The following is a 57,671-nucleotide window of genomic DNA, read 5'->3' on the forward strand; positions in this document are numbered from 1 at the left end:
AAGCTGTACTTGGACCCATCAATGACTCATCCGCCATAATGGCAATATCAAAACGACGAGTTAAACGCTCCATGGCATCAATATTGTCAATTGCACATGGCTGTTCAATTAGATCCACACCACCATCTTGCAGAAGCTGAATACCTTTGATCGCTTCTAACTCAGACCAGGCACGGTTCACATCGACACGGATAGAAATATCAGCACCTAACGCTTTTTTGATAGTGAGAACATGCTCAACATCTGCTTCTACAGCACGAGAACCAATTTTTAATTTAAAGAAGTTATGACGCTTAGCTTCGATCATCTTTTTCGCTTCAGCGATATCTTTATCCGTATCACCAGAAGCCAACACCCAAAGCACAGGGACGCTGTCACGCAGACGGCCACCTAACACTTCAGACAGCGGCAAGCCTAAACGTTGAGCTTGAATATCGAGTAAAGCAGTTTGAATGGCACATTTTGCAAAACGGTTGCCATTAATATTCTTCTTCAACACTTGCATAATTTGAGCAACGTTGAGATCAGTAAAAGTTTTAAGTAGTGGAGCAAAATAAGTATCGATATTGGTTTTGATACTTTCAGGGCTTTCTTCACCATAGCCTAAGCCACCGATGGTGGTTGCTTCGCCCCAACCAATGAAACCATCCGAAGTTTCGATTTTAATGAGGACTAAGGTTTGAGTTTGCATCGTTGCGACCGCCATCTTGTGTGGGCGGATCGTCGGGATTTCAACGAGCAAGGTTTCAATATTTTTGTACATGCAGCAATATATTCCATTAATATATGCTAAATACCTTATTTGAAATAAAGTATTGAAAATAGAGGTTAAGTAGTATATTAAAATACTAAAAAAGTATGGATTAAGGAAATTTCAATGGAATTAAGAACATTAAAGTATTTTGCTACGGTAGTCGAAGAAAAAAGTATTACAAAAGCTGCTGAAAAGTTATGTATCGCACAACCACCACTTACTCGACAAATCAAAAACTTAGAGTCAGAGTTAGGTGTCGTATTATTTGAAAGAGGCATGAGACCGATTAAAACAACTGAAGTTGGAGAATTTTTTTACCAATATGCTGTACAGATACTGACCTTAACAGCACATGCTAAATCGATGGTAAATCGATATAAAGTGACAGATACAACGGTACGAATTGGATATGTTGGTTCGCTTTTTTATTGGAAATTACCTGAGATCATTGATTATTTAAGAAAGCATATTGCAAATATAAAAGTTGAATTAGTGGAATGCGGAACCAGGGACCAGGTAGAAGCTTTGAAATTGGGAAAAATTGATATTGGGTTTGGTCGATTAGGAATTAGTGATCCTTCAATAAAAAGAATAGTGATCGAAAGAGAGCAACTTTTTTTAGCAGTGCACAAAGATCATACATTAGTGACCCAAAATGTTAAGGAAGTACATTTATCACAATTGGTCAACGAACATATTTATATATATCCAAATACTCCTAAACCAAACTTCTCAACTTTTGTTCAAGGAATATTCTCTGAACTTGACTTAATTCCCCAAAATCTGATCGAGACGAGAGAAATCCATATGGCATTGGGGATGGTGTCATCTGGTGAGGGGGGGTGTATTATTCCAAAGAGTGCATGCTCTATAGGTATGAAAAATTTGAAATTTATACCAATTCTAGATAATGAGGCTGAAAGTCCAATTACAGTTGCCTATAGAAGTATCGATAATAATGAATACATCAAACAAATATTAGATTATCTAGACGAATTGAAGAGCATGAACTAATTTTTTTAGATTAGATTAATATAAAATACCTATTTATATGTAATATTTAATGGAAAAATAAATAGAATAATAGTGTTAAAAGTGATATTTATTTTATAAATCAGCATAAATTGGCATGGATTTGTCATAGGGATAGCGCTGATCTATAAAATATTTAGGATGATTTCGATGGGAAAAATTTCCGAGTTAAAGAGCAATGATGCAAAAAAGAAGGATATTTATGCTTGGTATGTTGTAATACTTTGCATGGTTGCATATATATTTTCTTTTATCGATCGTCAAATTTTGGCTTTGATGATTGAACCGATAAAAGCAGATTTGAATTTAACAGACACGCAATTTAGTCTACTCCATGGACTAGCTTTTTCTTTATTTTATGCATTCATGGGTCTGCCGCTGGCTTATATCGCAGATCGATTCTCAAGACCAAAATTAATTGCTGCCGGGATTGTATTTTGGAGCATTGCAACAGCTTTATGTGGTTTAAGTAAGAACTTTATCCAGTTGTTTTTGAGCAGAATGGGAGTAGGAATTGGTGAAGCTGCTTTGTCACCTGCAGCCTATTCAATGTTTAGTGATATGTTTGCAAAAGATAAATTGGGTCGAGCTGTCGCTATTTATTCGATTGGTTCTTTTGTTGGTGGAGGAATCGCATTCTTAGTAGGTGGTTTTGTCATTGGATTACTCAAGGACATGTCTCTTATCGCTGTACCCTTATTGGGAATGTTAAAGGCATGGCAAGTAGCGTTTATTTTAGTGGGTTTACCAGGAGTCATTATTGGCATATTGGTACTTTTAACTGTTAAAGATCCTAAGCGTAAAGGGCAAATGGTCGATGCGCAGGGGAACGTAGTAAAAGTGAAGCTTAGTGATACTTTTAAATTCCTGAAAAAGCATAAAAAAACATTTACATGTCATTATTTGGGATTTACTTTTTATGCCATGGCATTGTTTTGCTTAATTAGCTGGACACCTGCATTTTACATACGACATTACAATATGACAGCTACTGAAGTGGGCTATATGTTGGGTGCCGTGTTACTGATTTCAAATACTTTAGGTGTATTTGCGGCTGGTTGGATGAATGATTATTTTATTCAAAAAGGCAGAAAAGATTCGCCTATGTTTGTGGGTGTGATTGGAATCGTAGGTCTGATTATTCCAATGATTTTGTTTTCACAAGTTAATGAATTATGGCTATCAGTTACATTGTTGGTTGTTGCAATGTTTTTCGCTTCTTTCCCAATGCCGATCTCAACAACAGCAATGCAAATGCTTTCGCCAAATCAATTACGTGCCCAAATCTCATCTATCTTTTTACTCATCAGTAATTTGATTGCTTTAGGTATTGGTACCACATTAGTGGCTTTAATTACGGATCGTATTTTTGAAAATCCTTTAATGGTCGGTTCATCGATATCTATCGTTGGTGCAATATCATGCGTATTGTGCTTTGTATTATTGAAAGTGGGTTGTAAAGCCTTCGAAAATAGTTTGCAAGTTGAGTCTAAATAAATCATGTCTGAATAAAATAATGAGGGTACACCTATCATGTATTTATCGAATCTGAAACTTTTAAAGAAATTCAACTTATTGTCTTCAAAAGATTATTTTCAGATTAAAGATGTGATAGGACAATACTTGTGCCCTCATCAATTTGAAGTATTGAATGATGAATCTTTAGAAGTAAAATTAAGTGGGTTTTCATTTGGTCAAGTTGCACTATTTGAATTAAGTTACAATGCTCCAGTTCAAATTAGTTTTGGTGCTGAGTGTCAAAGTTATCTGTTTAGATTTAATTTGGAAGGGGAATGTAAAGTCAAATATGATCATTCAACTTATCAACAACGTCCTGGATTACTTACAGTTTCTCATCCTCATTTTGAAAATAGAATTGAACTCCAAGCCAAATGTAGAAATATCATATTAAAAATTGATCATGAGTTGATCAACACTGTTTTATATCGCTTGTTGGGGTATATCCCTCAAAAAAATCTTATTTTCGATAGTGGCATTTCCTATACATCTGAAGAAAGAATTTCAATTTTAGAAACACTGAACTACTTATGCTTTGCATATTCAAATATTGAAAACTGGTGGCAAATTTCTGATAGCTTTAGTTCATATTTGACTGAGTTATTACTGATCAAAATTCCACATAATTTCAGTGAACGAATCGCAGATAAAAAATATCAACTCATCCCAAGTTATATCAAAAATGCAGCTCATTTGATTGAGCAACATTATATGGAAGCAATCTCGATTGAGGAAGTTGCGAGGCTTGTAAAAGTCTCGGTAAGAACGCTTCAAAAGGGATTTAATACCTATTTGAACCAAACGCCTCTCAGTTTCATGACATCAATCAAATTGGACCGAGTTCATCAAGAACTTAAACACACTCAGGTTGATCAGCCTATAATTGATATCTTCAATGCTCATGGTGTAAGAAGCTTTGGACACTTTACTCGGCTTTATAAAAAACGTTATGGATGCACGCCTTCAGAAACCGTGAAACAAAACAAATTAATAGAAATAAATTCGTAATTCGAATAGCAGTACCGCTTTTTGACGCGAGCAAAAAGAAGAATCTTTCCCACTATCACAATACACAATAAATATGTAAGGGAAGAAAATGAAAATCACGGTTCTTGGCGGTGGACATGGATGTTATGCATCAGCAGTGGAGATGGCGGAAAAAAATCACGAAGTTAAATTATGGCGAAGAGATCGAGATTCACTAAAAGAATTAGCGAAATATGGTGAGCTTACTGTAAAAGACTTTCGTGGCACTAGAACAGTATCTGTTGGGGATGAACATCAAAAAATCCAACTTGAAACTGATTTATCCAAAGCTATTGAAAACGCTGAATTGATTATTATTCCTTTACCCGCAACAAGCCATGAAGATTTATCGATTGAAATAGTACCCTACTTAACATCTGGTCAAGTCGTATTTTTACCCCCAGGTACTTTTGGAACATACCTATTTGCTCAAGCAATGCTTAAAGTTGGAAATAAGTCTGACGTGGCTTTTGCTGAAACGGGTACTTTGCCATATTTAGTAAGAAAACATAGTCCGAATTCTATCGTGATTAGTGTATATGCGACGCGATTGCCTACTGGGGTCTATCCAGCAAAATTAAAAGATCATGCTATTAGAGTATTAAAGCAAGCTTATGACAGCATCGAGCCTATAGAGGATGCTTTGAGTGGAGCTTTAATGAATGCAGGACCCATTATTCATCCTCCATTAATTATGCTCAATGCTGCACCTTTAGAACATTTTGATGTATGGGATATTCATAATGAAGGTACTCAACCTTCAGTGAGGAGAATAACGAGCTTATTAGATCAAGAGCGAATGAATATTCGTGAAGCATTGGGATACTCGAAACAGCATTTCCCACTCGCAGATCATTACAATAAAGAGGGTGAAGGAGATGAGTGGATGTATGGTAGGGGGGCACATGGTAAGTTGACTGACAGTGGCGATTGGCGCGAGAAAATAGATTTACATTTACATCGGTATATGCTCGAAGACACACGATTAGGCCTGTCATTTATTGTATCGGTTGGTAAGTATGTTGGAGTCAAAACGCCGATTGCTGAAGGGCTTCTGAATATCGCATCATCAATTACTGGTAGGGATTTGTATAGTGAGGGTCGCACTCTTGAAAATTTAGGGTTATTTGATTTAACACAGCAACAATTAAAACACCTGTTGAACTCCGGAGAGCAATCTGCATGATTAAAAATATTATTATTGTAGGTGCAGGTAGAATGGGTAATGCGATTGCGATCGCATTCGCATATGTAGGAATTGAGATTGCACTTGTAGACGTAAAAGATCGAAACCCAGCAGAAAAAAATGAATTTCTGCAAAAATGGAATGACAGCCTCGACCAAGAGTTGCATCTCTTAGAACATATCGGGATGTTAGTGAATGATCAATGTAAAGTATTAAAAGAAAGAATTCATTTCTATTTCAAAGATAATCAAACTATTGATTGGAAAAATTGTGAATTAATTATTGAAGGTGTACCTGAAATAATGACTCATAAACAACACTGTTTTCGGTGGTTGGAACCCTTAATTTCTAAAAACTGTATTGTGGCATCAACGACTTCGACCTTTTTGGTCAGTGATATAGCAAAATTAATTTCTCATCCAGAACGTATTGTTAATGCGCATTGGCTTAATCCTGGATATTTAATGCCTTTAGTTGAGCTAAGCCGATCTGAGCATACTGCTGATATAGCAGTAGAAAAACTAAAAACATTACTTGAGGCAATTGGTAAAGTCCCTGTGATTTGTAATGCAGTTGCTGGATACATTGTTCCAAGAATTCAAGCATTGGCAATGAATGAAGCAGCAAGAATGGTTGAAGAACACGTAGCAAGTGCTGAGGATATTGATAAAGCGATTCGTACAGGTTTTGGTTTGCGTTTTTCAGTGTTAGGTATGCTAGAGTTTATCGATTGGGGTGGAGGAGATATTTTGTATCATGCTTCTGAGTATTTGAGAGAAGAACTTGGTGAGCGTTACAAAGCCCCTGATATTATCAAAAAAAATATGATGGAAAATAGAAATGGCATTAGAGAACTATCAGGTTTTTACAAATATGAAAGTATGGATATTTATCAATATAAACTAAATGTCATATCAAAATTCGCTGAAAATTTGCGATTTAATCAGCTTATTCCACAATATGAAATTATGAAATAAGCGTTAGTAGGTAAAAAGATTTTAGTCTTTTTACCTATTTGGCATTAAATTGAATATTTTCTTTAATTGTAAATTTAGTGACTCAAGTTCTTGTTCATCAAAAGAATTTAATATACCAGCTAAAGTAACACGATTGATCTGATTAATTTCATCCACAAGACCATATCCTTTTTCAGTGAGCTTCACCATAGAAATCCTTTCATCATGAGGGGATGAGAAAACTTCAACTATCCCTTCTTCGACTAATCTATAGATTGCCTTAGTTGCAGTTGTTAATTTGATTGTTGCTAAATTTGCTATTTCAGTGATATTGGCTTCACCGAGAGCATTTGTACTCAAAATGATTTTTCTTTTTGTATTATCGAGACCTATTTTTTTTAAAGATTTATCAATCAATTGGGAATACTTACCATTAACTTGAGATATCCAAAAAAATGGAAAATTTTCCAAACTTTTGGGATCGTTATTTGGCAAATAATTTTCAAAATTTTTTAACATGAGCAGCAATTAAACTTAAAAAAATATAATTGATTATACAAGAAAAAAGACAAAGATTATTTTATTTCAAAATAACTTGACAAATACATTAATTTTTCAGATATTGATGTTGAGTATAAAAATACATGGAAAAGTGAATTGAATATTATATCTAGAAGTCTCTCTTTAGGAGATGGAAAAATTAGAGTCATGGTTAAAGACTCAATTGATATACAAAATGAAGTGACGACACTTGGAACTCAGGCGCGCGTTGAAGCATGCCCTGCAAACTCACACGCTGAAATTATAAAAAATATACTCAACAGTGATTGCAAAATTATTGGAAAAACTCATCTTCATGAACTTGCATTCGGTATAACTGGAGTAAACAAAAACTTCGGAACACCTTTAAATGTTAAGTATCCGAAGCTTATTCCTGGAGGTTCTTCCAGTGGTTCGGCTGCAGCTGTTGCGGCGGGTCTAGCAGACTTTAGTATTGGTACAGATACAGGTGGCTCAATTCGTATGCCAGCCGCTTGCTGTGGAGTGTATGGTTTAAAACCTTCATTTGGGCGTGTTAGCCGTGTTGGGGTTTGGCCAAAAGATACCACTTTAGACTGTGTTGGGCCATTCGCATCAGATATCAATAATCTGATTCTTGCTATACAAATCATTGATCCTACTTTTAAACAAATCCAAATTGATCAACAGCAGATTCAATTAGGAATATTGCGTGTCGAAGCGGAATCTGAAATTTGGCATGTCTTAGATGCTGAGTTAACAAAAATTGATTTACCTCAAAAAAATCTAGTCATAAACAATATTGATGAAGCATATCAAGCAGGTATGTCGATCATTAATTATGAAACTTGGGGTGCATATCATGATCTTACTCAAACTGGACTTCTAGCCAATGATGTTCAGCAGCGTTTATTAAAAGCATCTGAAACCACTCAAAAAGATGTTGAAAATGCTGAATTAATCAGAACTGAATTCACAAAGCAGATCAATGATTTACTCAACAACGTTGATGTCTTGATACTGCCGACACTACCTCAATTTCCACCTAAATTAGACGAAGCTGAAAATACTGTTGCTTTCCTCAATTTAACTAAGCTCGTGCGACCATTTAATTTATCGGGCCATCCAGCGCTCACGATTCCATATGAAACATCAAATGGCTTACCTGTCGGTATGCAATTAATCGCTAAGCATGGTGAAGATGAAAAATTGTGTGCTATTGCACAACACATTGTCGATATTACGAAGCATTCACAAGGAGGTGGCAAATGAGCAATTTAGCCAAAGATCAAACTGAGAGCTTGATTGATCTTGAAGAATTATGTCAAGAGATTAGACAGCGAGCGTGTTCAGGTGAATTCGACGAACAAGCATACGTGAGTCAAGACATTATTCAAAAACTGAAATCAATTGGGGTATATCGTGCTTTAGTTCCTAAACGTTTCGGTGGTGATGAGGTTTCACCGCGTACGTTTTGTGAACTTATTGAAAGGCTTTCTAAAGCAGATGGATCAGTAGGTTGGGTTGCAAGTTTTGGTATGAGCCCAGCTTATCTTGGGAGTTTACCTGAAGAGACACTTTCCGAACTTTATAAAAATGGTCCAGATATCGTTTTTGCTGGTGGAATTTTTCCACCGCAAGCTGCTCAAGTGACCGATGAGGGTTTAGTTGTAAAAGGCCGTTGGAAATTCTCAAGTGGTTGTAAAGGTGCAGATATCGTTGGTGTAGGCATTGCCCCGATCAAAGATAATGAATCTCATGGCTTACCACGTATGGCTGTTTTACCAGCGCATAAAGCACAAATTGAAATGACGTGGGATACAGTAGGTTTAAAAGGCACAGGTAGTCACGATCTCATTGTCGATAATGTACTTGTACCTGAGCATTGGACTTTTGTTCGGGGTGAGCCATCTAAACTCAGCGAACCATTTTTCAAATATCCATCCCTCTCTTTGGCGACTCAAGTCCTCACCGTAGTCGGAATTGGCGTAGCCTCGGCGTCATTGGAAGAATTTAGAAAATTAGCTCCAGGTAAGTCGTCGATTACTGGAGGTGCAGAAATTGCTAATCGACCTATCACTCAGTACGAATTTGCGAAAGCTGAAGCTGAGTTCCTAGCTGCAAGAACATGGTTCTACAACACCATGGATATTGTATGGGAAGAAGTACTCAACGGACGAAAACCTGCGCCACATTTAATTAGTGATATGCGTCTATCTTGTACACATGCGGCAAGAGTCTGTGCAAAGGTCACCCGCAAAATGCAAATGTTAGCTGGCATGACTGCCATTTATACCAACCATCCATTTAGTCGCTTTGTGAATGACACGAATGTCGTTACACAGCATGCATTTATGGGTGATGCAACTTTACAAAATGCTGGTGCGATGAGCTTTGGGCTTAATCCGACACCTGGATATTTATAAATGACCGAAAAGAAGGAAATCGAAATGGAAGCTAAAAAATCATTACGCGTATTGTTCTGTATGGGGATTAACCAAAACTTCTTTGATGCAGAGCCAGCAGAAGCAAAAGCAGTATGGGCAGCATTTGGTGAAATGTGGAATGGTATCCATGATTTACCTGGCGTGCATGTATACGGCAACTTAGATGATGATCAAAGCATGGTAGGTGCAAGTACGGGTTGGCCTTGGACAACCTATTTATTGGCTGATGTACCTGATATTGAAACAGTTCATGCTGCATGTAACTTATTCCGTACGACTGTGGTCGGAGAAGGTCCATATAAACTTTGGAAGTATTGCAAAGTTGAAGCAAGAGTTGGTCGTGAATTAATTATTCAACGATAAGGATATCGATATGGTCGACTCTAATGAACTCAAAAGCATTCTTCAACGTCTTCAACAGTTGGAAGCGCAGAATCAAATTCGTAATTGCCTAAATCGCTATATGGAAATTTGTGATGAACTTAATCAAAACACAAATTTAGAAGCGCTGATGGATTTATTTGATCCTGAGTGTATTTGGGAGGGGGTAGGGAAAAAATACGCCCAGTCATTTGGTCGGCTTGAGTCTTGGCAGGCAGTATATGACATGTTTAAAACATACACGCTGAAGGACTCGCATTTTGTTATGAATGCACATTTTGTGAATTCTGAACAAATTTATATTGATGGTGATGTGGCTGTTGGGCACTGGTTGATGTTGCAAACATCTACTTTCAAAACAGGTGCAAGCCACTTGAATGCAGCCAAACTGACAATCCGTTTTAAGCAACAAAATAATGGCATTTGGAAAATCAAACACTTCCAAACAGAAAATATTTTCAGTCGACCAGTAACGCATTGGACCAGTGATGATGAGTTACCAGTACCGCAATCAAATTTAGTCGGTTGAGTTGCATAAACAGTTATAAGGGAATACATGATGAATAGTGCAATACCAGTTCAAAATATTGAAATTGATTACAATGAATTAGTTCAAAGTGACCGAGTACATACCTCTTTATATAAAGATGCACAAATCTTTGAAGATGAAATGGAAAAAATTTTCTACAGCACTTGGGTTTGGGTTGCTCATGCAAGTGAAATTCCAGATGCTGGAAGTTATAAAACGATTAATATTGGTAAACAACCTGTAGTTGCTGTACGAGATCGTAAGAAAAAAGTCCACGTTTTACTCAACCGCTGTCGCCATCGTGCTGCTACAGTTTGTGAGCATAAAAAAGGCAAAACAAATAGCTTTGTATGTCCATATCATGGTTGGAGTTACGCTTTGGATGGTACATTGCGTGGCGTTCCTTCACCTGAAAGTTATGGCGAATGTTTAGATAAATCTGAATTTCCACTGATCAGCCTACGTGTAGAAGAATATAACGGCATGATCTTTGCGACCTTCAAAGACGATATTGAGCCATTAGAAGACTTTTTAGGTGCTGCGAAAAAGTGGATTGATCTATTCATGAAGCAAGGCGCAGGTTATCCAGTCAAAGTATTAGGTGAACATCGTTTTACATTCCCAGGTAACTGGAAGATTCAGTTGGAAAATACAACTGACGCGTATCATTTCCCATTGGTTCATAAATCATTCTTAAGTTCTGTAGACGAAAAAACAGAAGAGCTTTTCAACTTTGAAAATCAACCAGGCTATGTTGAAGATCTAGGAAATGGTCACAGCGTGATGGTGATGATTCCAGAACTGGTAGATCTTGATGAAGAGTTGATGGAGCGACCAATCCAAGAGCGTTTTGAAGAACTTGCCCAAGCGCTACGTGAAGAAGGTCATGAGGAACTTGAAGTTCGTCGAATTTGCCGTGCTGTCGGTGGTTCGGGCTTTAACTTAAATATTTTCCCTAACATTGCATGTTCTATGGCGTTCTTCCGTGTAATGCAACCATTAGCGGTAGATAAAACTGAAATTCACCACTCAGTGATTACGATGGATGGTGGACCACAAATTGCCAACCAATATCGCCTACGTCTACATGAACATTTCCAAGGTCCTTTCGGTTTTGGTACGCCAGATGATGCGGAAGCTTGGGAGCGTGTACAGCATGGTGCAAATGCGGGCAATGATCTTTGGATCATGTTGAACCGTGGTTTACCAGGAGAAGTCAAAACTGAAGATGGTCTGAAGAGTGACGTGAGTGCTGAAACAGGCATGCGTGGCGCTTACCAACAATGGAAAAAGTTGATGACGGCTTAAGGGGAAGAGCATGAAAATTAATTTAAATCTTTTGAACGAAGTAACAGCATTCATTTGGGCTGAAGCTGACATGTTAGATCATTCAGAGTATCAAGCATGGTTAAATTTATGGAATGAAAATGGCAAATACATCATTCCAATTGATCCATCATTGACAGATTACGAAAACCATTTGAACTATGCATATGACAATCACCACATGCGTCAATTACGTGTAGAGCGTTTAGAAAATGGTGAAGCAATCTCGACAGCTCCCAAGGCCAATACTGTTCGTAGCCTGTCACGTGTGCGAATTATTGAAGAAACTGATCACAAGATAATTTTACGCTGTGCACAAAATTTAAGAGAGTTCCGCAAAGAAAATTTGCGTCATTACACTGCTGATGTGATTTATGAGCTAATACGTCAAGAGAATGGCGAACTCAAAATAGACCGTAAAATTATCAATCTAGTCAATTCGACAGATACCTTAGCTGGTATCAGTTACATTCTATAGGAGGTGACCATGTCACAAGTTGTTTTGGTTACTGGTGCTGCCTCTGGTTTAGGTAATGTGATTGCTGAATATTTTGCTGAACAAGGGCATCAAGTTATTTTAACTGCAAGTACCTTAGAAAAAGCGGAAAGTGCTAAAGCTGAGAGTCAGTATCCATCGCAAATGTATCCCTTAAAACTGGATATATCAGTAGAGCAGGACTTTAGAGAAGCAGTGAGTTGGATTGAAACTCATTTCAACAAGTTGGATGTTTTAATCAATAACGCCACAGTAACTAAAGCAACTCCTGTCCTTGAAATCACTGCGAGTGATTTTGATTGGGTGACACAAGTCAACCAACGAGGAACCTTTCAGTCATGCCAAATTATTGGTCAATATATGGCATCTAAAGGCTTTGGTCGAATTATCAACATGGCTTCATTGGCTGGTCAGAATGGTGGTACTGCAACGGGAGCGCATTATGCAGCTTCAAAAGGGGCAATCGTAACTTTGACTAAAATTTTTGCAAAAGAATTTGCCGCTAAAGGTGTGACGGTAAATGCCGTAGCACCAGGACCAATGGAGTCTCCAATAGTACACAGCGTTGTTTCAGATGAAAAAATGGAAGCGTTTATCAATAACATTCCTGTCAAGGCTTTAGGCAGTATGAGTTTTATCGCTGAAACTTGTGCTTTGTTAGCATCCCCACAAGCAGCTTTTGTGACAGGAGCAACATGGGATATTAACGGAGGGCTATTTATGCGCTAAGCATTTGCTTAGTCATAAAGGGGGAAAACTATGAACGAAAAATATTCCGTAATTGTCAATAAAAGATCAGTAGAAGCGGAAAATGTAGTTGTCTTAGATTTAATTTCAGCAACTGAGTCTCCATTACCTGAAATCGAGGCTGGATCACATATCGATCTATTCCTGCCTAATGGGCTAATCCGTCAGTATTCTCTATGTCAAGATCCTAGTTTAAAAGGCGTTTTTCGACTAGGGATCTTAAAAGACGAAGCATCAAGAGGGGGGTCACTGTCGGCGTTTAATGACATCTTTGAAGGGATGCAACTACAAGTCAGCCATCCTAAAAATTTGTTCCCATTGTTAGATGCATCTCACAGCATTTTAGTTGGTGGTGGTATTGGTATTACACCGTTAATTACCATGGCTTATGATTTATTGAATAACGATAAGTCATTTGAATTGCATTATTGTGCAGCTTCCAAACAAACCGCTGCATTTGTAGATGAAATCAAGCAAGGTCCCTTAGCTAGTTATACAACTTTCCATTTTAAAGATGATGGTGCAAATCATCGTGAATTTTTTGATCACGCAATGAAAGATATTGCCAAAGATTCACATTTATATACCTGTGGTCCTAATGGATTTATGGATTGGATTATTAATCTTGCTGAGTCTAAGGGTTTTAGTTCCGATCAATTACATAAAGAATATTTTCAGGTAGATATTGATTTGGGTGGCGCTGGTTTTGAAGTTGTTGCACAACAAAGTGGTAAAACGATTCAAGTAGCTCCAGAGGAAACTATTCTGCAAGCTTTAGCGCGAGAAGGGATTAAAGTCGAGTTATCGTGCGAACAGGGCGTTTGTGGAACGTGTATGTGTGATGTGCTTGAAGGCGAACCCGATCATCGAGACGTCTACTTTACTGACGAAGAAAAAGAAAGTAATGAGCAGATTTTAGTGTGTTGTTCTCGATCAAAAACACCGAGATTAGTTTTAGATATTTAATAGTTGAATTGCCATCATGGAAGGTCATTTTGGGATTCAGGAGAAGGGAATGAATAGTTATCAAAAATCGGATGAACAAGCTATTGATCCGATGAAATTCCGCAGAGCACTCGGTAATTTTGCAACTGGGGTTACCATTATTACAGCGCAAAATGCGCAAGGTGAAAAAGTGGGTGTAACTGCCAATAGTTTTAACTCAGTTTCATTAGACCCACCTTTAATCTTGTGGAGTATTGATAAAAAATCGACCAGTTTTGAAGTTTTTAAAAACTCTAGTCATTTTGCAGTCAATATTTTATCTGGATCTCAAATCGAGGTATCGAATAAATTTGCTAAACGCAATATTGATAAATTCGAAGGAGCAAACTACCGTTTGGGTGTAGGTAATGCTCCAGTTCTGGAAAATTGCTCTGCTGTTTTTGAATGTGAATTATTTCAAATTGTAGAAGGCGGGGATCACTGGATTATTATTGGAAAGGTCGTTAATTTTCAAGATGAAGGTCGTAGTCCATTAGTATATCACCAGGGTGCGTACTCAGCAGTAACACCACACCCAATGTTAAGAATTAAAGATTCAAATCCAGTCCAAACTGATGATTTGGGTCAACTATATCAAGGTAACTTATATAATAATGTTGCCTATCTCATGAGTCGAGCATTCAAGTTTTATCAAAATGATTACATCCCAAAGCAATTAGTCACAGGTTTTAGAACGAGTGAAGCTCGAATGCTTTTAGTGCTAGGCAGTGGTGCAAGTTCATGCAAAGATGATTTACCACGTGATATAGCAATGCCTATGCGAGAAATAGAAAGAGCAGCGGAAATCCTTAAGAAAGATGAGCTACTAGTTGAAACAGAAGAATTCTACCAATTAACGGATAAAGGTAAAAAAACCGCACATTATTTATTTGATATAGCTGATGAGCATCAAAATGAAGTATTTGCAAAATACAGTGACCAAGAAAAAAATACCTTTATCACCATTCTAAAAGATATTGCGGGTATTCATTAAATCTAATTGGGCTAAATGTTAGATCATTTGGCCTTTTTTTCAATCTATGAAGATTTAAAAGGGATTTAATTATTAATTAAGGTATATAAATATACTTAAAAGAAAATTGAATTTTCTATGGAATTGGAAAAGAATTGGGTTGAATATATGAAATTTCATATAGCTGAATAGAAAAAATTAAACAGGGTTGAGTGAGAAAATCAGTAAAAACTAAGGGGAAGTTGAGTGAAAAAGTTACCTACATTTGCAATACTAGCAATTTGCTGTAATACAGCAGTTTATGCGGACTTGGTAAAAGATAGTCAAACGACAATAAATTTAAGAAATTTCTTTATTGATCGAAATAACACAACACAGCCTGATGTTGGTAGTTGGTCACAAGCATTAGGTCTAAAGTTTAGTTCAGGTTATACCAATACACCCGTTCAGGTGGGTTTTGACGTGACTTCAAGTTACGCACTAAGATTATCAAATCACAATGCTGAAAGGTCTGATTCGATCTTACCATTTGATCCCATAAAAAATGAGCAAGAACGTAGTTATAATAAATTTGGTGCAACCTTAAAGCTGAAATATAAAGATTCTGAGCTATTAGTTGGGGAACTTTCGCCAAGAACACCTGTTGCATTTATTGATGATTCACGTCAGTTGGTGACAACATATGCTGGTGCGGCATTTGAAACGAAAGCGATTCAAAATTTAAAATTTTCAGCTGGAAGAATCACTCATATAAACGCGCGTAATGATGATGAGTTTGAAAAACTAAGCTTGTTTGCACCAGGTAAAGCGAGAATAGAAAGTAATGGTTTAAGTTATGTTGGTTTAGACTATAATTTTAGCCCTAAAATTTCAGGCTCTTACTGGTTTGGTCAGTTGGAAGATATTTATAACCAACATTATCTAAATGCAGCATATAACACTCAAATTGGCGACTCTAAAATCAAATTAGATGCACGTTATTTCCATAACAGTGAAGCTGGTGACAAATACTATGGAAATATAGATAGCAAAACATTTGGCGTTCAGGCCAACATTCAAAATGGCTCACATAGTTTTGCTGCAGGTGTTCAAAAAAATTCCGGTGATACCAATTTTCCAACATTTGATGGATTCGCTCCTCAACCTTTCCTACATACTTGGTCAACTTTAGGTTTCATCAAACCTGAAGAACTTACTTATCATGCACTTTATTCTTATGACTTTAAAAATGTTGGTTTGCCGGGTTTAAGAACGACTTTGCGTTATTTATATGGCACGAACATAGAGCGTAATGGCCTACCAGATAATAAAGAGACTGAAGCTAATTTCATTGTCGGCTATACCGTTCCAGAAGGGTCTTTTAAAGGGTTGGGTATAGAATGGAGGTATATCGACACGACTACTAAATATGGTGCAGGAACAACCAATGGTAATGATTTTGTTGAAAATCGAATCATTACTACATATAGCTATAAATTCTAATTACATAAACAGTTAATGGACAAACTGGAGATTATATGATGTTTAAAAAATTATTATTATCAACAAGCTTAATCGCAATTGCCACTTATGCTCAAGCTGATATCACGATTGGAGTTGTGACATCATCATCCGGACCTGTAGCAATGGTAGGTATACCACAAAAAAATACAGTTGCTTTATTACCTAAAAAAATTGGTAATGAAAATGTTCGATATATTTCTCTTGATGATGCGAGTGATCCTACAGCATCTGTCAAAGCTGTCGAGAAACTAATTAAAGAAAACAAAGTTGATGCAATTATTGGTCCTTCTGGTTCACCAAATGCTTCTGCAGTGATAGGGACAATTGCTAAAGCGAAAGTACCTCTTCTTGCACCTGTTGGTACTTCTACGATAGTCATGCCAATGACGGATCAAAAAAAATGGGTGTTTAAGACCACTCAGAATGATGAAATCATCGCAGAAGCGCTTGTGCAAGATATGGTGAAGCGAAAAATTACAACTCTAGGATTTATCGGTACTGCTGATCCGTATGGAGAAAACTGGGGAAAAGTCTTAGCGAATTTAGCAAAGAAAAATGGGATTAAAATCGTTGCTCAAGAATCATTTCAACGTCAAGACACCTCTCTAACTGGTCAAGCGTTAAAACTCATAAGTAAAAAACCACAGGCAATTCTAGTTGCAGCACCTGGCAGTTCAGCAGTGCCTCCACAAACTGCTTTATATGATCGAGGCTATCGAGGGCAAATTTATCAAACGCATGGTGCGGCTTTAGATCAATATTTAAAAATGGGTGGCAAGAAAGTAGAAAATACGATTTTAGCTGCCAGTTTAATGCTTGTTTTAAATGAAGTATCTAATACACATCCTTCTAAGAAAATTGCTACTAAATATATCAATGATTATAAAGCAAAATATAAACAAACACCTGCAACCTTCGGGGCAAATGTGTATGACGCAGGTATTTTGCTTGAAAAAGCTGTACCGACTGCTTTGAAAAAAGCAAAGCCTGGCACCGTGCAATTCCGTGAAGCTCTACGTGATGCATTGGAATCTACAAAAGAAGTCGCAGGAACTCAAGGCGTGTATAACATGAGCCCATCTGATCATAGTGGATTTGACAAGCGTGGGCGTGAAATGATCATTGTTAAAAATGGTCAGTGGAAACTACTGAAGTAAATTTAGCTTTTCATAAATGAACTCAGAGCGATATGCATATATCGCTCTAGGTAAATTCATCCTCAAAAAAGGGTAGGAAGATGTTATGGATTTAAATATCGCGTTAATTTTGGGGCAGGATGGTATTACCAGTGGTGCTATTTATGCATTATTAGCGCTATGTATCATTTTAGTTTTTACTGTCACTCGGATATTACTTATTCCATTGGGTGAATTTGCTGTATTTGGTGCATTGACTTTGGCATCCATTCAAGCAGGTATTCCAAGCTTAATAGTTTGGCTGGTCGTTGCGTTTTTTATTGTCAATACAAGTCTGGATTTATACGCTAAATTTTTTAAAAATCAAATATTTAATATCAAAATTTTTATTGCGTCATTGATTTATATTTCTTTGATCGTTATCGCGATGTACACACTACCTTTAGCGACGCTTCCAATGCCAATTCAAGTTTTATTGACTTTGGCTGTGATTACACCGCTTGGTCCTCAAATGTATCGCGCTTTTTTTCAACCTTTAGTGGCAGCCAAACCTTTAGTTTTATTGATCGTGTCGATAGCGGTTCATGTGGCATTAGTCGGTTTAGGACTCGTGATATTCGGTCCAAATGGTGCTCAAACACAACCGTTTAGTGACAAAAGCTTTGAGATTGGGACTCTTGTTTTAAGCAGTCAAACTTTGATCATTATCGTTTCATTCTTTGTGATGATTTTAGTGCTTTGGTATTTCTTTGAAAAAACACTCTATGGTAAGGCTTTGCATGCAACCGCTGTCAATCGAGTCGGTGCACAGCTCATGGGTATTTCTCCAATCTTTGCGGGCAAACTGACTTTTGTTTTAGCTACATTTATCGGAACGTTATCAGGCATTTTAATTGCACCGATCACAACCCTGTATTACGACTCAGGATTTATTTTAAGTCTGAAGGGATTTGTAGGGGCAATCATTGGAGGACTAATCAGCTTCCCAGTCGCAGCAATTGGTGCCGTGATTGTTGGTGTTATTGAGTCTTTCTCCATGTTTTGGGCAAGTGATTACAAAGAAATCATCGTCTTTACATTAATTATTCCTTTCTTACTTTGGAAATCACTCACAACTCGTCATGTTGAGGAGGATGAAGAATGAAATCAAAAACTTATTTCTTTATATTTGCGCTAATTGTATTCATCAGCCCATTTTTTTTACCGACCTATCAAGTCACTTTATTGAACTATATTGGTCTAAATGCATTAGTCGTGTTAGGTCTTGTATTGGTGACAGGCGTTGGAGGCATGACTACATTTGGTCAAGCAGCCTTAGTTGGAATTGGCGCATACGCAACTGCTTACTTAACTGTGACTGAACAATTACCAAGTTTCCTCGCATGGACAGGTGGCAATCCTTGGTTTGGACTTCTGCTCGGAATAGTCATTACAGTCGCATCTGCGATTTTGGTGGGTGGCTTAACACTTAAACTTTCAGGGCATTATCTGCCTTTAGGTACGATCGCTTGGGGCATTTCACTTTATTATTTCTTTTCGACCATTGAAACTTTAGGTGGGCATTCTGGAATTTCGAATATTCCCTCTATTTCTATCGCAGGATTTGCCTTTGATAACGGCAACAAAATGTTCTACCTCATTTGGCTCATTGTATTTATTGCCATTATTTTGACAAAAAATCTTTTAAATTCTCGAGAGGGTCGAGCAATCCGTGCTTTGAAAGGCGGACAAGTAATGGCTGAGTCTATGGGCGTAAATACGTTTAGAGCAAAAATGATCATCTTTGTGATTGCTGCAATTTTTGCATCAATTTCAGGGTGGCTTTATGCACACACGCAAACTTTTATTAACCCGACACCTTTTGGACTCCAAATGGGTATCGACTACTTGTTTATGGCGTTGTTAGGCGGTGTCGGTAGTATTTGGGGGGCAATATTAGGTGCAGGCATATTCACCATGGTACGCCAATGGTTGCAAGACGCTTTGCCTATTATTTTTGGCGGACAAGGTCATTATGAAACAATCGTATTTGGATTAATCATTGTTGTATTGATGCAAAAAGCACCATCAGGGATTTGGTCATTTATTACTAAGTTGATCCCAAATAAATATAAGCCTGTAGATTTATATCCTTCAATCCACCCCATTCCTCAAATGGACAAAGTAGAAAATCAAATCAACAAGGGTGAATTGATATTAGATGCGAAGAACATCACGAAAAAATTTGGTGGCTTAGTTGCGAACAATGAAATGAATCTGAAAATTCACGCTGGAGAGGTTCTCGCTTTAATTGGTCCGAATGGTGCTGGTAAAAGTACCATGTTCAATCAAATATCAGGTGTAGATGTTCCAACAAGTGGTGAAGTTTTATTTAAAGGTAAAAAAATAAATGGCATACCATCCAGAGAAATTGCCAAATTAGGATTAAGTCGCACATTCCAACACGTAAAAATATTGCCTGAAATGACTGTATTAGAAAATACAGCCATAGGTGCACATTTGCGCGGAGAAAAAAGTGTCATCTCATCCATGTTACTTCTTGATCGAGTTGAAGAAAATGAACTTCTCAATGAGGCTAAATATCAACTAGAACGTGTAGGGCTTGGAGAATATTTGTATGTCGAAGCTGGCAGTTTGGCACTCGGGCAGCAACGTATTTTAGAAATTGCACGTGCTTTATGTGCGAACCCAAGCTTATTACTACTTGATGAGCCCGCAGCAGGATTAAGATTTAAAGAGAAACAAGCCTTAGCTGAACTTCTATCTAAATTACGTGCTGAAGGTATGGCAATTCTCTTGGTCGAGCATGATATGGACTTTGTCATGAATCTCGCAGACCGAATTGTGGTCATGGAGTTCGGTCAAAAAATTGCTGAAGGATTACCAGAAGAAATTCAAAAAAATGAAGCTGTATTGGAAGCTTATTTAGGAGGTGCTGCATGATCACAATGCTTGGAAATCAAGAGGGCACGCCTCTGCTAGAATTAAATAATTTGAGTGTTGCTTATGGAAAAGTCGAAGCGCTTTCAAATTTTAATATGCGTGTAAATCAAGGCCAAATTGTTTCTGTTGTTGGTCCAAATGGTGCGGGTAAAACAACTTTATTGTCTGCAATTATGGGGGTGCTGGGTTCTAAAGGAAACGTCGATTTCGATGGGCATGTGGAGCAATGTCCACAGGTTGAGCAAATGGTCATTCGTGGGCTCGGATTAGTGCCTGAAAAACGGGAGTTATTTGGCACAATGTCTATTGAAGACAATCTTATGCTTGGCGCTTTTCAACGCTATCGCCAAAGAGACAAAGAAATTTTCAGCACTTTAGATGAAGTGTATGACATTTTTCCTCGTTTGAAAGAAAGACGATCTCAGCAAGCAGGAACACTTTCTGGTGGTGAACGACAAATGCTTGCAGTAGGTCGTGCACTCATGGCTAAACCTAAATTGTTGATGCTTGACGAGCCGAGTTTGGGATTAGCGCCACTCATCACCCGAGAAATTTTTAAGGTGATTGACCAATTAAGAGGACATGGCGTGTCTATCTTGTTAGTTGAGCAGAATGCTAGAGCTGCTTTAAAACTTGCAGATTATGCTTATGTCTTAGAAATGGGAGAGCTTTCAATGGAAGGAAAGGGCTCTGATTTAGTTGAAGATCCAAGAATCATCGAAAGTTACTTAGGAATTAATAGTAAGCATCAAGACGTATTAGCTATTTAGAACATAACTACTTATACGCTTTTCAGGGTTTTGAATGGATGTCAAAAAAAATTTTGGTATATGGTGCTGGAGCCATAGGCTGTGTAGTTGCTGCTAGATTAACGCTAGCAGGACACCAAGTCACTGTTTTAGCGCGAGGGGAAAAAGTCGAAACGCTAAAGCAAAAAGGGATTCATTTAAAAGATGTACTGGGTGAATTTCAAGTACATCCATCTCGAATTGTGGATACTGAAGAATGCATTGAAAAACAGGATTTTATCTTTATAGCAACGAAGTTTAACGCTTTATACGAAATCTCAACTCAGCTGAAGCGTTATATGCATAACGCGACAGTCATCGTGCCGTTAATGAATGGCATACCCTTTTGGTATTTTTACGGTTTAGAGAATAACTCTGAACATTCAAGCATAAATTGTTTAGATCAACAGGGCGTTTTAAATGACCATTTTCCATTAGAACATTTAATTGGCGCTGTCGTATTTATTACAGCGCAAAGTGTCAATGGAAATGAGGTCAAATCAGACAATCCATATTTGTTGATCTTTGGTGAGCCGAGTCATCAAATGACTGAACGATTAGATGCGCTTGTTGAATTGTTTGAAAATACAAGTATCGAAGCACGACCCGTAGAAAACATCCGAGATCAAATTTGGACCAAGGTTATGGCTAACTTGAGCTCCAATCCATTATCGGTTGTGGCTGATGCTCCGCTAAGTAAAATTTATGCTGATCAAAATTTAATTCGAATTACTCAACAAATTTTATATGAAGTTCGAGCTGTTGCGGCTTGCTATGGCGCTCGTATCAATATCGACCCAAACACATTTTTAAAGTTAGGTTCAGAGATGGGGGAAACATATACATCAATGTGGCATGACTACAAAAATCATCGCCCTTTAGAGTTAGCACCCATTGCAGAAGCTGTATTTGAATTGGCAGATGCTTATGAATGTCCGATGCCGACATCCAAACTTATATATGAATTAACGGTCTATTTAAGCGAACAAGCCAGAACAAGGAATAATGAAGATGAAAAATAATGTATTGAATGTCTCTGAAGCTGAATGGGAGCTCAGAGTTAAATTAGCGAATTGTTATCACCTTATTGATTATTTTGGTTGGACGGAAACAATTTTTAATCATGTCTCAGCGCGCTTACCAGGAGCTGAACACTATTATTTAGTAAATCCTTTCGGCTTGAACTATACGGAAATCACACCCGAAAATTTATTAAAAGTAGATTTAAATGGTAATAAAGTAATTCATTCTGAATATGATGCCAATTCTGCAGGATTTGCTTTACATAGTGCTGTTCATGGTGCTCGTGATGATATTCGATGTTTAATACATACACATACCACACCAATCAGTGCCATTGCACAAAAGAAAGATGGCTTTAAAAATGACAATTTTTATGGTGCGCAGTTATATGGTCGGGTAGGCTATCATGCCTTTGAAGGCATTACCTTATTCGAAGAAGAAAAACAAAGAATGATCAAAAGTTTAGGTGATCATCACATTCTGGTACTTAGAAATCATGGTGTAGCTGTGGGAGAGAGTACGATTGAAAAAGCTTTTTTCCTACTCTGGACAGTTCAACGAGCCGCAGAAATACAATGCCAGGCGGATTCAATGCGTGGTGACGATGTTGAATTAGATCATATCGTAAAACAGAAGTGTGCAGACTTAACTCAAATGTTAATTCAAGAAAGTGCTTTCGCAGATAAATTTTTTAATGCAATGGTTCGAAAAATGCAGGAAAACAAACACTAGTTCAGGGATAGATTGCGATGAATACGATATTAAAAGAGAAAATCAGTCATAAGTCGGCATGGGTGGGCAAAGACCTAAAAAATCAGACAGATTGGATTTATTATTTAAGCGAAGAAATGCTTCATGAATTAAGCCAAAATTTGCAATTGATAGAACAACAAGATCTAGAAATTGATCAATTGAATAACACGCATTTAACGATTAATAATCCACAAGTTTTATCTGAATTTAAAAAATATGCCGATGAGCTTGAGAATGGATATGGTTTCTTTCTATTAAAAGGTTTAGATGTCTCTAAATTTAGTGAACGCCAATTGGAGATTATTTACTATTTAATTGGCATGTATATGGGTCAACCCGTTACCCAAAATCCTAAAGGCGATTTATTGGGTAAAGTAGAAAACGTTGGTGATCTTAACAACAAATCAACGCGAGTTTATGAAACAAACGCATATCTCCCTTACCACACTGACTTATCTGACGTAGTTGGATTGCTATCAATTAGAAAAGCAAAGAATGGAGGATTAAGTAGTCTCGTCAGTGCTGCCACAGTCTACAATAGAATTTTAGAAAATTATCCTGAATATCTAGGTTATTATTATCATCCGACTTATTGTGATCATCTTGGTGACTCTGAACCAACACTCACGCCTATATTTAGCTTTTATGACAATAAATTAAGTTGTCGATACTTAAGAGCATATATTGAACTAGGACATGAGCGAAAAGGAATCCCTTTATCCAGAGTTCAAGTCGATGCGCTTGATATTTTCGATCAATACATACAAGATCCTGATCTCAGGCTAGATATGATGCTTGAACCGGGTGATATGCAGTTCTGTAATAACTATTGTGTAATGCATTCACGATCATCATTTATAGATGATGAAGACATCTCAAAGCGAAGAAAATTATTAAGATTATGGTTAAAAATGCCTAATGCCCGATCTTTAGCCAAGGATTTCCCAGGTAGAAATGGTATTCAAAAAGTAAATCTTTCATAAAAATGCTCAATATTTGACTACAACCTGACTCGGACTTTTAAGGCCGAGTCTTTTTTTTGCGATTACTCAAAAGTTATAAGACTGAATCTGATTTAGAGATGAGTATAAAAAATAATTACAGTCTAATTCGATTGATCACCTAATCAATATTTTTTTTCACTCACGTGCTATATGGTTCGGCTTCATATCGTCTAACAATATTCACACTTTGAATGAGTTAAGTTAAATCAGCTTCTGGAAGTGAGTTTTCCTTATTCAGGAGTCCTGAACGCATTTTAGTAAATTTGAGAGTGATTTCTATTCAAGTTGTTGAGGGAGAATAATCTGCTCTTCAAACGAAAAATGTTGAAAGCCTAGATCTGACAGGGGATACGTCGTTTATCTTTATTTAATCGGGCATCGGACATGGGTCATCATCATAATGCGGCTTTGGCTTGCAAGAAGTAGGTGTTGATTATTTTTTTCTACCTTTGCTTAGTTTAATCATTATTGACTCTCAGTTGAGAAAAAAGAACTCGAACAGATGTTCGAGTTCTTTTTCTAAAATAAACTAAATCTGAGCTTAGATTTTAGAAAATGCTTTATGTAATTTTGCTCAAATCACGTCTTATCTGACCATTTCATCTTTTTCTACATCTAGACTTTTCACAAAATGTTTACATCCTGTTTTGAGTAAAATAATAGTCAATAATGCTGAGAATCCACCTACGATTGAAATTGAATAACCCACCATGTTGGTATCCCCGAATACTTTATCGGTAATTAATGCGACTAAAGTTGTTCCAATACCTAAACCAATTAAGCTACTGATTAACAAGAAAATTGCAGAAATTTGAGCTCGTAATTGATTTGGAGCTAAAATTTGCATAGCTGCTGTTGAGGTTGGCATTGGGAAAGATGCAAAGAACATAGCCACTGTAAAAATAGCAACAGATAACCACAGTGAGTCTACTAATGTATAGCTAATAATAGGTAAGATAATTCCTAAACCACCTAAATAACCAGCATACATTGCAGCATCACGTCGACCTTTACTTGTCAGATAATCAGTTAACCAGCCTGCAAAGAAAACGCCAGATGTGTTTGCGATAAGTAGAATCGTTCCTAACATATAACCTGTTTCAACAGGACTTAGACCAAAGTTACGCATATAAAATGCAGGTGACCAGCTCATGACACAAAACAATGCCATTGCATAGAATGTGAAGCCCATGTAGTGACAAGTAAATGTCTTACTGTGCTTTTTTAAGAATTTAAACGAATCCGTAAATTTAACTTTTACGACATTACCTGACGCATCGAGTTTTTGTCCTGTTCGTTGCGGATCTCTTACTGTTAAAATAAATAAAAGACCAATAAAAACGCCTGGCAATCCAACCAGAATAAAGGCAACTTGCCAAGCCTTCATCATGCCGAGTAAAGGAACATCAATAAACGTTGCATCTTTTAATAAGCTGATCACATAGCCGCCAACGAGAAAAGCCATCCCTCCACCGATAAAAGAACCAATGGAGTAAATACCTACGGCTTTACCTAATTTGTCTTTACTGAACATATCACTAAACATGGAATATGCTGCGGGTGATAATGCTGCTTCACCAATGCCGATCCCCATTCTTGAAAGAAAAAGTTGAATGAAGTTTTTACTTAGACCACAAGCCGCTGTTGCTAAGCTCCAAAAAATAATGCCAATTGCAATAATTTTTGGTCGGGAAAATCGGTCTGCTAAATAAGCGATAGGCAATCCCATAAATGCGTAAAATAGGGAAAAAGCTAAACCGTGCAATAGACTAAACTGAGTATCAGTTAAATTTAAATCTGCTTTGATCGGTTCAATCATCAAGACTAAAATTTGTCGATCAATATAAGAAAATATATAAGCCAACATACATAGTGTGACTACGTACCAAGCGTATCTCGTATTTTTTTTGACCGAAGCGGGTTCTTCAGCATTTAGAGTATTCTGCATTTTCGTATCCTATATCCTTAAGGGTTTGATTTTTATTCCATTATTTTTTTAGCTAAACTGTGACTAGGTATTCAAATTTCAGCAGCATTAGTCATATATAATGCAAAGTTAAACTCAAATACTTTTTTATCAGCATACTGATAATATTTATGATTTTATAAAAGGGCAATAGGTATGTTTAAAAAAAATACGAATTCACCTGAAATATTTGATAATGAATCGGGTTACCTTGGATTTTTATTAAGAAAGACATCCCATGTATATCGTTTAAAAATGGAGCGTGTACTTGCTGAATATTCAATCACTCCACCACAGTTCACAATTTTGAAAATTATTTTGACTTACCCAGGTTTCACAAATGCGGAAATAGCACGTTTTGCTTCATTAACACCGCAAACAGTAAATTTGATGATCTCAAAATTAGAAAAACAAAATATTCTCTACAAAACTTCTCATTCTACGAATAAGAAAATTCAATTAATTGAGATAACAGATTTAGGGAAAAAACTTATGGAAGATTGTGGTGATGCTATTGATCGTTTAGAAGATTCTTTAGTCGATGGTTTTAGTGAAAGTGAAATAAGAATCGTAAGGAAATGGATGAAAAAAATTAATGAAGAATAATTTTCTAAATTATTTGGTTTTTGAACTTGCATAATTATCAGCACACTGATAATTTTTAAGTACATTAAAAAAACTGAATGGATTTAGAGGAAAACAAAATGATCAAACCTTATGGTGTAGTAGGATTAGTTCCAACAATATGGGGCACAAGTTGTAGAGCAGATATTATGAAAAATATCTCTCATTTAGAGGAACTTACATCCGGTGCATTATGGTTGAGTTCTTTAGATATTCCAGTAAGACTGTTGGTTCTCCCAGAGGGAGCATTACAGGGCTTCAACGATGAAGCACTCGATGTTGATATTCAAGAATTCTTGGATGATGGTGCGATCGATATACCAGGCCCTGAAACAGATCGTTTAGGTGAATTAGCTAAAAAGCATAATGTTTTTATCATGGCGCAAGCCAAAGCTAAAAATGAGGATTGGTCAGGCATTATGTTCAATGTCGGATTTATTATAAATCCTCAAGGCGAAATTATTTTAAAACACCACAAAATGTCTGCTTTATTGCCATGCGAGCGTTCAGCATCACCTCATGATTTGTATGATGAGTGGGTAAAAAAATATGGCGAAGAGCTTCAATCATTTTGGCCAGTAGTTGATACGGAAATTGGTCGATTGGGCATCATGATGGCAATGGAAGGTAATTTTCCAGAAAATGGTCGAGGCCTAGCGATGAATGGTGCTGAAGTCGTCTATCGTGCATCTTTACCAGCTTCATTTACGGAAAATGATGTATTTGAAATCTCCAATCGTGCTCGTGCTTTAGAAAATAATATGTACGTAGTAGCACCTAATATTGGTGGAATGTATCTTGATGGAAATACATTAGCACCGATCGATTGTGGTGGTGGTCTTTCTATGATTGTGGACCATAAAGGTAAAATAGTGGGTAAACAGCATGATACCAATGGATCTACCTATGTGACTGGTGTAGTCGATATTGAGGCACTTCGTTATCATCGTACACACGCTCAGGTGACCAATTGGATGAAAGATATACGTTCAGAATGCGCACAATTAATTTATAAAAATAATATATATCCTAAAAATTTGTATTTGCAGCAAAAACAGGGACATCACGACGAATATAAAGCGGAAGTGATTGATAAGCAAATTCAGAAGCTTATTGATATGGGTGTCTGGAAAAAAAGCGCATATGATGAGTCTTAATCAATGCACTAGCTTAAAAACCCAATAATGTATTGGGTTTTTTTGGGTTTATATATTTTTTAAATGATCTTTTTTTACATAAATCAAAGCGCCAGAAGCACCTGCTTTGAATTCAATACGATGTTGAGTCGGAAACCTCATCCACGAACCAGCTGAATAATGTCGTTCATTCATCACCAATTCACCTTCGATCATGAAAATTTCAATACCGTTATGATATGTTGATTCGAAAAATTGTTGGCTTTCGAGTTTTTCGAGAAAGGTGTGTTCATGCTCAGATTGAAACAGTTGGCAAATCTTTCTGTTGTTTAAATAGGTCCAGTTTCGCTCGTCACGAGTATCAATTCGGGTAGCTAATTTTTCTTCTTCAGACATTTGCATGAGTTTCACCAAGATCAGACATCCATCTACGCTCGAGACAATATGTTTAGAAAGGTGAGGATTTCGCATATACCATCCAGATGGATAGTGCTGATGATCATCTTCAGTAAAAGTCCCGTTTAACACTAGAACTTCTTCACCAAAGGGGTGTTGATGCTCTGGGAACTGAGAATTTGAAGGGAACTCAACTAAGCTGGTTGCTCTTGCTTGTTCTAGGCCAACACGATCGAACATCATTCGTTTAACTTCGCCTCTTGGGGATTGAACCCATTGATAATCCTCTGGAGTAATCATCACAGGTTGAGAGAAGTCAGCATTTAATCTCATGCTTTTAGCCTAAAAAAGTACATTAAAGTGATTAATTTTATCAAAAAAAGCGTGAATTTAAGATGAAAACCTTTGCTAGTTCGAGAGTGATTGGGCGTGGAGCAACTTTGACTTTGGTCAGTTAGTTCCTCTTTTCTCTTTCTCATAATTTAATCTAGGTCGACTTTATTTGAGAATCTAAGTCAATAAAAAAGCACTTTATAAGTGCTTAATTGCAACATAAGAATGAACTAGTTCGGGATATTTGATTGTTTTACGATACATGGATATTCAAACGTTCCAGCGGTAGTATCTTTCAATAAATTTGACCAAAGTTTATTTTTGGTATTAATCCAACCATAAATATCTTCATAGAACTCCGAGTTAAAATTAGCTTTTTCAATGTAAGATTTATTGAGTAGAAATTTAGTCATTAAGCACATTGAGTTAAGCTCTACAGGATTACGATCTTTTTCTAGACTGAAGTTATTTTTGGCTTCTTTTTCATACTTACGAAGCATAGTTGCTTTTAAAAGAGTAGATTCGAATAACTCCATTGTTAAATTATTTGGGGAGGTTTGATTAGCTAAAGCAAAAATATTTCCATCAATACGTAACATTGTAGGTAAAAAACTTGCTTGAATATCCACTTCTTGTTGAAGTGAAGGCGATGAATTACATCCAGTAGAAAACAATGCAGCAGTTAAAATAGTAACTATTAATAAATGTGAATTTTTAAGCATCAGGATAAATTCCTTGTTCAGCTAAAACCTTTAGCATTTTTGGATTATAATCTTGGTTGAAGAGTAATTTGTACATTGAGCGGTTGATTTTCTCACCACTATTTTTCATCTGTAAAACTGCCGCACAAGCCATTACAACACTAATATTAAGATCATCTAAAGTACCCTTGAGTCCAATCAGATCTTGAATAGCGAAAGTTGTTCCAAACCTAGTTTTAAACTCATGACTTTTAAATTCTGCAACGATTAATGCTGCTTCTTTCACAACACTTTTTTTAAATATTCCTGAAAGAGAACGTAAATTCTTGTGTGGTAGCTTATTGCAGATAATAGATTCTCATGTGGTGAACATCATGTTCTAATCCAAAACGAATTGCTAATGTGTATTCTAGCTTATTTGTATTTGCTACGTGTTTCCATATATGAGTAAGTATCACGGTTGAACTATTTAGTTGGTGATTAGACTTTAAAAAGAAAATGCTTGCCTGACAGAACATTTCAGTTTCATTAGGGTAGCCCTACCATGCATTAGCATTACTAAGAACTGATTCCGTGTTTGGACCTAATTTTTCAGTGCCTTAAAATTAATATGTGCAAGACTATTACTAACTATAATAGCTGAAACTATTGTTTTGCATTAATACAGTAATCGATTTCTAAATTTTTGGTTTCTAACCTTTCATTTAAATCTCATTTTTTAAAATAATTTGTCTGTTACATGTATTGTTGAAGTGTTCAATTGACTCTTTCCAATAATTTAATCTAGGTCGACTTTATTTGAGAATCTAAGTCAATAAAAAAAAGCCTCAATCTTTCGAATGAAGCTTTTAAAATTTTGGAGCGGGAAACGAGACTCGAACTCGCGACCCCAACCTTGGCAAGGTTGTGCTCTACCAACTGAGCTATTCCCGCAATATGGTGTGAATTATAGTGATTTTGCACACCCTGTCAACACTTCCAAAATTTAATTGATGAATTAATCAGCACGCCGCCATAAAGTTCCTTGACGCGTATCTTCAAGTACAATGCCTTGATCAAGAAGATTTTGGCGAATCTCATCTGCACGTGCAAAGTTTTTCTCTTTCTTGGCATCTTTGCGTTGTTGAATGAGATCTTCAATTTCATCATTACTCAAAGATAAGCTTTCTTGACCAATATCTGATTTTAGGAATTCATCAACATTATGTTGAACAAGACCTAAGATATTGGTCAGATGGCGCAAGGTGGCATAATATATGGCCGCCTGTTCAGCAATTTCGTCTTTTACGGCACGATTTAATTCTTTATTGATTTCAAAAAGTACGGCAATCGCTTCTGATGTGTTGAAATCATCCCGCATTGCTGCATTAAACTTTTCAACGAGTGCTTCATCGTATTGCGAATTAATTTCGGCACCATATATCTGTTGATATGCTTTAAATGAATGATAAAAACGACTTAATGTGTTTTTAGCTTCTTTAAGCGCAGTATCAGAAAAATTCACAGGGCTACGATAGTGTGATGAAACGATAAAGTAACGAATAACTTCAGGATGGAATTTTTCCATGACATCGCGAATCGTGAAAAAATTGCCTAAAGATTTAGACATTTTTTCACCATCGACATTGATAAAGCCTACGTGCATCCAATAGTTTACATATTGTTCGCCAGTTGCAGCTTCACTTTGTGCGATTTCATTTTCGTGATGGGGGAAGGTCAAGTCAGACCCACCACCATGAATATCAAAATGATTACCAAGGCAACATGTAGACATTGCTGAACATTCAATATGCCAACCTGGACGACCATTCCCCCAAGGAGATTTCCAAGAAGGTTCATTTTCTTTTGCATGCTTCCATAGCACAAAATCGAAAGGATGTTTCTTTTCAACTTCAACATCGACTCGTTCGGAAGCACCTGCTTGCATGTCTTCGAGTTTACGACCAGATAGACGCCCGTATTTTTTAAATTTTTCAACTTCGAAGTACACATCACCGTTTGACGCAGGATATGCAGTGCCATTATTGACCAAAGTACCAATCATATTTTGCATTTGATCGATATACTCTGTCGCACGAGGTGCTTCATCAGGTGCCAAGCATCCTAAATTAGCAGCATCTTCATTCATTGCCTGAATAAAGCGATCAGTGAGTGCTGTAATGCTTTCACCATTTTCATTTGCACGTGCAATGATTTTGTCATCAATGTCAGTAATATTGCGAATATATTTAACTTTCCAACCTTGGCTACGAAGAAAACGAATAATATAGTCAAATGCAACCATAACCCGAGCATGACCAATATGACAGTAGTCGTAAACTGTCATCCCACAGACATACATATCAATATGTCCTGCTTTGCGTGGTACAAACTCAACTTTTTTTCGTTGCTCTGAGTTATATAGAACAAATGGTTGCATAGGTCTTCAAAAAGCTAAAAAAATGGTGGTTCATCTTAACCTAAGGCTTATCTTTCACAAAGTTTTATGCGTAAAAAATCTATGCAAATGAAATTTATACATTTAAGAAAAAGATACTTGCATGCTTATGTTAATATATGAAGAATAATTTAATGATTGAAATTGTGGCTGAATCCAGCCTCAAGGTGCCCAGATTTGAATTCTGAAAATACTACATATCCAATTGATTTTCAAAAGGTTGCAAAAGAAACCTTAGAGATTGAGCGTCAAGCTTTATCGGTACTATCCAGTCAGATTGATGATCGTTTTTCCCAAGCATGTCAAATTATCCTACAGTGTCAAGGTCGTTTAGTGGTCACTGGTATGGGGAAATCTGGTCATATCGGTCGAAAAATGGCTGCAACATTTGCATCAACAGGAACTCCGTCTTTCTTTATGCATCCAGGTGAAGCTGGTCATGGTGATCTCGGGATGTTAGTGCGTGGAGATGTGCTGATCGCGATTTCAAACTCTGGTAAAAGTGATGAAATCATGATGTTAATGCCACTCATCAAACATTTGGGTGTGCCATTGATAACAATTTCAGGTGATGACCGTGGACCAATGCCACAGAACGCTGATGTTGCGCTTACACTTGGTCATATTCAAGAGGCATGCCCATTAGGTTTGGCACCAACTTCAAGCACGACAGCGACTTTAGCTTTAGGTGATGCTTTGGCTGTTGCTTTACTTGAAGCGCGTGGATTTACTGCAAATGATTTTGCCATGTCGCATCCAGCTGGTGCACTCGGTAAGCGATTACTGTTGCATGTTAAACATCTGATGCACGTGGGTGACTCTCTACCAAAAGTTTCACCAGATACACCAATGAATAAAGTTTTATACGAAATATCAAACAAACGTCTCGGATTAACCACAATTGTGGATGAAAATGATGTTCTGTTAGGTATATTTACGGATGGTGACTTGCGACGTCTCATTGATAAGCAACAAGGTTTTGATGTTAATCTTGCTGTATCAAAGGTTATGATTGAAAATCCTCTAACCATTTCACAAGAAGCAAGAGCGGTTGAAGCGCTAGAGCAAATGAATGCTAAAAAAATCAATCAATTTGTAGTAGTCAATGATGCCAAACAAGTGATTGGTGTGATTAGCATGCACGATTTAATTCAAGCTGGGGTAAATTAATTCATGGCATCTTATGTATTGTTAGAACAAGCACGACATATCGAAGCGTTGGTTTTGGATGTGGATGGTATTCTAAGTGATGGTTTTGTAACGTTGACGAACTCAGGTGATGAAATTAAGTCATTTGATATTCGTGATGGACTTGGGATGAAACTTGTTCAGCAAGCTGGAATTAAAGTTGTCATTATTACCGGTCGCCAAAGCAATATTGTGGCAAAGCGTATGAATGATCTAGGTGTAGACTTAGTTTATCAGGGGCGTGAAGACAAAGGGACTGCCTTACAGCAAGCTTGTACGCAACTGGGTTTAAAACCAGAAGATTGCTTGTATATGGGGGATGATTGGCCAGATTTATCAGCTTTTGCGATTGCGGGAATGAAAGTAACAGTGCCAAATGGTCATGTTGAAGTTCGTCGTCGTGCAGACCTTGTAACCCAAGCTTATGGTGGTCGTGGCGCTGTGCGTGAAATTTGTGACATGTTATTGTTGTCAAAAGGGGTTTACCATGAACTTCTTGAAAAATATTTGGCTGTAACGCATTAATATGCAGTTGATATGAACGCTGAATATAGTTGATGATTTATGGATACTAAAGTTTTATACATTACTGCTGTTATTGTTGCTGCTATAAGTGGTGGCTATTATTATTACAGCGGTAAAGGGAAAAAATTAGAGGGTTCATCCGCTCAATCGATGACATATTCAGCAAAGAATATTAATCTTTTGCAAACTGATGAAAAAGGCATGCTTTATGTTAAGGCTACAGTGGATGAGCTGAACCAAGATATGAAACAGAAAACATCAAGCTTGCAGAATTTAAATGCCAGCATGTTTACTGATAATGTAGAAGACGCTACGTTTTATGCTAAACAAGCGCATGGTTACAATGACAATGAGAAGATTGTGTTATCTGGAGATGTTGTTGCAACCAAGCAAGGAGAAATGGGCAAAATGGTTTTTCGAACCGATGCGCTTACAGGATATCCAAAAACAAGAAAGCTTGAAACATCTGAGCAAGTTACTGTACAAACACCAAAAGCAGATTTTGTCAGCCAAGGCTTAGAAGCAGATTTGAATGAAGGTCAGTACGATTTTAAAAATATTCGAGGAAAGTATGCACCAAACTAAACCTTCTTATTTATCAGGTTCGAAAATGCTTAAAGCAATAGCAATGGTGGCACTCAGTTCTATTTCTGTTATGGCATTTGCATTGCCCAGTGATCGTAATCAACCTATCATGCTTTTAGCTGATCGTGCGACCTATAATGACAAAACAGGTATAACGACCTATATTGGGAATGTTTCTGTTGAACAAGGTACTTTCAAGTTAAATGCAGCCTCTATAGTTGCTAATCTCAATGCCAATCGCCAAATTAGCTCAGTAAATGCGTCAGGTTCTCCTGCAAAGTTCCAACAGCAATTAGAGTCTAAACGTGGCATTGCACGTGGTGAAGCCTCTAAAATTGTATATAACGCTGATACAGGCATTATTACTTTGTCGGGTAATGCATATTTGTATCAAGATGGCGCAAGTATTCGTGGGAATACTTTGCGTTATAGTATGAATAAGGGTGATATCGAAGTTGTAGGCGGTGGCAGTAGTGAAACGGGTAGTTCAAAAGGTCGCGTACAAATTATAATTCCTCCTTCTGCTTCAAAATCATTCTCTGGAGTACGTGATTAATGAGTGTCGATGAATCACCAATCCAAACATTAAAAATTAAACATCTTGCCAAAGTTTATAGTAAACGCTGGGTGGTGAAAGATGTTTCATTTAGCATGCAGAGTGGTCAAATTGTTGGTTTGCTTGGACCGAACGGGGCCGGAAAAACGACAAGCTTTTACATGGTAGTCGGACTGGTTCGAATGGATAAAGGTGAAATTCACTTAGATAATCTTGATCTTTCGGACCTTGCAATGCATGAGCGTGCTCGTCATGGAATTGGTTATTTGCCACAAGAGGCTTCAATTTTTCGTAAATTGAGTATTTCAGATAATATTATGGCGATTCTTGAAACGCGGAAGGATCTTAATAAGCAACAACGTAAAGAGAGACTTCAAGAGTTATTAGAAGACTTTAAAATTACACATATTAAAGATTCTTTGGGGATGAGTGTGTCAGGGGGGGAACGTCGCCGTGCTGAAATCGCTCGAGCATTAGCCGCCGATCCTAAGTTTATGCTCCTTGATGAGCCTTTTGCTGGGGTAGATCCAATTTCTGTAGGTGATATCAAAGATATCATTCGCAATTTAAAAGAACGAGGAATAGGTGTGCTTATTACAGATCATAACGTTCGCGAAACGCTCGCGATTTGTGAGCATGCTTATATAGTTAGTGAAGGATCCGTCATTGCAGAAGGGACCCCAGATCAAGTACTTATGGATGAAACTGTCCGTAAAGTTTATTTAGGTGATGATTTCACAGTTTAAAAAAATAGTGTGATATCTATAAAATAATGTTGTTTTATAGATATTTAGACTGTAAATTAACTCAAACAAATCGTAAGTTTACAATTGACGCAGAAATAATATAAAAATCATTGTAGAATACGATTGATTTTATGTGACGTAGTTCACACTTTTTAATAGAGATTACAAGTGGCTAAACATCAATTAAGTCAGAAGGATATGGGGTATATCACGCTGTTTGCGATCAGTTTATGTGCGACACAAGTACATGCTGAAGATGCAATCGCTCCTCTAGCAATTGACGATACCCAACGTGCACTATCAGCAGAATTACAAAAACCCAAAATCAATTTTAGTTTGGAAAAAAAGACTGTTGAAGATATACCTGAACAGCTTGAAAAGCCACGTTTTAAATTATTCCAATCGAAATCCAAAATCTCGAAAGAGCAAGTGAAAGAACAGGTTCTTGTTCCTAAAGTTATTGAACAAGTTCCTGATTTAGACGACATAGTCGAAAATGAAATTGCTAAAGTTAACACTATACCTTTATCTAATTCGCAGTCTCAGAATGAGTCGAAGGAAAAGACTCAAAAGAAATCTTTCTTTGCATTTGTTAAGCGTGAAAAAGCGGCATCTGAACCAAAAGTATTGCTGCCAAAGGTAAAGCAGGATATTGAAGAGGCTTCAGCTCCAAATGTTCTAAAACCTACTATTTCATCTACTGTACAACCCGCTACTAAAGACACTCGTCAGGTTTTAAAACCGCTTAAACCAAAGATCCAAAATCAACTAACAGAATCTTTAATTGACGCGCAACACGCAAAATTACTAGAAAATGAAACATCGGTTTCAGAAGACAAAACAGAAAAACCAAAAAGTAAACTCTTTACATTTATTGGGAATATAGGCAAAGATAAAACTAAGTTGGATGAGGGTCATCACCAAGCTACTGGCAATGTTTCAAATACAAAAGTTTTGACACCTACTTTACAAAAATCGGTGAGTGAATCTTCATTGAAAGTGTCTAGTACACCAAAACCGAAGATTGTTAATGATCAACAAATCAACAGCCAAAACAACTTGCTACAAGCTCCACCTTCAACTGTAGCGAAAGTTGAACATCGTCAAAGTCTTGTATCTAAAGCCAAAGCTTTTTGGCCTTTTAAATCAGGTTCTCATAATAAGTTAGAAACACAGAATGTAATTGAGCGTCCAAACTTGATCGTTCAGCAACCGACTAGTGCTTTGGCTGTAAATAAACCTACAATTGTTTATTCAAAACCAATAGAGCAGAAAGCGAAAATATCTGAACAATCGCAGTCGATTAAGCCAGTTGTAAATATTAAGCCTAAAGCTGATCAAGTCGTCTCTGAACAAAAATACAATACGGTGAATGCTGAACCTCAAGCAAAGAAAAAATTCAGTTTAACTGCATTAAAATCAAATATGGATCAGTTTTTTAAACCTAAAGCTGATGATGACTTTAGACAAGTTAAGTTAAATGAACTGAGTGATTTTAGCTTTGATCCTAAACAGGTCGAACAATTGCCTGTGATAACGACACAAGCTTCGCCTAGTGCTCCAGTATCTTTGATGCCACTTGTGAATGGTACGGCTGATAAACAAACGTTAAGCTTATACGATGCGATTAAGATTGCAGTAGCTAGACATCCTGAAGTGACACAAAGTGTTTCTTCACTCGCATCACAAAATGCATTTATTGATGTTGCTAAAGCCGGTTATTACCCACAGTTGAGTGCAGGTGTTTCAACTGGAGATATGACTTCAGGAGAAAGAGGGCGTCAATTATTTAATGTCAATGCGACACAACTACTTTTTGACTTTGGTAAACAAAAATCACTAGTTAGTACAGAAGAAGCCAAGTTGCAGTTTAGCCAAGCTCAAGTTCTTGTCACAATTGACCAAATTGCTCTTGAAGTGGCTTCTGCCATCGTGAATATTAAGCGATATGAAGAAATTACACGTATTGCACGTGAGCAAATTGCTGGTATATCACGAATCCGAGAAATTGCTAATTTACGTGCAGAGGCAGGTATCAGCAGTCAGGCCGATCCAATCCAAGCGCAATCATATTATGAATCTGCACAATCAAATTTAATTCTGCAAGAAACACAGCTCAATGTATTTAAACAACGTCTTAGAACTTTGATGGGAACAGATATATCAAAATATAACTGGGAGATACCTGAGAGTTTAATTAAGGCTTCAGATATTTATTCAGAGCCAAAGTTTAACGAAATTCCGAAAATGATGGCTGCCAAAGCTGAAGTTGATGTTGCAGAATTGGAAAAAAAACAAACTCAATTGAGTCGTTATCCTACGTTAAATGTTAAAGGTACATTGAGTCAAGCAGTCAACGGACGTAATCCGAATAACAATCAAGACGATGGAACAGATAGTTCTATTATGCTTGAAGCAAATAGTACTTTCTTCCAAGGTGGTGCAATTAGTTCACGCAGTCGTGCGGCATCGTTTGCAGAAGAAGCTGCTAAAGCAAAAGTAAATGCAGTTTATTTAGAAACAATTGATGAAATTCGTCGTGCTCAAGAACAAGTTGAAAATAAACAGCGACAAATGAAAGTATTAATTGATCAACAAGCGACATCAGTCAGAACAAAAGAGTTATATCAAGAACAATATAAACTTGGCACTCGTACAGCTGTTGATCTTTTAAATGCTGAACAAGCGATTCACCGTTCAAATTCAGATATTGAAACGGCACGTTATGATATTTATGAAAACTTAGTTCAATATATTGCCGCTTCTGGTAAGAGCCGCGATGTATATCAACTTAATAATTTGACCATTCAAGGGGTAGAATTGAAACCATGAATACAAGAATAAATTATCAACCATGGTTACAAGGTGTCCTGACGGTTGCACGTCATTATCGAATTGAAACCTCTGCTGAACGTATTCGCTTAGAACTAAACTGGAATCAGAACCAGTCAGTCGATGACATCTTGGCAATTATGACACGCCAAGTAGGTTTGCATGTCCGTAAAGTGGATTTTAGCCCCGATATTTTAAATCCGTGGCGTTTACCGGTATTGGTCGGATTTAAAGATGGGCAAGTTGGGGTCATTGATCGTGCAGATGCACAAGGTAACGCAAGTGTTCAACTGAGCGGTGATGAAGGGTTAGCACAGACATTTTCAGTAGATACATTGTTAGATGTCATCGACTCAGTCTATATTTTAAGACCAGAAACCTCAGTACCTGATGCGCGTATTGACGAATACATTAAACCGTACGAAAAAAATTGGTTTTGGGAAATTGTATTACGCGATTGGAAACGCTATATCGATATTATGTTTGCATCATTGCTTGCAAACGTATTAGCACTCGCGACAATCGTATTCTCGATGAATGTGTATGACCGCGTTATTCCAGCACAATCTATTCCAACCTTGTGGGTACTGGCAGGTGGTGTATTACTTGCTGCAATCTTTGAATTCGCATTGAAATACTCACGATTAATTCTTTCAGATATGATTGGTAAGCGTGCGGATTTAAGAGTCTCAGATCGGGTCTTTGGTCATGCTTTACGTATTAAAAATAGTGAACGATCTAAATCCACGGGAACGTTTATTTCACAAATTCGTGAATTAGAAGGTGTGCGTGAGCTTGTAACATCTACAACAATTACCGCCTTTGCTGATTTACCATTCTTCTTCCTGTTTCTTGGTATTTTTTGGCTTATTGGTGGCAATCTTTTCTGGGTAATTTTGGTGGTTGTACCGCTGATGATTATTCCAGGGCTTTTGGCGCAAAAAAAATTAGCGCAATTGGCTAAAGAGGGTATGCGTGAGTCATCAATACGAAATGCGATTCTCGTTGAAGCTGTTCAAGGTATTGAAGATATTAAACTGCTACGTGCAGAGTCTCGCTTTCAAAATCAGTGGAATCACATGAATGATGTTTCAGCTTCTATCAGCATGAAACAACGTAAAATTGTAGGCGTATTGAATCTTTGGACACAAAAATTACAGGGATTGACCTTTGCAATTGTAGTATTGGTGGGTTGTTTTGCGGTAATGGATGGAGAAATGACCACCGGTGCGTTGGTGGCATGTTCGATTCTATCATCACGTATGTTAGCGCCAATTGCACAGGTTACAGGTGTTCTTGGTCGTTATCAGCAAGCTAAAACAGCGAAAGAAAGTCTTGATGAATTAATGAGTAAACAGGTTGACCATCCTGAGCGTTCACAATTGATTCAGCGATCAGTACTTGATGGTCATTATGAATTAAATGGTGTGGTCTTTAAATACGGCGAAGAAGATCCTAAACCAAGTGTCGTTATTCCTAAACTTGAAATTAAACCAGGTGAAAAAATTGCGATTCTTGGGCGTAACGGTGCAGGTAAATCGACCATTCTTCAATTACTTTCAGGTATGCAAACTGCAGTTCAAGGTAAGGTTCAATTAGATAATATTGATATTACCTTGTTAGATCCATCGGACGTTCGTCGTGACGTAGGTTTGTTGAATCAAAATGCGCACCTATTCTTTGGTACAGTCAGAGAAAATTTAACGTTAGGTGCACCCTTAGCTACCGATGATGATTTATTAAAAGCACTTGCTGTAACCGGTGCACTTAACTTCATTCAAGAAAAGAAAGAAGGATTGGATCATATTATTTTAGAAGGTGGTGTCGGCTTCTCAGGTGGACAACGTCAGGCACTTTTATTGTCAAGACTCCTCATTTGTCAGCCAAATATTCTGTTGTTAGATGAACCTACAGCTGCGATTGATGATGTATCTGAAAAACAATTAATTGATCATATGAAGAACTGGCTTGGACATCGCACATTGGTTGTGGCAACCCACCGCCGTGCAGTATTAGAGTTAGTGGATCGTATTATTGTGGTGAATGATGGTCGTATCGTTATGGATGGCCCACGTGATCAAATTTTAAATAATTCTGGCCAGCAACAAGCAAATTCAGGGGCTAAATCATGAGCGAAGAATTAAAACAACAACGTTCATTAAAAGTGTCTCAGTTAGAGCCACCATTACCGAAGGTCAGTATTACGATTTGGATTATTGGTCTGGGTTTGCTTGCACTCATTATTTGGGCAGCTATTTTCAAACTTGAAGAAGTTTCTAATGGTACAGGTAAAGTGGTTCCAACTTCTAAGGAACAAGTGATTCAATCTTTAGAGGGCGGGATTCTAACCAAACTTGAAGTTAAAGAAGGTGATATTGTTGAAAAAGGGCAAACCCTTGCTCAACTTGATCCGACACGATTTGCTTCAAATGTGGGTGAATCAGAATCGTTACTACTGTCATCGCAAGCAACAGCTGCGCGTTTACGTGCGGAAGTGAATGGTGGTCCACTGGTATTTCCAGAATCAGTTCAAAAAATTCCAAAATTGGTTGCTGAGGAAACTCAGCTTTATCGTTCTAGACGTGCCAATATGGAAGAATCCATTGCTGGCTTAACGCAAGCACTTACGTTAGTTCAGCAAGAATTGAGAATGACAGAACCGCTTGTTGCCAAAGGTGCTGCGAGTGAAGTTGAAGTTTTACGTTTAAAACGTCAAGCAAATGAATTGACCAACCAAATTAACGATATTCGTAACCAGTACTATGTTCAGGCACGTGAAGAATTATCTAAGGCGAGCACGGATGTCGAAACTCAACAACAAGTGATCAAAGGTAAATCGGATAGTCTGAATCGTACAATCTTTAAAGCACCAGTCCGCGGTGTAGTGAAAGAAATTGATGTGATGACTTTGGGTGGAGTTATTCCTCAGAATGGTAAGTTGATGACCATTGTTCCATTGGATGAACAACTTTTAATTGAGGCGCGAATTTCACCGCGTGATATTGCATTTATTCATCCTGGACAGGAAGCTTTAGTTAAAATCACTGCGTACGATTATTCAATTTACGGTGGCTTAAAAGGAGAGGTAACAGTCATTTCTCCTGATACGCTACGTGATGAAGTTAAACAAGATCAGTTTTATTATCGTGTGTATATTCGTACTGATTCAGACAAACTTTATAACAAAGCTGGGCAAGCTTTCCCAATCACGCCGGGTATGGTATCAACGGTTGATATTAAGACAGGTCAAAAAACGATTCTTGAATACCTGTTGAAACCATTCAATAAGGCGAAGGAAGCGTTACGCGAACGATAATCTTTATTTTTTCAGTCTGTTTAAAACCCAATCAATGATCTTTTGATTGGGTTTTTTAATATGATTGAATCACGCATAATGTATTTGAGTTCAATTGTTGTAATTTACCATGCCATTTACTCTTGCTCAGACTTATATCTATGAAGAAGATATTAAGAAAAGCCGTTTTCAGGCGATCACCGCACCTGTGGAAAATGAACAGGATGTAAAAGAGTTTTTAAACCAGTATTTTGATGCCTCGACGACCCATCAATGCTGGGCATGGAAAATTGGGCAGCAAGTCCGTTTTAATGATGATGGAGAACCTTCAGGAACAGCTGGAAGACCTATACTTGCAACGATTGAAGGGAATGAGCTCACTAATATTATTGTATTGGTAAACCGCTGGTATGGTGGTATCAAACTCGGAACTGGAGGCTTGGTACGAGCATACGGAGGTGTAGCAGGGCAATGCTTATTACAGGTCGAAAAAATTGAACTCATCGAAAAGAAAACTGTAAATTTTAAATGCCAATTTAATGAGTGGTCGATTTTTCAATATGAGTTAAATCAACAAAAAATTGAATATATTGAGGAATATGTTGACTCTGGGGTGTTGATTACTGCACGTATGCAAATTCATGAAATTGAGCCGTTTAAACTGAAAATCCAAGATGTGACTCGTGGACGTGAGCAATTGAATATAGAGGATGTCGAACGTGACGGAACATGATCCTTTACTCAAGTACCGAGAACAGCATAAACATCGTTTGAATTACATGCCTTGGTTATATTGGTCACTCAAGGCAAAGCATCGTGAATGGGCTGAAGCTTGGCAAAAAGATTATCAAGCCTATTTAATGGACATGGAGACTGTTGAAATTGGAGAAAATTGTTTCATTTCCCCTTTAGCCCATATTTTTGCTGAGCGTGGTCGGAAGATCATTATTGGAGATAATACTTTTATTGCCGCGGATTGTACCTTGCATGGTCCTTTAGAAATTGGGTCTGAAGTCGCCGTTAATCATCATTGTATTTTAGATGGTGGACGCGTTGGGATCAAGATTCATGACCAAGTACGGATCGCAGCTTATTGTCATCTTTATGCATTTGACCATGGCATGAGTTTAGATCAACCTATTTACCAGCAAGCAGTACGCTCAAAAGGCATTGAGATTCATCGTGATGTTTGGTTAGGGGCGCATGTGGGCATTAAAGATGGCGTGACCATACATGAACAGGTGATTGTAGGTATGAATAGTATGGTTACTAAGGATATTCAGGCAAGAGAAGTTGTTGCAGGGAATCCAGCTCAATTTATACGAATGCGTGAATAATTCGTAACGCGAAAGATTGAATTAAATTACATAAACCATGTTCATTTGCCCGAAAGCTATGATAGTTTAAAGAAAAGAACAATCAGACATCATGTCAAAGTGAGGCAATCATGAACCGTGTAATTGCGTGTATTGATTCATCCCCATGTATTCATGCCTTAGCTGAAGCAGCAGCCTGGATTGCGGATCGAACTAAACGTGAGTTAGTCCTTTTACAGGTTTTAGATTACTATCCTGCAAGTTATCATCTGGGTGAAATTAGTGGTGTGATTGGATTTGAAAGTAATGCGATGCTCTTAAAAGAACTCGCGGAATTAGAACAAAAACAAAGTGAATTAGCTTTAGATTATAGTAATAATCTTCTTTCACATATTTCAGAAGTGATTGAAGAAAAATATGGTATTACGCCGATAAAAATTCAAGAAAAAGGCGATTTCCTCGAACAGAGTTTCAATGTTTTAAATGAAAATGATATTGCGATTATTGGTCGAGTAGGTGAGCGCTCCGCGGAAAAACACAAAAGCTTAGGGAGTAATGTAGAGAATTTTATTCGTGGTGCTCGTTGTACGGTTTTAACTGTTGGTGAAACCTTTAAGCCACCAACACGTTTTATTTTCGCCTATGAAGATTCTCAGACTTGTAAAGAAATGATGCATCGTGTTGCTAAAAGTGATTTATTAAGAACACTTCAGTGTCATTTGCTTTATGTGGGTGATCATCCTGAAATTCTTGATATCCCAGCTCAGTATTTACGTGAAGCTGGATTGGATGTGGTTGTTGAATATCGTTTTGGAGATGTCGCTGAGAATATTTTAGATTATCAGCAACAACATCAAATTCAATTAATTGTGCTAGGCGCTTATAGTCGCAGTAAAGTAAAACAATTTTTCTTGGGCAGTATTACGACCAATATATTTAGAAATTCAGTCGTTCCATTGTTGGTTGCTAAATGATCAATCAGTTTTGATTAATTTTACTTGATAAATATTCGGTCAACTTAACTGGTAGAAGGTGGATAAATTTTTAGAATAATAGGGTTTTATGGTTTGATTATTTTATAATCTTTTGATTAAAACGTATGAAAATCAGGTGTTTGCCATAATATTTTATTTTTATCCACAGGAATACAAACAGGAATCGGGGATAACTTTTTCAGGGCTTTAGTGCAAGAAAAAGGAGTATTCAAATTGATGAATACTCCTTTAGGTGATACTAATGACTAGTATTAAGATTTATTTGACAATCGCCAGTGCAAAACCATCATGTCCTTTACTGCCGACGGTTTGTAAGGCTGTACTCGACAGTAGTCGAGGATGATTCTGCATAAGGCGGTACATTTCACGAATACCTTCGATGCTTGGTTTGACATTTTTTTCATCCAGAATATCACCAGCGCGAATCACATTATCTAAAAAAATAATGGTACCTGAGCGTGAAAATTTAAGTGATAGTTCTAAATACTCTGGGTAACTTTGTTTATCAGCATCAATAAATATAAAGTCAAATGGCTCAAAATTTTCAGGTAAAGATTTGAGAATATCCGCAGCGCGACCGACTTTTAATTCAACCGTTTGCTTTAATTTCGCATTGTCGATATTTTCTTGACCGAGTGCTGCATGTGTATCACGACCCTCGATCGTGAGAATATATCCATCCTCAGGAAGAGCTCTTGCTAGCCACATGGTGCTATAAGCCGCAAAGGTTCCAAGCTCTAACACACGCTTACACTGATTCATTTGAATCAACATTTGTAATAACATGCCTTGGTTAGCAGCAACTGCTAGATGGTCAGGAAAACCCTTATCAGCTGTATTTTGTAGAGTCTGAGTTAAAATTGGATCTTCTGGCATCAGATGAGATTCAATATAAGCATCAATATCTGACCATTGTTGTTGCATAACTGAGTACCTTTAGGGAGTTCAGTGCATTGTAATCGTTTCGAGTGAATGTGCAAATTTCTGATGCTTTGATGCTGAAAAATCAGTCAAAAAAAAGAGGTCAAAGACCTCTTAATTAAATGTGATCATCTAAAATTAATAATGGCATAAAGATGTATTTCGAGTCAGATCAGGTCCCCAAGTACGGTAACCTTGAGTATCAATATGTATTTGACCAGTCGCATACAAACCTAAGCCCATATTTAAGCTTTGACCATAATTTTGCCAAAATTGGCATAATTTAAATTTAGAATTTTCGATGAAGGCATAATCTTCAGCCTGAGGAAATTCAGGACCAATTCTGAAATCAATGGCTGAGTTATACAAGTGTCGAGACGAACCTGCACCACCAGCACATTGATTTAATGGAAGGTCACGATATACAGATGTAACCTCAAAATCAGTTAGAATCCTTGCTGCAACGAGATATTTAAATACTTTCAATGTCGGTAACTGATTCGACCATAGCTCACGGTTTGGAACCATATATTCAGATTTACCACATTTATGCCAAGCACGTGCTGATTTAAAGAGTTCAAAACTTGGGATAATATTGCCAACATTATTACGTTCTAAGTATTGTTCATATTCTCGTGCTTCAGCTTGGTTATTTCCTTGCATCAGCCAAACACGATAAGAATTCGGCATGACTTTTGGTCGCGCTGGACGTTCATAGGTTATTTTTTCTTGTGGAATATATATGCGTTGACCATCATTGGTGACGATTGTTCGTCCTTTTTGAGGGGAGGACGTACATCCAATCAATATCAACGATATTGCACTGATTGAGCACAAGCCCTTCAAAATTAATTTCATTATAAATAAATTTTACTAAAGCAAATAAGTTTCTATTTTATGCTAATTGATTATCAAGAATGCATATAAATTGCAAATAAATGTACCAATTGGGTATAAAAAAGATCAGCCGAAGCTGATCTCTCATTGGATTATTTTTCTAAATATTGCAATTTATTTGGTTTGCCATTCCATTCTTCACGGTCAGCTGGCTGATCACCAATCTGAGTAATATTTGGCCATTTTTCTGCAAGTTCAGCATTGAGTTCGATAAAGACTTCTTGACCTTCAGGTAGTTCATCTTCCGAGAAAATGGCATTTGCAGGGCATTCAGGCTCACATAACGCGCAGTCAATACACTCATCTGGATTAATGACTAGAAAGTTTGGACCTTCATAGAAACAGTCAACTGGGCAAACTTCTACACAGTCTTGATACTTACATTTAATACAATTTTCAGTGACAACAAAGGTCATGGCGTCAGCTACCTAAAAAATATGGTTCTAATAACGAATGCTGTATTTTAGGCAAATTGAACGAAACTAACAATTCCTTTTCTTGATATTTAATATAGGGGATGCTACTAAATCAGTAATATTTATGATGAGACCTCTTGGATTTCCAAATTCTTAGGCATTTTGTCTCTGAATTTCAAAAATCATGAATAAAAAAAGCCAGCAGTTGACTGGCTTATTGATTGAGTGTGCTTGAACTAAGATTTTTGGAGTAATTGTTTGAGTTGGTAGAGTTGGTCTAAAGCCTGTCTTGGACTTAAGTCATCTACAATAATTTCTGAAAGGAGTTGTTCAACTTGAGAAGGTTGATGAATTTCAACCACATTTTCAACTTCAATAATTTTTTCTACAGGTTCACTATTTGAAAATAAATCTTGAGAGAACAGATCTTTTTGCACAGGTTGAGTTTGCAGTTGGAGTTTCTCCAGTTTTTTAAGTTTAGCTTGAGCCTCTTTAATCACGTTTTGAGGAATACCTGCTAGTTTAGCGACCTGTAAACCATGACTTTGACTTGCAGGACCTTTTTGAACCTTATGCAATAAGATGAGATGACCATTCACTTCTTGCGCAGTGACATGATAATTATCAATATACGGATCCATGTCTAATTCTGTTAATTCAAAATAGTGCGTTGCAAAAAGACATAAACATTTAATGCGATGCGTCAAATCAAGAACACAAGCCCAAGCTAATGACAAACCATCATAAGTGCTTGTGCCACGACCTACTTCGTCCATCAATACCAAAGATTGTTGAGTGGCATGATGTAAAATTTGAGAAGTTTCCGTCATTTCCACCATAAATGTAGATTTGCCAGAAGAAAGATCGTCTGCTGAACCGATACGCGTAAAGATCCGATCAATAGGTCCCAATTTGGCAGATTTCGCTGGAACGAAACTACCGCAATATGCTAAGAGCGTAATTAACGCCGTCTGACGCATGAATGTGGATTTACCACCCATATTGGGGCCTGTGATAATCGACATACGATGCTGTACATCTAGATAAGTATCATTTGGGGTGTAAGGCGTTTTAATCAGTGATTCAACAACGGGATGGCGTCCTGCTTGAATGTGTATTCCAATTTCAGGGCTAAATTCCGGACGATTCCAATTATATAATCTTGATAGATGTGCGAAGTTTGTAAGAACATCCAGTTGAGCAATAGCGCTCGCCATCATTTGAAGATTGGCGATATCTTGACGTAATTCATCCAATAACATTTCAAACAAAAGTTTTTCACGAGCCAATGCACGTGATTCGCTTGAAAGCACTTTATCTTCGAAAGACTTCAATTCAGGGGTGATATAACGTTCAGCATTTTTTAATGTTTGACGACGAATATAATGGGCAGGAGCTTGTTCTGCTTGCGCTCTAGTTAATTCAATATAGTAGCCACTCACTCGGTTATAACCGATTTTTAGTGTGTTTATACCTGTTGTTTCTCTTTCTTTGATTTCTAAATCAATTAAAAATTGTCCTGCATGATCGCGTATTTGACGAAGTTCATCCAATTCATGATCAAAACCATTTGCAATGACATTACCATCTCTGAGTAGAACAGGTGGGTTTTCCACAATGGCTGACATGAGGCGATGATGTAAACCATTAAAGTCACCCAATTCCTCATTCAATTGATTGATTAAAGCGGATTGCGGTGTTGAGGTCATCGGTGCTAATGCATGGCGTAAATACGGAATCTGAGCACAGGCTTGACGTAGTTGCACTAAATCACGTGGTCGCGCACTTCCTAATGCCACACGGCTGAGTACGCGTTCGATATCACTGATTTCTTTTAATACCAGACGAATCGGAGATTCATGATAGCCAGAGAGTATTGTTTGTATCGCATCTAAACGCTGATCTAACAACGCAGTATCACGAATCGGTTGCATTAAGGTTCGACTAAGTAGTCGGCTACCCATAGCCGTTTGACATTGGTTGGTCAAATCAAATAATGAAGTGCCATGCTCAAACAAAGGATCAATGATCTCTAGATTTCGTCGCGTCACAGGATCAAGAGCGATAAAATCGGAGCTTTGTTCAAGTCGAATTGAACGAATATGTGGCAAAGCTGTTTTCTGGGTATCTTTAGCATAATGAATTAAAGCTGCCGCGGCTGCTTTCGCTAACTCAAGATGTTCAATTCCAAAGCCAGATAAAGTACTTACGGCAAATTGATCACATAAAGTTTTTTGCGCATTATTCAGATTGAAGTCTACATTTGGGCGTTTTGTAACGGGACAATCAAGAATTTGCTTAATCTGTTCAACCACTTCTGGATACTTGAAATCTTCATCAATCAAAACTTCACTTGGCATAAGACGCGCAAGTTCCAGAGGAAGTTGTTCAGCTTGAAAACTTTGTTGTTGGACTTTAAAAATACCTGCACTGAGATCTAATAGGGCGATACCAATTTCATCAGATTTAATACAGATGGATACTAAATTTGAACTCTGATGGGCATTCAGCAATGCGTCGTCTGTCAATGTCCCCGGTGTAATAATTCTGACTACACCACGTTCGACAGGTCCTTTACCAGTGACTTCCCCAAGTTGTTCACAAATAACAACGGTTTCACCTTTTTTTACTAAACGCGCTAAGTATCCTTCTGCTGCATGATAAGGAACCCCAGCCATCGGTATCGGTTGTCCATTCGCTTTACCACGGTGGGTTAACGTAATCCCTAAAATTTTGGCGGCTTTATGCGCATCGTCAAAAAATAACTCGTAGAAATCACCCATACGATAGAACATTAACGAATGCGGGTGCTGTAATTTCACCGTCATGTATTGCTGCATCATTGGCGTCAATGTTGAAAGATCGATATTGGATTGATCTAAAGTCATGTGTGAAAAAAACCTGTAGTTAAATTTTGAAACGAAGAAGTACTGCTCAAGCTTAGCATGAGAAAAAGTGCGTAAATCGATTATAAGATCTATTTTTAGCAAAAGAAAAATGAGTCGAACCAATATTATAACCAACGACTCAATTTCGTTCATTGAATAATTAAATTCGATATCCATTTATGCAAATTCTTTGTGTAAAGAATCAGCAGTCTCTGGATAGTCTCCGCATCTTTTGGACAGTTTGTTATCGCATTTCCTTTCATGATCAGATCATATTCGATGTCTTAGGGAAGAAAAAATGACAGGTCAAACGATTGAGATCACTACCAAATCGGGGAATCGTTATTCAGGGTATTTGGCAGTCCCAGAAGCGAAGAAAGGTCCAGGGATTGTATTGTGCCATGAAATATTTGGTATTAATGCAGCGATGCGAGCAAAAGCTGACTTTCTCGCAGAGGAAGGCTATACCGTTTTAGTCCCTGATCTATTTTGGCGTACTGCACCAAACATTGAGCTAGGTTATACACCTGAGGATTTTGAAAAAGCTTTTCAACTTTATCAGCAATATGATGAAGATCAGGGTGTAAATGATATTCGTGAAAGTTTAGATTTTTTAACGACTTTAGATGCGTGTGACACGACTACGGGTCAGTCAGTGGTCGGATATTGTCTTGGTGGAAAACTTGCATATTTGGCTGCATGCCGTATTGATAACTTAGCGTGTTCGGTTGCTTACTACGGCGTAGGCATTGAAAAAGCGCTCGATGAACTCTCGAATGCGAAGGGTAAGCTTGTGTTACACATGGCTGAACTTGATCAATTCTGTCCAGCTGAAGCGCGAAATCAAATCACTGAAGTATGCGCACAATTTAAACACATTCATGCCTATGTTTATGAAGGTGTTGATCACGCATTTGCACGACCGAACAGCGATCATTATCACAAACCATCGGCGCGATTTGCCCATGAACGTACCGTAACAGCATTACATGAAACGGTTGGCCCTCACTATGACTTAGTTGCATTGTGGGAAGAGCATATTAGACATGAGTTCGACACGCGCGATGTACCAGCAACCATGGCAACGATGGTCGCTCAACCATATGTGAATCACATTCCAACATTGACAGGTGGTGTGGGATATAGCCAGTTAGCGCGATTCTATCGATATCATTTTGTACATCAAAATCCTCAAGATATGAAAATCACCTCAATTTCAAGAACCGTGGGATCTACTCAGGTTGTGGATGAATTCATCATGAGTTTCACTCACGACACTGAAATTGATTGGTTATTACCAGGTGTAAAACCGACTGGAAAATATGTCGAAATTCCGATGTTAGGGGTCATTCAGTTTAGAGGTCCAAAACTTTGTCATGAACATATTTATTGGGATCAAGCTTCTGTACTTGTCCAAATCGGACTACTTAATCCAGAAGGATTGCCTGTTGCAGGTGTAGAAACAGCGAAAAAACTTTTAGATGAAGATATTCCTTCAAATGGCTTGATGCCAAGTTGGGAGTCGAGTGTTGGTAAGCCAATCGAATAATCAAAAAAAAATGGGGCAAAAAATGGTATTAAATATTAAAGATAAAGTTGCCATTGTCAGTGGTGGATCAACGTTGATTGGACAGGCTGTGGTTCAAAGTCTCGTGAATTTAGGGGCTAAAGTTGCCATTTTAGACATTGATGATTACGGAAAAACCATAGCTGCGCAACATCCTTATGAAGTGATGTTTATACAAACTGATCTAACTTCAGACATCGCAATTCAGGAAGCGGTGAATAGCATTAGAAATCATCTAGGTGAAGTCAGTTATTTAGTGAACTTGGCATGTACCTATCTTGATGATGGCTTCAAATCACCAAGGTCAGATTGGTTAAAAGCATTAGATATCAATTTGGTGTCTATTGTTGAGCTAACGCGTGCCGTATATGAAGATTTGCAAAAAAATAAAGGGTCAGTGGTGAATTTCACCTCGATTTCAGCGCAATGTGCTCAAACGGGACGTTGGTTATATCCAGTTTCTAAAGCGGCAATTTTACAACTGACCAAATCGATGGCAATGGATTTTGCGCCAGATGGTATCCGTGTCAACTCAGTTTCACCAGGTTGGACTTGGTCGAGAGTGATTTCTGAAGTGAGTGGACAAAATCGTGCGAAAGCTGATGCTGTAGCAAGTGATTATCATCTCTTGGGACGTTTGGGTAATCCGGCAGAAGTGGCAAATGTAGTGACATTCTTATTGTCGGATGCTGCAAGTTTTGTGACTGGCGCAGACTATGCAGTAGATGGTGGGTATTCAGTCATGGGGCCTGAAACGAATCAACCCGCAATACCACGTTTAGCAGAATAAATTAAATATTGGAGAATAAAGATGAGAAAAATTGCAATTGTTGGTGCAGGTCAGTCAGGACTTCAACTTGGATTAGGACTGCTTGATAAGGGATATGACATCACGATTTTGTCGAATAAAACTCCTGATGAGATTCGTCAAGGTAAAGTCATGTCTAGTCAATGTATGTTCCATACTGCGTTACAGACTGAGCGTGATTTAGGATTAAATTTTTGGGAAGAGCATTGTCCAGCGGTAGAAGGTATTAGTTTTGCTTTGGTTGATCCAGCAAGTGGTGAAAGAGCATTTAAATGGAGTGCGCGATTAGAGCGTTATGCTCAATCTGTTGATCAACGTGTCAAGATGCCTTATTGGCTTGAAGAGTTTCAGCGCCGTGGAGGCAAGTTTGTTCTCCAAGACGTCGGTCTAAACGAATTAGAACATTTGGCTGACGAGTATGAATTAGTGCTCTTGGCTGCGGGTAAAGGTGAAGTGGTTAAAGAGTTTGTACGTGACGCAGAACGTAGCACTTTTGACAAACCTCAGCGTGCATTGGCTTTGACTTATGTGAATGGAATGAAGCCAATTTCGCCATACTCGAGAGTGAGCTTTAATATTATTCCTGGGGTGGGTGAGTATTTTTGTTTTCCTGCGCTTACAGTAAATGGTCCATGTGACATTATGGTTTTTGAAGGGATTCCTAATGGTCCTATGGATTGCTGGGCTGAAGTTAAAACACCAGAAGAACATTTAAATAAAAGCTTAGAAATTCTGAAACAACATTTGCCGTGGGAATATGAGCGTTGTCAAGACGTGACGCTGACAGATCATGGCGGATATTTAGCAGGACGTTTCCCGCCAACAGTACGTAAACCTGTCATGACATTGGCTTCTGGTAAAAAAATATTTGGTATGGCAGATGCATTGGTGGTGAATGATCCAATCACAGGTCAAGGATCAAATAATGCAGCTAAGTGTAGCAAGGTTTATTTCGATGCGATCTTAGCACACGGTAATCAAGCGTTTACTGAAGATTGGATGGAGTCAACGTTTGAGAAATATTGGTCATATGCTGAAAAAGTCGTGAGCTGGACAAATAGTTTATTGGTTCCACCTCAACCTCATGTTGTTGAGCTACTAGGTGCAGCCTCTCAAAATCACAATTTAGCTTCTCAGATCGTTAATAATTTTGATGATCCACGTAACTTTTCACCGTGGTGGTTTGACGAAAACGCAGCGAAAGAATTATTAGAAACAGATCAAGTTTCTCAAGTGGCTTGATGGAACTGAGGTGTTAAAAATGGATGTATTAGATAAAATTAATCTGCAAGAGATTGACATCAGTAATCCTCGCGAGATTCGTAATCTTCTTGGTCAGTTTGCCACAGGTGTTACCGTAATCACCACACGTGGAACGGATGGACGAAAAGTGGGTATGACAGCCAATTCATTTTCTTCGTTGTCATTAGATCCACCGCTGGTATTGTGGAGCTTGTCGAAAACAGCACCAAGTTTGCCCGATTTTGTTGCAGCTGAGCACTTTGCAATTCATATGTTAACGAAGGAGCAGCATCAGCTTTCTACCCATTTTGCCCGTGGTGCACAAGATAAGTTTGCCACAGTTGATCATGGTGAATGTGATACAGGTGTTCCATTACTGAACGAAGCACTTGCTACACTTGTCTGTAAAAATGTACAGCAATACGAAGGTGGCGATCACTTAATTTTTATCGGTGAAATTCAAAAATATCAACAAACTGCTGGTGAGCCCTTAGTGTTTCATGCTGGTCGTTACCAAATTGCAGCGAGCCATCCAGACCTTTAATCATTGCTTTAAAAACCACGATGAATAATCGTGGTTTTTTATGGGAAATATACATGAAAAATAAAATCATATTAAGTGCTTTAACCTTGTTTACTACAGCAAATTCATCACATGTTCTTGCTTATGATTTACCGACTGTGAATTTGGGTATGACCAGTTTTCTAGATGGTGGACTACCAGCTGGACCTGGTTGGTATTCGCAAACGTATTTTCAACATTATGACAGTGACAAGTTGAGAGATGCGAGTGGACAAAAGCTTCCGTTGCCCAAAACAGATTTAAATTATCAAGTGATTGTCGAGCAATTAAGTTACATGTCGACCTATAAACCGACTGCTCATTCAAGTCTAGGTCTGAATTTACTTATCCCTTATTTAAGTAAAATCAGTGTTGACGATGGTTTAAATAATCAAGCCTTAAAAGCTAAAAGTGGATTTGGAGATTTGATGATTGGTCCATTTCTCCAGTTTGATCCAGTCATGGGTGAACAGGGACCAAAGTTTGTCCATCGAATAGAATTACAGATAAATTTGCCAACAGGGGAATATCAGCAAAACCGTGATATTAATCCGGGTAATAATGCATTTTCCTTCAATCCATATTGGGCTGCAACGTATTGGTTTAATCCGAAATGGACAGCTTCGACACGCGCTCATTATTTGTATAATTTTAAAAATGATGATCCAACTTATGGTTTTGGTGCTGCTGATGACATCCAAGCGGGGCAAGCAGTACACATTAACCTAGCATCTGAATATGCTGTACATGATCAGATTCGGTTGGGTCTAAGTGGATACTACTTAAAACAGCTTACCGATACTAAAGTTGATGGTGTAAAAGTCGATGGTCGCAAAGAAAGTGTGTGGGCAGTTGGACCTGGACTTATGTATAGCCACTCGCCAAAAAATCATGTAGTCGCAAATGCATATTTTGAGCATGATGCAAAAAATAGAACTGAAGGCGATCGATTCCAAATTCGATACATTCATCATTTCTAATCAAAAAAGCCTGTGATTTCACAGGCTTTTTTATTGGCAGACATAAAATTAAGAGAAGAGTGAATTTTGTGTAATCTTACGCGTTGATGATGGCAGCTCGCCATAACGACGTTTGTACTCTTGTGAAAAACGACCTAAATGAGTAAAGCCCCACTTAAATGCAACATCAGTGACCGTGGCATGTTCATTATTCATCAGTTCAAGATGAGCTTGTTCAAAACGAAGCTCACGTAAATATGCCATAGGGGTAATGCCAAAATGGTTTTTGAATCCTGCAAAGAGTGTTCGTGCACTTACACCTGATTGTTCAGCCAAGACTTCTATGTTGAGTGGTTCATGTAAGTGGTGGTGAATGTATGCTTCAGCACGTTTGATAAAGTAGGGCGCTAATTTTTTCTCATGATGAGAATTTGCTTTAAAAAAAGCATTATTTGGTTGTCCATAAATAAGAGCATTAAATAGATTTGATTCAAACTGCTTAAATGCAAGTGGGTGGTGGAGAGGATGATGCTCACATTTAAGTGCATCGATCATGGTTCTCAAAAGTTGCAGAAAATAACCACCAGATTGGGTGGTAAAATCAAGTCGAGGATTAAAAATTACATTTTTTTGTTCAGATTTCACGATATGTTGCTGACAATGATGTGCAAAATCATCTTTTGAAATTTTGAGAATGAGTTGAGGGGAGTGAGCACGCCAGCGCATTCTGAATGATTGGTCAGGTGAGATAATTGACGCTACTTCTGAGTATGAAATAAATTTATCTTGACCAAATTCAATTTCAGCATAGCCTCGAGTAGGAATCTGAATAAGATAAAACTTTTCAAGTTGATCTGGTTCGATCAATACATCTGCGCCATATTCCAAGCGGCTGATAGAAAGAGCCCCAGTTTGAACATGATGCATGCTTGCACTAAAATTTTTAGCTGATTTTAACACTTTTAGAGCATGAGGCTTAAAAATTTGCCCTACATTTTTACAAGTTTCGCTCAAATCTGCTTGATTGAAGACCAAGTTTTGACTGTTGAAAATTGATTCATTACTAAAATTTTGCCCAGTTAGCTGAGAGGAATGAAGCTGGTTCATTGTGAATCCTTTTGGCTCATTAGTAGTCCGTACCATGACAGTAGTGTTAAATTGATATCATGGAATGAGATTTACGATATAAATAAATGAAGCAATATTCAGACCAGAAATAATAATTTTAAAATTTAATAGCTATAGTGGTAATTGAAAAAAATTACATTTATTTATATCAGTCCTATCCTTAGGACGTTATTTAAAAATCTATCTCTATAATCGCTGAATGTCAAATAAAACCGAATTTTTTATCATTATTATTTTAATATAAGTTAATGAAAATAATATAAAAAATAAAAATACCTATTAAGTAATATAAGATACCAAATTAGTATTTTTTAATTTACTAATCTGTGTTCAAAAATATATGTAAATATTTAGTCGAAGCGAAGAGACTTTATTTCGACATTATTATTAAAAATGTTTTATAGTATTTATCATGATTCAAAATAGCTAGGTGAACAGGATGATCACACTCAGCCAACATAAGGATCTTAGTCACGCATCGCGTGAATTGAATGTTGCTCAACGATTAATGAGCCTTATTTGTGGTTCACATCAATTAGAAACTGCTCGTAAAGATCAGCTTGATTTTCATTATTCAGGTATACGCTTGCCGAGTAAAAAAATGGCAATTGGCTGTATCAGTTATGGCACAGATGTGTCTATTCAAATTCAGCAGCTAGGTGCATACAGTATCAGTTTGCCTATTCATGGACAGCAAACATTGCGTATGAATGGAGAAACTCATTTATCACATAGTAATAATGGAATCATTGTTTCTAGTCAGGATCAGCAAGAACTCATCATTCACCGTAATTGTAAAAAATTTCAAGTGGTGATTCCTGAAGAAAGTGTCAAATCTGTACTTTCCAATTTGCTTTCTAAACCTGTTAAAGAGCGGGTGATTTTTGAGCCAGATATGCCATTTAGTGAAGATAACTTCCTAAGATTGTGGTGGAATAATATTCAACAATGTTTATCGCTCAGGCAAGATTATTCTCGTTTTGATGGTTTAAATCTGCTTTCTCAAGATTATGAAAGTTTTTTGATTAAGGCTTTGCTTTTAACCCAGCACAATAATTATTCCAATGAATTAAGATCGCTCCAAGAGTATCAGCTTCCGAAGCCAGTCATGGTGGTCAGAGAGTTTATCCATCGTTTTGCTGATCAAGAGTTGGATGCATCAGATTTAGTCATGATATCGGGAACTTCAAAATCGACTTTATACCGTGAGTTTCAACAAGCGCTGCATATGAGTCCTATGGATTATTTAAAAAACTATAGACTTGAACAGATTCATCATGCTTTGCTGCAGAACAATGCAAATATTTCCATTTCAAGATTGGCTTATGACTGGGGATTCAGACATTTAGGACGATTTTCTCAAGAATACAAAGCCAAATATGGGGTTCTCCCGAGTGAAACTCTTAAAATTATGTTTTAAAAAAAGCCCCTTTATTGGGGCTTTTTAATGACCGAGTTGAGATTACTGCGTTACCTCTGCAGTTGCAGTATTGGCTGATTCAGGTTGTTTTAGTCCTTTTAATGCGAGCGCAATAAACGAAATAAATGTCGGAATTGCTAGGACATAGAAAATACCTGCAAGAGATAATTCAAATGTAAAAATCAGTGATCCGTAGAATGCACCTAAGATCGCACCGATACGACCAATACCATGCATCCATGATACACCTACACCACGGCAAACTGAAGGATAGAACAGCGCTGTTAGCGGAAGTAATGATGATTGAGCACCCACTAATAATGCGCCGATTAAGAAAATTGCAATACCGAGTAAAACAATACTTTGACTCACAAATGCTGCAACGAAGAACAATACAAATGCTGCGAGATAAGAATATTTAATCACAGTATTTGGATTGACTTTGTCCATATACCACCCCATAAAGCATGCACCTATTACACCGCCGAATGGGAAAATCGCTGCAATTAAACTAAACTGTTCTGTTGTGAATCCAGCGGTTTTAAGAATAGTTGGCATCCAGCTGGTTAACAGATAAAACACCATTAGGCTGGTAAAGCAACACAGCCAAAGCATTGCCGAACCCCAAAAGTATTTGCTAAACAAAATTTTAACAGGGCTTTGTTTAGGATCTAATACTTCTGCTTCAGGTAGAACAAATACAGTACTTTGATCAAATGTTTGACCGTGAATTTTCTCAAGAATTGGTTTTGCTTTTTCTTGACGATTTTGTTTGATGAGGTATTGAGGTGATTCAGGTAACTTGGTAATCAAAAATACCAATACAATAAGTGGGATTACACCGCCAATAATAATGACATTTGCCCACCCTTGATTCTCTAATAAGAACGCAGATAAGACACCGCCACTTGAGATCCCTAACATAAATCCGCAACCTGCTAATCCGGTCAGGAATGCTTTACGTTTTAGAGGCATGTATTCGGATACCATTGTACTGATATTCGGCATAGCCGCACCAAGTCCGACCCCTGTAATAAAACGATAGATCATAAGTTCTTGCGTGTTAGAAGCAAATCCACACATGATGGTGAAAATTGAAAACAACAAAGTCGTCATTACGATGACACCCTTGCGTCCAAATTTATCTGATAATGGTCCTGAGATAATGGCGCCGATCGACATGCCTACTAAGGCCGCACTGAGCACAG

The 57,671-nt window shown here is 37.6% G+C and carries 54 protein-coding genes and 1 tRNA gene (1 of these 55 running past the window's edge); 41 read left to right on the forward strand and 14 right to left on the reverse strand.

Annotated features, from left to right (window positions below):
* A partial coding sequence (locus tag AC1M9C_RS10635; RefSeq protein ID WP_481953661.1) for a muconate/chloromuconate family cycloisomerase occupies positions 1-763 on the reverse strand: 763 nt, incomplete at its 3' end.
* 114 nt (positions 764-877) lie between these two features.
* On the opposite strand from AC1M9C_RS10635, the gene AC1M9C_RS10640 reads away from it, so the two are divergent.
* The 5 genes from AC1M9C_RS10640 to AC1M9C_RS10660 all read left to right on the forward strand — a co-directional run bounded on the left by AC1M9C_RS10640 (position 878) and on the right by AC1M9C_RS10660 (position 6,493).
* Positions 878-1,768, forward strand: coding sequence for a LysR family transcriptional regulator (locus tag AC1M9C_RS10640; protein ID WP_035266330.1), 891 nt, complete (start codon positions 878-880; stop codon positions 1,766-1,768).
* 168 nt (positions 1,769-1,936) lie between these two features.
* A complete protein-coding gene (locus tag AC1M9C_RS10645; protein ID WP_481953662.1) occupies positions 1,937-3,283 on the forward strand; it encodes a spinster family MFS transporter in 1,347 nt (448 codons plus the stop codon).
* A 36-nt stretch (positions 3,284-3,319) separates the two neighbouring features.
* Positions 3,320-4,312: a helix-turn-helix transcriptional regulator gene (locus AC1M9C_RS10650; RefSeq protein ID WP_481587688.1), complete on the forward strand. Its 993-nt coding sequence runs from the start codon at positions 3,320-3,322 to the stop codon at positions 4,310-4,312.
* 88 nt (positions 4,313-4,400) lie between these two features.
* Positions 4,401-5,516, forward strand: coding sequence for an NAD/NADP octopine/nopaline dehydrogenase family protein (locus AC1M9C_RS10655; protein WP_481953663.1), 1,116 nt, complete (start codon positions 4,401-4,403; stop codon positions 5,514-5,516).
* Positions 5,507-6,493, forward strand: a complete 987-nt coding sequence (locus AC1M9C_RS10660) for a 3-hydroxybutyryl-CoA dehydrogenase (RefSeq protein WP_481953704.1) — start codon at positions 5,507-5,509, stop codon at positions 6,491-6,493. The genes AC1M9C_RS10655 and AC1M9C_RS10660 overlap by 10 nt, the downstream gene beginning before the upstream one ends.
* 30 nt (positions 6,494-6,523) lie before the next feature.
* Here the strand turns inward: AC1M9C_RS10660 and AC1M9C_RS10665 are convergent, their stop codons facing one another.
* A complete protein-coding gene (locus tag AC1M9C_RS10665) occupies positions 6,524-6,991 on the reverse strand; it encodes a MarR family winged helix-turn-helix transcriptional regulator (RefSeq protein WP_092767678.1) in 468 nt (155 codons plus the stop codon).
* A 138-nt stretch (positions 6,992-7,129) separates the two neighbouring features.
* Here AC1M9C_RS10665 and AC1M9C_RS10670 point away from each other — a divergent pair, with 138 nt between their 5' ends.
* From AC1M9C_RS10670 to AC1M9C_RS10750, 17 genes are all read left to right on the forward strand, one after another.
* Complete coding sequence (locus AC1M9C_RS10670; RefSeq protein ID WP_481610252.1) at positions 7,130-8,263, forward strand: amidase; 1,134 nt, start codon at positions 7,130-7,132, stop codon at positions 8,261-8,263.
* Positions 8,260-9,417: an acyl-CoA dehydrogenase family protein gene (locus tag AC1M9C_RS10675; protein ID WP_035266336.1), complete on the forward strand. Its 1,158-nt coding sequence runs from the start codon at positions 8,260-8,262 to the stop codon at positions 9,415-9,417. Before AC1M9C_RS10670 ends, AC1M9C_RS10675 begins: the two co-directional genes overlap by 4 nt.
* Positions 9,418-9,441: 24 nt before the next feature.
* Entirely contained in the window at positions 9,442-9,801 is a 360-nt protein-coding gene (locus tag AC1M9C_RS10680) for a hypothetical protein (RefSeq protein ID WP_035266405.1), read from the forward strand.
* Between the two features lie 10 nt (positions 9,802-9,811).
* Positions 9,812-10,348 (forward strand): nuclear transport factor 2 family protein, encoded by a 537-nt coding sequence (locus tag AC1M9C_RS10685; protein ID WP_481953664.1) that lies wholly within the window; start codon positions 9,812-9,814, stop codon positions 10,346-10,348.
* A gap of 30 nt (positions 10,349-10,378) precedes the next feature.
* Positions 10,379-11,656, forward strand: a complete 1,278-nt coding sequence (locus AC1M9C_RS10690; RefSeq protein WP_035266339.1) for an aromatic ring-hydroxylating oxygenase subunit alpha — start codon at positions 10,379-10,381, stop codon at positions 11,654-11,656.
* A 10-nt stretch (positions 11,657-11,666) separates the two neighbouring features.
* The gene (locus tag AC1M9C_RS10695; protein ID WP_092767687.1) at positions 11,667-12,152 is read left to right on the forward strand and encodes an aromatic-ring-hydroxylating dioxygenase subunit beta; all 486 of its coding nucleotides are present in this window, start codon (positions 11,667-11,669) and stop codon (positions 12,150-12,152) included.
* A 9-nt stretch (positions 12,153-12,161) separates the two neighbouring features.
* Positions 12,162-12,899: an SDR family NAD(P)-dependent oxidoreductase gene (locus tag AC1M9C_RS10700; protein ID WP_481587683.1), complete on the forward strand. Its 738-nt coding sequence runs from the start codon at positions 12,162-12,164 to the stop codon at positions 12,897-12,899.
* Between the two features lie 30 nt (positions 12,900-12,929).
* Positions 12,930-13,883, forward strand: a complete 954-nt coding sequence (locus AC1M9C_RS10705; protein WP_481953665.1) for a PDR/VanB family oxidoreductase — start codon at positions 12,930-12,932, stop codon at positions 13,881-13,883.
* Between the two features lie 49 nt (positions 13,884-13,932).
* Positions 13,933-14,895, forward strand: a complete 963-nt coding sequence (locus tag AC1M9C_RS10710; RefSeq protein ID WP_481953666.1) for a p-hydroxyphenylacetate 3-hydroxylase reductase component — start codon at positions 13,933-13,935, stop codon at positions 14,893-14,895.
* A 225-nt stretch (positions 14,896-15,120) separates the two neighbouring features.
* Positions 15,121-16,356, forward strand: a complete 1,236-nt coding sequence (locus AC1M9C_RS10715; RefSeq protein ID WP_035266345.1) for an OprD family outer membrane porin — start codon at positions 15,121-15,123, stop codon at positions 16,354-16,356.
* A gap of 38 nt (positions 16,357-16,394) precedes the next feature.
* Positions 16,395-17,534, forward strand: a complete 1,140-nt coding sequence (locus AC1M9C_RS10720; RefSeq protein WP_481587680.1) for an ABC transporter substrate-binding protein — start codon at positions 16,395-16,397, stop codon at positions 17,532-17,534.
* Positions 17,535-17,619: 85 nt separating this feature from the next.
* Positions 17,620-18,657, forward strand: coding sequence for a branched-chain amino acid ABC transporter permease (locus AC1M9C_RS10725; RefSeq protein ID WP_481953667.1), 1,038 nt, complete (start codon positions 17,620-17,622; stop codon positions 18,655-18,657).
* A complete protein-coding gene (locus AC1M9C_RS10730; protein ID WP_092767697.1) occupies positions 18,654-20,456 on the forward strand; it encodes a branched-chain amino acid ABC transporter ATP-binding protein/permease in 1,803 nt (600 codons plus the stop codon). The genes AC1M9C_RS10725 and AC1M9C_RS10730 overlap by 4 nt, the downstream gene beginning before the upstream one ends.
* Positions 20,453-21,226, forward strand: a complete 774-nt coding sequence (locus tag AC1M9C_RS10735; RefSeq protein ID WP_481953668.1) for an ABC transporter ATP-binding protein — start codon at positions 20,453-20,455, stop codon at positions 21,224-21,226. The genes AC1M9C_RS10730 and AC1M9C_RS10735 overlap by 4 nt, the downstream gene beginning before the upstream one ends.
* A gap of 38 nt (positions 21,227-21,264) precedes the next feature.
* Entirely contained in the window at positions 21,265-22,266 is a 1,002-nt protein-coding gene (locus AC1M9C_RS10740) for a ketopantoate reductase family protein (protein WP_481953669.1), read from the forward strand.
* Entirely contained in the window at positions 22,256-22,999 is a 744-nt protein-coding gene (locus AC1M9C_RS10745; RefSeq protein WP_481953670.1) for a class II aldolase/adducin family protein, read from the forward strand. Before AC1M9C_RS10740 ends, AC1M9C_RS10745 begins: the two co-directional genes overlap by 11 nt.
* Positions 23,000-23,016: 17 nt before the next feature.
* Complete coding sequence (locus AC1M9C_RS10750) at positions 23,017-24,003, forward strand: TauD/TfdA family dioxygenase (protein ID WP_481953671.1); 987 nt, start codon at positions 23,017-23,019, stop codon at positions 24,001-24,003.
* 607 nt (positions 24,004-24,610) lie between these two features.
* Here the strand turns inward: AC1M9C_RS10750 and AC1M9C_RS10755 are convergent.
* On the reverse strand, positions 24,611-25,972 hold the full coding sequence (locus tag AC1M9C_RS10755) for a spinster family MFS transporter (RefSeq protein WP_179999577.1): 1,362 nt from the start codon (positions 25,970-25,972) through the stop codon (positions 24,611-24,613).
* Positions 25,973-26,146: 174 nt separating this feature from the next.
* Here AC1M9C_RS10755 and AC1M9C_RS10760 point away from each other — a divergent pair, with 174 nt between their 5' ends.
* Positions 26,147-26,596: a MarR family winged helix-turn-helix transcriptional regulator gene (locus AC1M9C_RS10760; protein WP_481593660.1), complete on the forward strand. Its 450-nt coding sequence runs from the start codon at positions 26,147-26,149 to the stop codon at positions 26,594-26,596.
* A 98-nt stretch (positions 26,597-26,694) separates the two neighbouring features.
* Positions 26,695-27,771: a nitrilase-related carbon-nitrogen hydrolase gene (locus AC1M9C_RS10765; protein WP_481953672.1), complete on the forward strand. Its 1,077-nt coding sequence runs from the start codon at positions 26,695-26,697 to the stop codon at positions 27,769-27,771.
* Positions 27,772-27,819: 48 nt separating this feature from the next.
* Here the strand turns inward: AC1M9C_RS10765 and AC1M9C_RS10770 are convergent, their stop codons facing one another.
* The 5 genes from AC1M9C_RS10770 to cysS all read right to left on the reverse strand — a co-directional run bounded on the left by AC1M9C_RS10770 (position 27,820) and on the right by cysS (position 31,599).
* Positions 27,820-28,479, reverse strand: a complete 660-nt coding sequence (locus tag AC1M9C_RS10770) for a cupin domain-containing protein (RefSeq protein WP_481953673.1) — start codon at positions 28,477-28,479, stop codon at positions 27,820-27,822.
* A 230-nt stretch (positions 28,480-28,709) separates the two neighbouring features.
* Positions 28,710-29,201: a hypothetical protein gene (locus AC1M9C_RS10775; protein WP_481587676.1), complete on the reverse strand. Its 492-nt coding sequence runs from the start codon at positions 29,199-29,201 to the stop codon at positions 28,710-28,712.
* A complete protein-coding gene (locus tag AC1M9C_RS10780; RefSeq protein ID WP_481587675.1) occupies positions 29,194-29,466 on the reverse strand; it encodes a hypothetical protein in 273 nt (90 codons plus the stop codon). The genes AC1M9C_RS10775 and AC1M9C_RS10780 overlap by 8 nt, the downstream gene beginning before the upstream one ends.
* A gap of 571 nt (positions 29,467-30,037) precedes the next feature.
* A tRNA-Gly gene (locus AC1M9C_RS10785) sits at positions 30,038-30,113 on the reverse strand.
* 64 nt (positions 30,114-30,177) lie between these two features.
* Positions 30,178-31,599: a cysteine--tRNA ligase gene (cysS, locus tag AC1M9C_RS10790; protein WP_481587674.1), complete on the reverse strand. Its 1,422-nt coding sequence runs from the start codon at positions 31,597-31,599 to the stop codon at positions 30,178-30,180.
* A gap of 195 nt (positions 31,600-31,794) precedes the next feature.
* Between cysS and AC1M9C_RS10795 the strand changes: the two genes are divergently transcribed.
* The 11 genes from AC1M9C_RS10795 to AC1M9C_RS10845 all read left to right on the forward strand — a co-directional run bounded on the left by AC1M9C_RS10795 (position 31,795) and on the right by AC1M9C_RS10845 (position 43,634).
* A complete protein-coding gene (locus AC1M9C_RS10795) occupies positions 31,795-32,787 on the forward strand; it encodes a KpsF/GutQ family sugar-phosphate isomerase (RefSeq protein ID WP_481587673.1) in 993 nt (330 codons plus the stop codon).
* A gap of 3 nt (positions 32,788-32,790) precedes the next feature.
* Positions 32,791-33,330 (forward strand): KdsC family phosphatase, encoded by a 540-nt coding sequence (locus AC1M9C_RS10800; RefSeq protein ID WP_481587672.1) that lies wholly within the window; start codon positions 32,791-32,793, stop codon positions 33,328-33,330.
* A gap of 39 nt (positions 33,331-33,369) precedes the next feature.
* Positions 33,370-33,915, forward strand: a complete 546-nt coding sequence (gene lptC, locus AC1M9C_RS10805; RefSeq protein ID WP_481587671.1) for an LPS export ABC transporter periplasmic protein LptC — start codon at positions 33,370-33,372, stop codon at positions 33,913-33,915.
* A gap of 25 nt (positions 33,916-33,940) precedes the next feature.
* Complete coding sequence (gene lptA, locus AC1M9C_RS10810) at positions 33,941-34,471, forward strand: lipopolysaccharide transport periplasmic protein LptA (protein WP_481587694.1); 531 nt, start codon at positions 33,941-33,943, stop codon at positions 34,469-34,471.
* A complete protein-coding gene (lptB, locus tag AC1M9C_RS10815) occupies positions 34,471-35,217 on the forward strand; it encodes an LPS export ABC transporter ATP-binding protein (RefSeq protein ID WP_481587670.1) in 747 nt (248 codons plus the stop codon). The genes lptA and lptB overlap by 1 nt, the downstream gene beginning before the upstream one ends.
* 1,425 nt (positions 35,218-36,642) lie before the next feature.
* Complete coding sequence (locus tag AC1M9C_RS10820) at positions 36,643-38,049, forward strand: TolC family outer membrane protein (protein WP_481587693.1); 1,407 nt, start codon at positions 36,643-36,645, stop codon at positions 38,047-38,049.
* Positions 38,046-40,181, forward strand: a complete 2,136-nt coding sequence (locus tag AC1M9C_RS10825; protein WP_481587669.1) for a type I secretion system permease/ATPase — start codon at positions 38,046-38,048, stop codon at positions 40,179-40,181. Before AC1M9C_RS10820 ends, AC1M9C_RS10825 begins: the two co-directional genes overlap by 4 nt.
* On the forward strand, positions 40,178-41,365 hold the full coding sequence (locus tag AC1M9C_RS10830; protein ID WP_035266373.1) for an HlyD family type I secretion periplasmic adaptor subunit: 1,188 nt from the start codon (positions 40,178-40,180) through the stop codon (positions 41,363-41,365). The genes AC1M9C_RS10825 and AC1M9C_RS10830 overlap by 4 nt, the downstream gene beginning before the upstream one ends.
* Before the next feature lie 109 nt (positions 41,366-41,474).
* Complete coding sequence (locus tag AC1M9C_RS10835; protein ID WP_481587668.1) at positions 41,475-42,077, forward strand: IMPACT family protein; 603 nt, start codon at positions 41,475-41,477, stop codon at positions 42,075-42,077.
* Complete coding sequence (locus AC1M9C_RS10840) at positions 42,064-42,681, forward strand: DapH/DapD/GlmU-related protein (RefSeq protein ID WP_092767727.1); 618 nt, start codon at positions 42,064-42,066, stop codon at positions 42,679-42,681. Before AC1M9C_RS10835 ends, AC1M9C_RS10840 begins: the two co-directional genes overlap by 14 nt.
* A gap of 110 nt (positions 42,682-42,791) precedes the next feature.
* Positions 42,792-43,634, forward strand: coding sequence for a universal stress protein (locus tag AC1M9C_RS10845; RefSeq protein ID WP_035266378.1), 843 nt, complete (start codon positions 42,792-42,794; stop codon positions 43,632-43,634).
* 279 nt (positions 43,635-43,913) lie between these two features.
* On the opposite strand, the gene AC1M9C_RS10850 is transcribed toward AC1M9C_RS10845, so the two are convergent.
* From AC1M9C_RS10850 to mutS, 4 genes are all read right to left on the reverse strand, one after another.
* The gene (locus AC1M9C_RS10850) at positions 43,914-44,579 is read right to left on the reverse strand and encodes an O-methyltransferase (protein ID WP_035266381.1); all 666 of its coding nucleotides are present in this window, start codon (positions 44,577-44,579) and stop codon (positions 43,914-43,916) included.
* Between the two features lie 135 nt (positions 44,580-44,714).
* Complete coding sequence (locus tag AC1M9C_RS10855; RefSeq protein WP_481953674.1) at positions 44,715-45,434, reverse strand: peptidase M15; 720 nt, start codon at positions 45,432-45,434, stop codon at positions 44,715-44,717.
* A 131-nt stretch (positions 45,435-45,565) separates the two neighbouring features.
* Positions 45,566-45,889 carry a ferredoxin FdxA gene (gene fdxA / locus AC1M9C_RS10860; RefSeq protein ID WP_035266386.1) on the reverse strand — a complete coding sequence of 108 codons (324 nt, stop codon included), beginning with the start codon at positions 45,887-45,889 and terminating at the stop codon, positions 45,566-45,568.
* A gap of 236 nt (positions 45,890-46,125) precedes the next feature.
* Positions 46,126-48,777 carry a DNA mismatch repair protein MutS gene (mutS, locus tag AC1M9C_RS10865; RefSeq protein ID WP_481587666.1) on the reverse strand — a complete coding sequence of 884 codons (2,652 nt, stop codon included), beginning with the start codon at positions 48,775-48,777 and terminating at the stop codon, positions 46,126-46,128.
* Positions 48,778-49,075: 298 nt separating this feature from the next.
* Between mutS and AC1M9C_RS10870 the strand changes: the two genes are divergently transcribed.
* Genes AC1M9C_RS10870 through AC1M9C_RS10890 form a run of 5 tightly spaced genes read left to right on the forward strand, consistent with a single transcriptional unit; the run spans position 49,076 to position 53,936 of the window.
* Entirely contained in the window at positions 49,076-50,326 is a 1,251-nt protein-coding gene (locus tag AC1M9C_RS10870) for a dienelactone hydrolase family protein (RefSeq protein ID WP_481587665.1), read from the forward strand.
* Positions 50,327-50,348: 22 nt separating this feature from the next.
* Entirely contained in the window at positions 50,349-51,134 is a 786-nt protein-coding gene (locus AC1M9C_RS10875; RefSeq protein ID WP_481587664.1) for an SDR family oxidoreductase, read from the forward strand.
* A gap of 21 nt (positions 51,135-51,155) precedes the next feature.
* On the forward strand, positions 51,156-52,394 hold the full coding sequence (locus AC1M9C_RS10880; protein WP_481587663.1) for a styrene monooxygenase/indole monooxygenase family protein: 1,239 nt from the start codon (positions 51,156-51,158) through the stop codon (positions 52,392-52,394).
* A 19-nt stretch (positions 52,395-52,413) separates the two neighbouring features.
* Positions 52,414-52,938 (forward strand): flavin reductase family protein, encoded by a 525-nt coding sequence (locus AC1M9C_RS10885; protein ID WP_035266396.1) that lies wholly within the window; start codon positions 52,414-52,416, stop codon positions 52,936-52,938.
* Between the two features lie 53 nt (positions 52,939-52,991).
* Entirely contained in the window at positions 52,992-53,936 is a 945-nt protein-coding gene (locus AC1M9C_RS10890; protein ID WP_481587662.1) for a SphA family protein, read from the forward strand.
* Between the two features lie 48 nt (positions 53,937-53,984).
* On the opposite strand, the gene AC1M9C_RS10895 is transcribed toward AC1M9C_RS10890, so the two are convergent.
* Complete coding sequence (locus tag AC1M9C_RS10895) at positions 53,985-55,022, reverse strand: AraC family transcriptional regulator (protein ID WP_481587661.1); 1,038 nt, start codon at positions 55,020-55,022, stop codon at positions 53,985-53,987.
* Positions 55,023-55,482: 460 nt separating this feature from the next.
* Here AC1M9C_RS10895 and AC1M9C_RS10900 point away from each other — a divergent pair, with 460 nt between their 5' ends.
* Positions 55,483-56,463 (forward strand): AraC family transcriptional regulator, encoded by a 981-nt coding sequence (locus tag AC1M9C_RS10900; protein ID WP_180028208.1) that lies wholly within the window; start codon positions 55,483-55,485, stop codon positions 56,461-56,463.
* Between the two features lie 42 nt (positions 56,464-56,505).
* Here the strand turns inward: AC1M9C_RS10900 and AC1M9C_RS10905 are convergent, their stop codons facing one another.
* Positions 56,506-57,671 carry the 3' portion of an MFS transporter gene (locus AC1M9C_RS10905; RefSeq protein ID WP_092767747.1) on the reverse strand. 178 nt of this gene lie beyond the right edge of the window, so the window shows 1,166 of its 1,344 coding nt (coding positions 179-1,344); its start codon lies beyond the right edge, outside the window; its stop codon occupies positions 56,506-56,508.

It is taken from the genome of Acinetobacter sp. 24-47-39 (assembly GCF_056783825.1).

Bases quoted from the DNA above. Each gene is read 5' to 3' on its own strand.
- AC1M9C_RS10640 (WP_035266330.1), top strand. From the start codon at position 878: ATGGAATTAAGAACATTAAAGTATTTTGCTACGGTAGTCGAAGAAAAA.
- AC1M9C_RS10645 (WP_481953662.1), top strand. From the start codon at position 1,937: ATGGGAAAAATTTCCGAGTTAAAGAGCAATGATGCAAAAAAGAAGGAT.
- AC1M9C_RS10650 (WP_481587688.1), top strand. From the start codon at position 3,320: ATGTATTTATCGAATCTGAAACTTTTAAAGAAATTCAACTTATTGTCT.
- AC1M9C_RS10655 (WP_481953663.1), top strand. From the start codon at position 4,401: ATGAAAATCACGGTTCTTGGCGGTGGACATGGATGTTATGCATCAGCA.
- AC1M9C_RS10665 (WP_092767678.1), bottom strand. From the start codon at position 6,991: ATGTTAAAAAATTTTGAAAATTATTTGCCAAATAACGATCCCAAAAGT.
- AC1M9C_RS10675 (WP_035266336.1), top strand. From the start codon at position 8,260: ATGAGCAATTTAGCCAAAGATCAAACTGAGAGCTTGATTGATCTTGAA.
- AC1M9C_RS10680 (WP_035266405.1), top strand. From the start codon at position 9,442: ATGGAAGCTAAAAAATCATTACGCGTATTGTTCTGTATGGGGATTAAC.
- AC1M9C_RS10685 (WP_481953664.1), top strand. From the start codon at position 9,812: ATGGTCGACTCTAATGAACTCAAAAGCATTCTTCAACGTCTTCAACAG.
- AC1M9C_RS10690 (WP_035266339.1), top strand. From the start codon at position 10,379: ATGAATAGTGCAATACCAGTTCAAAATATTGAAATTGATTACAATGAA.
- AC1M9C_RS10695 (WP_092767687.1), top strand. From the start codon at position 11,667: ATGAAAATTAATTTAAATCTTTTGAACGAAGTAACAGCATTCATTTGG.
- AC1M9C_RS10700 (WP_481587683.1), top strand. From the start codon at position 12,162: ATGTCACAAGTTGTTTTGGTTACTGGTGCTGCCTCTGGTTTAGGTAAT.
- AC1M9C_RS10705 (WP_481953665.1), top strand. From the start codon at position 12,930: ATGAACGAAAAATATTCCGTAATTGTCAATAAAAGATCAGTAGAAGCG.
- AC1M9C_RS10710 (WP_481953666.1), top strand. From the start codon at position 13,933: ATGAATAGTTATCAAAAATCGGATGAACAAGCTATTGATCCGATGAAA.
- AC1M9C_RS10720 (WP_481587680.1), top strand. From the start codon at position 16,395: ATGTTTAAAAAATTATTATTATCAACAAGCTTAATCGCAATTGCCACT.
- AC1M9C_RS10725 (WP_481953667.1), top strand. From the start codon at position 17,620: ATGGATTTAAATATCGCGTTAATTTTGGGGCAGGATGGTATTACCAGT.
- AC1M9C_RS10730 (WP_092767697.1), top strand. From the start codon at position 18,654: ATGAAATCAAAAACTTATTTCTTTATATTTGCGCTAATTGTATTCATC.
- AC1M9C_RS10735 (WP_481953668.1), top strand. From the start codon at position 20,453: ATGATCACAATGCTTGGAAATCAAGAGGGCACGCCTCTGCTAGAATTA.
- AC1M9C_RS10740 (WP_481953669.1), top strand. From the start codon at position 21,265: ATGTCAAAAAAAATTTTGGTATATGGTGCTGGAGCCATAGGCTGTGTA.
- AC1M9C_RS10745 (WP_481953670.1), top strand. From the start codon at position 22,256: ATGAAAAATAATGTATTGAATGTCTCTGAAGCTGAATGGGAGCTCAGA.
- AC1M9C_RS10750 (WP_481953671.1), top strand. From the start codon at position 23,017: ATGAATACGATATTAAAAGAGAAAATCAGTCATAAGTCGGCATGGGTG.
- AC1M9C_RS10755 (WP_179999577.1), bottom strand. From the start codon at position 25,972: ATGCAGAATACTCTAAATGCTGAAGAACCCGCTTCGGTCAAAAAAAAT.
- AC1M9C_RS10760 (WP_481593660.1), top strand. From the start codon at position 26,147: ATGTTTAAAAAAAATACGAATTCACCTGAAATATTTGATAATGAATCG.
- AC1M9C_RS10765 (WP_481953672.1), top strand. From the start codon at position 26,695: ATGATCAAACCTTATGGTGTAGTAGGATTAGTTCCAACAATATGGGGC.
- AC1M9C_RS10770 (WP_481953673.1), bottom strand. From the start codon at position 28,479: ATGAGATTAAATGCTGACTTCTCTCAACCTGTGATGATTACTCCAGAG.
- AC1M9C_RS10775 (WP_481587676.1), bottom strand. From the start codon at position 29,201: ATGCTTAAAAATTCACATTTATTAATAGTTACTATTTTAACTGCTGCA.
- cysS (WP_481587674.1), bottom strand. From the start codon at position 31,599: ATGCAACCATTTGTTCTATATAACTCAGAGCAACGAAAAAAAGTTGAG.
- AC1M9C_RS10800 (WP_481587672.1), top strand. From the start codon at position 32,791: ATGGCATCTTATGTATTGTTAGAACAAGCACGACATATCGAAGCGTTG.
- lptC (WP_481587671.1), top strand. From the start codon at position 33,370: ATGGATACTAAAGTTTTATACATTACTGCTGTTATTGTTGCTGCTATA.
- lptA (WP_481587694.1), top strand. From the start codon at position 33,941: ATGCTTAAAGCAATAGCAATGGTGGCACTCAGTTCTATTTCTGTTATG.
- lptB (WP_481587670.1), top strand. From the start codon at position 34,471: ATGAGTGTCGATGAATCACCAATCCAAACATTAAAAATTAAACATCTT.
- AC1M9C_RS10820 (WP_481587693.1), top strand. From the start codon at position 36,643: ATGGATCAGTTTTTTAAACCTAAAGCTGATGATGACTTTAGACAAGTT.
- AC1M9C_RS10825 (WP_481587669.1), top strand. From the start codon at position 38,046: ATGAATACAAGAATAAATTATCAACCATGGTTACAAGGTGTCCTGACG.
- AC1M9C_RS10830 (WP_035266373.1), top strand. From the start codon at position 40,178: ATGAGCGAAGAATTAAAACAACAACGTTCATTAAAAGTGTCTCAGTTA.
- AC1M9C_RS10835 (WP_481587668.1), top strand. From the start codon at position 41,475: ATGCCATTTACTCTTGCTCAGACTTATATCTATGAAGAAGATATTAAG.
- AC1M9C_RS10845 (WP_035266378.1), top strand. From the start codon at position 42,792: ATGAACCGTGTAATTGCGTGTATTGATTCATCCCCATGTATTCATGCC.
- AC1M9C_RS10850 (WP_035266381.1), bottom strand. From the start codon at position 44,579: ATGCAACAACAATGGTCAGATATTGATGCTTATATTGAATCTCATCTG.
- AC1M9C_RS10855 (WP_481953674.1), bottom strand. From the start codon at position 45,434: ATGAAATTAATTTTGAAGGGCTTGTGCTCAATCAGTGCAATATCGTTG.
- fdxA (WP_035266386.1), bottom strand. From the start codon at position 45,889: ATGACCTTTGTTGTCACTGAAAATTGTATTAAATGTAAGTATCAAGAC.
- mutS (WP_481587666.1), bottom strand. From the start codon at position 48,777: ATGACTTTAGATCAATCCAATATCGATCTTTCAACATTGACGCCAATG.
- AC1M9C_RS10870 (WP_481587665.1), top strand. From the start codon at position 49,076: ATGACAGGTCAAACGATTGAGATCACTACCAAATCGGGGAATCGTTAT.
- AC1M9C_RS10875 (WP_481587664.1), top strand. From the start codon at position 50,349: ATGGTATTAAATATTAAAGATAAAGTTGCCATTGTCAGTGGTGGATCA.
- AC1M9C_RS10880 (WP_481587663.1), top strand. From the start codon at position 51,156: ATGAGAAAAATTGCAATTGTTGGTGCAGGTCAGTCAGGACTTCAACTT.
- AC1M9C_RS10885 (WP_035266396.1), top strand. From the start codon at position 52,414: ATGGATGTATTAGATAAAATTAATCTGCAAGAGATTGACATCAGTAAT.
- AC1M9C_RS10890 (WP_481587662.1), top strand. From the start codon at position 52,992: ATGAAAAATAAAATCATATTAAGTGCTTTAACCTTGTTTACTACAGCA.
- AC1M9C_RS10895 (WP_481587661.1), bottom strand. From the start codon at position 55,022: ATGAACCAGCTTCATTCCTCTCAGCTAACTGGGCAAAATTTTAGTAAT.
- AC1M9C_RS10900 (WP_180028208.1), top strand. From the start codon at position 55,483: ATGATCACACTCAGCCAACATAAGGATCTTAGTCACGCATCGCGTGAA.